This is a genomic window from Streptomyces sp. NBC_00273, assembly GCF_036178145.1.
GTDB lineage: Bacteria > Actinomycetota > Actinomycetes > Streptomycetales > Streptomycetaceae > Streptomyces.
In genome coordinates, this window is the sequence record NZ_CP108067.1 from 8,505,134 (window position 1) to 8,561,753 (window position 56,620).

General features: G+C 72.9%; 51 protein-coding genes and 2 pseudogenes (2 of these 53 cut by a window edge). 32 read left to right on the forward strand and 21 right to left on the reverse strand.

The features are described from left to right. The 6 genes from OG386_RS38005 to OG386_RS38030 form a co-directional block, all read left to right on the forward strand. Window positions 1-206, forward strand: the end of a protein-coding gene (locus OG386_RS38005) for an HAD family hydrolase (RefSeq protein ID WP_328791889.1). Its footprint begins 556 nt before the window's first position; 206 of the gene's 762 nt are visible here — the last part of the coding sequence; the start codon falls outside the window, past its left edge; its stop codon occupies window positions 204-206. Further along, complete coding sequence (locus OG386_RS38010; RefSeq protein WP_328791890.1) at window positions 203-2,602, forward strand: glycoside hydrolase family 65 protein; 2,400 nt, start codon at window positions 203-205, stop codon at window positions 2,600-2,602. Before OG386_RS38005 ends, OG386_RS38010 begins: the two co-directional genes overlap by 4 nt. A gap of 143 nt (window positions 2,603-2,745) precedes the next feature. Further along, window positions 2,746-3,246, forward strand: coding sequence for a flavodoxin domain-containing protein (locus OG386_RS38015; protein ID WP_328791891.1), 501 nt, complete (start codon window positions 2,746-2,748; stop codon window positions 3,244-3,246). 43 nt (window positions 3,247-3,289) lie between these two features. After that, the gene (locus tag OG386_RS38020) at window positions 3,290-3,886 is read left to right on the forward strand and encodes an Rv1733c family protein (RefSeq protein WP_443053261.1); all 597 of its coding nucleotides are present in this window, start codon (window positions 3,290-3,292) and stop codon (window positions 3,884-3,886) included. Between the two features lie 41 nt (window positions 3,887-3,927). Further along, entirely contained in the window at window positions 3,928-4,845 is a 918-nt protein-coding gene (locus OG386_RS38025; RefSeq protein ID WP_328791893.1) for an ABC transporter ATP-binding protein, read from the forward strand. Continuing rightward, the gene (locus tag OG386_RS38030) at window positions 4,842-5,663 is read left to right on the forward strand and encodes an ABC transporter permease subunit (RefSeq protein ID WP_328791894.1); all 822 of its coding nucleotides are present in this window, start codon (window positions 4,842-4,844) and stop codon (window positions 5,661-5,663) included. Before OG386_RS38025 ends, OG386_RS38030 begins: the two co-directional genes overlap by 4 nt. Window positions 5,664-5,741: 78 nt before the next feature. On the opposite strand, the gene OG386_RS38035 is transcribed toward OG386_RS38030, so the two are convergent. Genes OG386_RS38035 through OG386_RS38045 form a run of 3 tightly spaced genes read right to left on the reverse strand, consistent with a single transcriptional unit; the run spans window position 5,742 to window position 8,126 of the window. Beyond that, a complete protein-coding gene (locus OG386_RS38035) occupies window positions 5,742-6,734 on the reverse strand; it encodes an Acg family FMN-binding oxidoreductase (RefSeq protein ID WP_328791895.1) in 993 nt (330 codons plus the stop codon). Next, entirely contained in the window at window positions 6,731-7,366 is a 636-nt protein-coding gene (locus OG386_RS38040) for a CBS domain-containing protein (protein ID WP_328791896.1), read from the reverse strand. Before OG386_RS38040 ends, OG386_RS38035 begins: the two co-directional genes overlap by 4 nt. A 34-nt stretch (window positions 7,367-7,400) precedes the next feature. Beyond that, window positions 7,401-8,126 (reverse strand): CBS domain-containing protein, encoded by a 726-nt coding sequence (locus tag OG386_RS38045; RefSeq protein ID WP_328791897.1) that lies wholly within the window; start codon window positions 8,124-8,126, stop codon window positions 7,401-7,403. A gap of 249 nt (window positions 8,127-8,375) precedes the next feature. On the opposite strand from OG386_RS38045, the gene OG386_RS38050 reads away from it, so the two are divergent. From OG386_RS38050 to OG386_RS38060, 3 genes are all read left to right on the forward strand, one after another. Beyond that, the gene (locus OG386_RS38050; protein ID WP_328791898.1) at window positions 8,376-9,284 is read left to right on the forward strand and encodes a universal stress protein; all 909 of its coding nucleotides are present in this window, start codon (window positions 8,376-8,378) and stop codon (window positions 9,282-9,284) included. Next, window positions 9,281-10,162, forward strand: coding sequence for a universal stress protein (locus OG386_RS38055; RefSeq protein ID WP_328791899.1), 882 nt, complete (start codon window positions 9,281-9,283; stop codon window positions 10,160-10,162). The genes OG386_RS38050 and OG386_RS38055 overlap by 4 nt, the downstream gene beginning before the upstream one ends. Window positions 10,163-10,319: 157 nt before the next feature. Continuing rightward, on the forward strand, window positions 10,320-12,050 hold the full coding sequence (locus OG386_RS38060) for a sensor histidine kinase (RefSeq protein WP_328791900.1): 1,731 nt from the start codon (window positions 10,320-10,322) through the stop codon (window positions 12,048-12,050). A 6-nt stretch (window positions 12,051-12,056) separates the two neighbouring features. Here the strand turns inward: OG386_RS38060 and OG386_RS38065 are convergent, their stop codons facing one another. The 3 genes from OG386_RS38065 to OG386_RS38075 all read right to left on the reverse strand — a co-directional run bounded on the left by OG386_RS38065 (window position 12,057) and on the right by OG386_RS38075 (window position 14,020). After that, complete coding sequence (locus OG386_RS38065) at window positions 12,057-12,764, reverse strand: response regulator transcription factor (RefSeq protein ID WP_328791901.1); 708 nt, start codon at window positions 12,762-12,764, stop codon at window positions 12,057-12,059. Window positions 12,765-12,873: 109 nt separating this feature from the next. Further along, a complete protein-coding gene (locus OG386_RS38070) occupies window positions 12,874-13,521 on the reverse strand; it encodes a CBS domain-containing protein (RefSeq protein ID WP_328791902.1) in 648 nt (215 codons plus the stop codon). Window positions 13,522-13,555: 34 nt separating this feature from the next. Next, window positions 13,556-14,020 carry a Crp/Fnr family transcriptional regulator gene (locus OG386_RS38075; protein ID WP_266600128.1) on the reverse strand — a complete coding sequence of 155 codons (465 nt, stop codon included), beginning with the start codon at window positions 14,018-14,020 and terminating at the stop codon, window positions 13,556-13,558. Window positions 14,021-14,340: 320 nt separating this feature from the next. Here OG386_RS38075 and OG386_RS38080 point away from each other — a divergent pair, with 320 nt between their 5' ends. Continuing rightward, window positions 14,341-14,811 carry a pyridoxamine 5'-phosphate oxidase family protein gene (locus OG386_RS38080; RefSeq protein ID WP_328791903.1) on the forward strand — a complete coding sequence of 157 codons (471 nt, stop codon included), beginning with the start codon at window positions 14,341-14,343 and terminating at the stop codon, window positions 14,809-14,811. Window positions 14,812-14,901: 90 nt separating this feature from the next. Further along, a complete protein-coding gene (locus OG386_RS38085; protein ID WP_328791904.1) occupies window positions 14,902-16,605 on the forward strand; it encodes a SulP family inorganic anion transporter in 1,704 nt (567 codons plus the stop codon). 6 nt (window positions 16,606-16,611) lie between these two features. Here the strand turns inward: OG386_RS38085 and OG386_RS38090 are convergent, their stop codons facing one another. From OG386_RS38090 to OG386_RS38100, 3 genes are all read right to left on the reverse strand, one after another. Continuing rightward, window positions 16,612-17,025 carry a VOC family protein gene (locus OG386_RS38090; RefSeq protein ID WP_328791905.1) on the reverse strand — a complete coding sequence of 138 codons (414 nt, stop codon included), beginning with the start codon at window positions 17,023-17,025 and terminating at the stop codon, window positions 16,612-16,614. After that, on the reverse strand, window positions 17,022-17,585 hold the full coding sequence (locus OG386_RS38095) for a MepB family protein (RefSeq protein WP_328791906.1): 564 nt from the start codon (window positions 17,583-17,585) through the stop codon (window positions 17,022-17,024). Before OG386_RS38095 ends, OG386_RS38090 begins: the two co-directional genes overlap by 4 nt. Before the next feature lie 112 nt (window positions 17,586-17,697). Further along, complete coding sequence (locus OG386_RS38100) at window positions 17,698-18,090, reverse strand: TOBE domain-containing protein (protein WP_327387094.1); 393 nt, start codon at window positions 18,088-18,090, stop codon at window positions 17,698-17,700. 588 nt (window positions 18,091-18,678) lie between these two features. Here OG386_RS38100 and OG386_RS38110 point away from each other — a divergent pair. From OG386_RS38110 to OG386_RS38130, 5 genes are all read left to right on the forward strand, one after another. Next, window positions 18,679-19,584 (forward strand): oxygenase MpaB family protein, encoded by a 906-nt coding sequence (locus OG386_RS38110; RefSeq protein ID WP_328791907.1) that lies wholly within the window; start codon window positions 18,679-18,681, stop codon window positions 19,582-19,584. Between the two features lie 26 nt (window positions 19,585-19,610). Next, window positions 19,611-21,722: a serine/threonine-protein kinase gene (locus OG386_RS38115; protein WP_328791908.1), complete on the forward strand. Its 2,112-nt coding sequence runs from the start codon at window positions 19,611-19,613 to the stop codon at window positions 21,720-21,722. Then, the gene (locus OG386_RS38120; protein ID WP_328791909.1) at window positions 21,719-23,287 is read left to right on the forward strand and encodes a phytoene desaturase family protein; all 1,569 of its coding nucleotides are present in this window, start codon (window positions 21,719-21,721) and stop codon (window positions 23,285-23,287) included. Before OG386_RS38115 ends, OG386_RS38120 begins: the two co-directional genes overlap by 4 nt. A 267-nt stretch (window positions 23,288-23,554) precedes the next feature. Then, on the forward strand, window positions 23,555-24,508 hold the full coding sequence (locus OG386_RS38125) for an IS481 family transposase (protein ID WP_328788194.1): 954 nt from the start codon (window positions 23,555-23,557) through the stop codon (window positions 24,506-24,508). Window positions 24,509-24,730: 222 nt separating this feature from the next. After that, window positions 24,731-25,138 carry a PPOX class F420-dependent oxidoreductase gene (locus OG386_RS38130; RefSeq protein WP_328791910.1) on the forward strand — a complete coding sequence of 136 codons (408 nt, stop codon included), beginning with the start codon at window positions 24,731-24,733 and terminating at the stop codon, window positions 25,136-25,138. A gap of 54 nt (window positions 25,139-25,192) precedes the next feature. Here the strand turns inward: OG386_RS38130 and OG386_RS38135 are convergent, their stop codons facing one another. Continuing rightward, window positions 25,193-25,645, reverse strand: a complete 453-nt coding sequence (locus tag OG386_RS38135) for a nitroreductase family deazaflavin-dependent oxidoreductase (RefSeq protein WP_328791911.1) — start codon at window positions 25,643-25,645, stop codon at window positions 25,193-25,195. A 40-nt stretch (window positions 25,646-25,685) separates the two neighbouring features. Further along, window positions 25,686-26,894, reverse strand: coding sequence for an FAD-dependent monooxygenase (locus OG386_RS38140; RefSeq protein ID WP_328791912.1), 1,209 nt, complete (start codon window positions 26,892-26,894; stop codon window positions 25,686-25,688). Window positions 26,895-26,992: 98 nt separating this feature from the next. Between OG386_RS38140 and OG386_RS38145 the strand changes: the two genes are divergently transcribed. Further along, entirely contained in the window at window positions 26,993-27,655 is a 663-nt protein-coding gene (locus OG386_RS38145) for a TetR/AcrR family transcriptional regulator (RefSeq protein WP_328791913.1), read from the forward strand. A gap of 531 nt (window positions 27,656-28,186) precedes the next feature. Then, window positions 28,187-29,590, forward strand: a complete 1,404-nt coding sequence (locus tag OG386_RS38150; RefSeq protein ID WP_328791914.1) for an alpha/beta hydrolase family protein — start codon at window positions 28,187-28,189, stop codon at window positions 29,588-29,590. Between the two features lie 64 nt (window positions 29,591-29,654). On the opposite strand, the gene OG386_RS38155 is transcribed toward OG386_RS38150, so the two are convergent. Then, window positions 29,655-30,959 (reverse strand): GNAT family N-acetyltransferase, encoded by a 1,305-nt coding sequence (locus OG386_RS38155; RefSeq protein ID WP_328791915.1) that lies wholly within the window; start codon window positions 30,957-30,959, stop codon window positions 29,655-29,657. Window positions 30,960-31,184: 225 nt separating this feature from the next. Between OG386_RS38155 and OG386_RS38160 the strand changes: the two genes are divergently transcribed. Continuing rightward, complete coding sequence (locus OG386_RS38160; RefSeq protein ID WP_328791916.1) at window positions 31,185-31,706, forward strand: hypothetical protein; 522 nt, start codon at window positions 31,185-31,187, stop codon at window positions 31,704-31,706. A gap of 14 nt (window positions 31,707-31,720) precedes the next feature. Then, window positions 31,721-32,095 carry a VOC family protein gene (locus OG386_RS38165; protein ID WP_328791917.1) on the forward strand — a complete coding sequence of 125 codons (375 nt, stop codon included), beginning with the start codon at window positions 31,721-31,723 and terminating at the stop codon, window positions 32,093-32,095. 307 nt (window positions 32,096-32,402) lie between these two features. Here OG386_RS38165 and OG386_RS38170 read toward each other — a convergent pair whose 3' ends face one another. Next, window positions 32,403-33,263: an SDR family oxidoreductase gene (locus OG386_RS38170; RefSeq protein ID WP_328791918.1), complete on the reverse strand. Its 861-nt coding sequence runs from the start codon at window positions 33,261-33,263 to the stop codon at window positions 32,403-32,405. An 89-nt stretch (window positions 33,264-33,352) separates the two neighbouring features. Here OG386_RS38170 and OG386_RS38175 point away from each other — a divergent pair, with 89 nt between their 5' ends. Next, complete coding sequence (locus OG386_RS38175) at window positions 33,353-34,081, forward strand: TetR/AcrR family transcriptional regulator (protein ID WP_328791919.1); 729 nt, start codon at window positions 33,353-33,355, stop codon at window positions 34,079-34,081. Window positions 34,082-34,185: 104 nt separating this feature from the next. On the opposite strand, the gene OG386_RS38180 is transcribed toward OG386_RS38175, so the two are convergent. Continuing rightward, window positions 34,186-36,105: a serine hydrolase gene (locus tag OG386_RS38180; protein ID WP_328791920.1), complete on the reverse strand. Its 1,920-nt coding sequence runs from the start codon at window positions 36,103-36,105 to the stop codon at window positions 34,186-34,188. Between the two features lie 415 nt (window positions 36,106-36,520). Here OG386_RS38180 and OG386_RS38185 point away from each other — a divergent pair, with 415 nt between their 5' ends. Further along, window positions 36,521-37,636, forward strand: a complete 1,116-nt coding sequence (locus OG386_RS38185) for a nitronate monooxygenase (protein ID WP_328791921.1) — start codon at window positions 36,521-36,523, stop codon at window positions 37,634-37,636. A 5-nt stretch (window positions 37,637-37,641) separates the two neighbouring features. Continuing rightward, complete coding sequence (locus tag OG386_RS38190) at window positions 37,642-39,225, forward strand: acyl-CoA synthetase (RefSeq protein WP_328791922.1); 1,584 nt, start codon at window positions 37,642-37,644, stop codon at window positions 39,223-39,225. An 18-nt stretch (window positions 39,226-39,243) separates the two neighbouring features. On the opposite strand, the gene OG386_RS38195 is transcribed toward OG386_RS38190, so the two are convergent. Beyond that, window positions 39,244-40,011: a hypothetical protein gene (locus OG386_RS38195; RefSeq protein WP_328791923.1), complete on the reverse strand. Its 768-nt coding sequence runs from the start codon at window positions 40,009-40,011 to the stop codon at window positions 39,244-39,246. Between the two features lie 143 nt (window positions 40,012-40,154). On the opposite strand from OG386_RS38195, the gene OG386_RS38200 reads away from it, so the two are divergent. Continuing rightward, entirely contained in the window at window positions 40,155-41,258 is a 1,104-nt protein-coding gene (locus OG386_RS38200) for a calcium:proton antiporter (protein ID WP_328791924.1), read from the forward strand. A gap of 60 nt (window positions 41,259-41,318) precedes the next feature. On the opposite strand, the gene OG386_RS38205 is transcribed toward OG386_RS38200, so the two are convergent. Next, window positions 41,319-43,808 carry a penicillin acylase family protein gene (locus OG386_RS38205; RefSeq protein ID WP_328791925.1) on the reverse strand — a complete coding sequence of 830 codons (2,490 nt, stop codon included), beginning with the start codon at window positions 43,806-43,808 and terminating at the stop codon, window positions 41,319-41,321. Window positions 43,809-43,965: 157 nt separating this feature from the next. Between OG386_RS38205 and OG386_RS38210 the strand changes: the two genes are divergently transcribed. After that, window positions 43,966-45,498: a fatty acyl-CoA synthetase gene (locus OG386_RS38210; RefSeq protein ID WP_405786334.1), complete on the forward strand. Its 1,533-nt coding sequence runs from the start codon at window positions 43,966-43,968 to the stop codon at window positions 45,496-45,498. A gap of 162 nt (window positions 45,499-45,660) precedes the next feature. On the opposite strand, the gene OG386_RS38215 is transcribed toward OG386_RS38210, so the two are convergent. Both OG386_RS38215 and paaK read right to left on the reverse strand, forming a co-directional pair. Beyond that, complete coding sequence (locus OG386_RS38215; protein ID WP_328791926.1) at window positions 45,661-46,515, reverse strand: YhjD/YihY/BrkB family envelope integrity protein; 855 nt, start codon at window positions 46,513-46,515, stop codon at window positions 45,661-45,663. A gap of 71 nt (window positions 46,516-46,586) precedes the next feature. Continuing rightward, window positions 46,587-47,915, reverse strand: a complete 1,329-nt coding sequence (gene paaK / locus OG386_RS38220; protein WP_328791927.1) for a phenylacetate--CoA ligase PaaK — start codon at window positions 47,913-47,915, stop codon at window positions 46,587-46,589. 105 nt (window positions 47,916-48,020) lie between these two features. Here paaK and OG386_RS38225 point away from each other — a divergent pair, with 105 nt between their 5' ends. Together OG386_RS38225 and OG386_RS38230 are read left to right on the forward strand one after the other, a co-directional pair. Then, window positions 48,021-48,872: an alpha/beta fold hydrolase gene (locus tag OG386_RS38225; RefSeq protein ID WP_328791928.1), complete on the forward strand. Its 852-nt coding sequence runs from the start codon at window positions 48,021-48,023 to the stop codon at window positions 48,870-48,872. 184 nt (window positions 48,873-49,056) lie between these two features. Continuing rightward, a complete protein-coding gene (locus OG386_RS38230) occupies window positions 49,057-49,578 on the forward strand; it encodes a hypothetical protein (RefSeq protein ID WP_328791929.1) in 522 nt (173 codons plus the stop codon). A 464-nt stretch (window positions 49,579-50,042) separates the two neighbouring features. Here OG386_RS38230 and OG386_RS38235 read toward each other — a convergent pair. Further along, window positions 50,043-50,129 (reverse strand): annotated as a pseudogene (locus OG386_RS38235) (IS5/IS1182 family transposase); the annotation flags it as partial. A gap of 102 nt (window positions 50,130-50,231) precedes the next feature. Between OG386_RS38235 and OG386_RS38240 the strand changes: the two are divergent. Then, a complete protein-coding gene (locus OG386_RS38240) occupies window positions 50,232-50,834 on the forward strand; it encodes a hypothetical protein (protein WP_328791930.1) in 603 nt (200 codons plus the stop codon). A gap of 249 nt (window positions 50,835-51,083) precedes the next feature. Here the strand turns inward: OG386_RS38240 and OG386_RS38245 are convergent. Together OG386_RS38245 and OG386_RS38250 are read right to left on the reverse strand one after the other, a co-directional pair. Continuing rightward, window positions 51,084-51,371 (reverse strand): annotated as a pseudogene (locus OG386_RS38245) (DUF5713 family protein); the annotation flags it as partial. 102 nt (window positions 51,372-51,473) lie between these two features. Beyond that, complete coding sequence (locus OG386_RS38250; protein ID WP_328791931.1) at window positions 51,474-53,102, reverse strand: acyl-CoA synthetase; 1,629 nt, start codon at window positions 53,100-53,102, stop codon at window positions 51,474-51,476. 166 nt (window positions 53,103-53,268) lie between these two features. On the opposite strand from OG386_RS38250, the gene OG386_RS38255 reads away from it, so the two are divergent. From OG386_RS38255 to OG386_RS38270, 4 genes are all read left to right on the forward strand, one after another. Beyond that, on the forward strand, window positions 53,269-54,069 hold the full coding sequence (locus tag OG386_RS38255) for a crotonase/enoyl-CoA hydratase family protein (RefSeq protein WP_328791932.1): 801 nt from the start codon (window positions 53,269-53,271) through the stop codon (window positions 54,067-54,069). Window positions 54,070-54,387: 318 nt separating this feature from the next. After that, complete coding sequence (locus OG386_RS38260) at window positions 54,388-55,356, forward strand: Zn-ribbon domain-containing OB-fold protein (RefSeq protein WP_328791933.1); 969 nt, start codon at window positions 54,388-54,390, stop codon at window positions 55,354-55,356. Continuing rightward, entirely contained in the window at window positions 55,356-56,420 is a 1,065-nt protein-coding gene (locus OG386_RS38265; RefSeq protein WP_328791934.1) for a thiolase domain-containing protein, read from the forward strand. The genes OG386_RS38260 and OG386_RS38265 overlap by 1 nt, the downstream gene beginning before the upstream one ends. Next, on the forward strand, window positions 56,417-56,620 hold the 5' portion of the coding sequence (locus tag OG386_RS38270; RefSeq protein WP_328791935.1) for a thiolase domain-containing protein. The gene runs 963 nt beyond the window's last position; 204 of the gene's 1,167 nt are visible here — the first part of the coding sequence; the start codon lies at window positions 56,417-56,419; its stop codon lies beyond the right edge, outside the window. The genes OG386_RS38265 and OG386_RS38270 overlap by 4 nt, the downstream gene beginning before the upstream one ends.

The following is a 56,620-nucleotide window of genomic DNA, read 5'->3' on the forward strand; positions in this document are numbered from 1 at the left end:
ACGTCACTCCCGCGCACACCGCCGTCGTGGAGGACGCGCTCGCGGGCGTCGATGCGGGGCGCCGGGGCCGCTTCGGCCTGGTGGTGGGGCTCGACCGCGAGGGCGACCTGCGCACGAGGGACGCCCTGCGCACGTACGGCGCCCGGCTCGTCCTCCCCGACCTCGGCGGACTGCCCGCCGCCCTCGAAGGGGGCCGCCGCCCGTGAACACGCCCTGGTGCTGGGAGTACCACCGCTACGACCCCAAGACCGAGCGGCTGGTCGAGTCCCTGTGCGCCCTGGGCAACGGCCGGTTCGCCACCCGCGGTTCAGCCCCCGAAAGCGTCGCCGACGGCATCCACTACCCGGGCACCTACCTCGCCGGCTGCTACGACCGGCTCACCTCCACCATCGGCGGACGGACGGTCTCCAACGAGGACATGGTCCGGCTGCCGGACTGGACCGCCCTGCGGTACCGCTGCCTGCCCGAGGGGGCACCGCCCGGCGACTGGCTCACGCCCGACCACCCGGCCCTGCGCCACAGCCACGTATCGCTGGACCTGCGCGCCGGTACGCTCAGCCGCCGGATGCTCTTCCACGACGTCGAGGGCCGCCGCCTGGGCGTCACCCATACCCGCCTCGTCCACATGGGCGACCCGGACCTGGCGGCGCAGCACACGCTCTTCAAGGCGTACGGCTGGAGCGGCAGGATCGAGATCGAGTCCGTACTCGACGGCGACGTCACGAACGCGGGCGTCGAGCGCTACCGTGCACTGGCCGGGCGGCACCTCGTCGAGCACCGGGCCGGGGTGGAGGCGGAGGGCACCGCCTGGTCGTCCTGCACCACCAGCACCTCACGGGTTCGGATCGGGCTCGCGGTCCGGACGACAGTGCGTCCGCTGGCGCCGATGGGTAGGGCGTGCACCGCAGCCACCGCCACCCAGAGGCTCGTCCTGCCGATCAGGCGGGCCGCCCCGGTCGTCGTCGTGAAGACCGCTGCCCTGTGCACCTCGCTCGACCGTCCCCCGGCCGATCCCGTGGGCCGGAGCATCGACCGCGCCTCACACGCACCGGACTTCGACCGCCTGCTGGCCTCCCATCGGGCCTCCTGGCAACGCCTTTGGAAGGAGGGGGAGTTGGAGGTGCCCGGCGAGACCGGCCGAGTGCTGCGACTGCACGCCTTCCACGTCCTGCAGACCCTCTCGCCGCACACCGCGGAGCTCGACGTCGGCGTTCCGGCCCGCGGCCTCCACGGCGAGGCGTACCGGGGGCACGTCTTCTGGGACGAGCTGTTCGTCCTGCCCTACCTCGCCCTCCACCTCCCCGAGACCGCTCGAGCCCTGCTGATGTACCGGCACCGACGGCTCCCCGCGGGCCGGGAGGCCGCCCGCCGAGCCGGGGCCAAGGGAGCGATGTTCCCTTGGCAGAGCGGCAGTTCCGGAGCCGAGGAGACGCAGCGGCTGCACCTCAATCCGCGCTCCGGCCGCTGGCTGCCCGACCACTCCCGCCTCCAGCGCCACGTGGGATCGGCCATCGCCTGGAACGCGTGGCGGTACGGGCGAGCCACCGGTGACATCGGCTTCATGCACGGCCCCGGAGCCGAACTCCTCCTGCACGTAGCGCACTTCTGGGCCGACGCGGCGACCTGGGACATCGGCCTCGGCCGCTACCGGATCCGTGGCGTCGTCGGCCCGGACGAATACCACGACGCCTACCCGGACGCCGCCGCTCCCGGCATAGACGACAACGCCTACACCAACGTCACCGCCGCGTGGGTGCTCGCCCGCGCCCTCGAACTGTACGGGGAACTCCCGGCGGCCCGGCGCGCCGAGCTCCTCGCGCACCTCGGCATCGGCCCCGACGAGCTCCGCTCCTGGGAGGACGTCTCGTACCGCTTGTACGTGCCGTTCCACCAGGACGTGATCAGCCAGTTCCACGGCTACGGAGACCTCGCCGAGCTCGACTGGGACGGCTACCGCGCCCGATACCACGACATCCGCCGCCTGGACCGCATCCTGGAAGCCGAGGGCGACACCCCCAACCGCTACCAGGCGTCCAAGCAGGCCGACACCCTCATGCTCGGCTACCTCTTCCGCCCCACCGAACTCGAATCCCTGTTCACCCGCCTCGGATACCGCCTCGACGACGACCTCTGGCGCAGGACGGTGGCCCACTACCTGCGGCGCACCTGCCACGGCTCCACGCTCAGCAGTCTCGTACACGGCTGGGTCCTCGCCCGGCAGCAGGGCCCGGAAGCCTGGCGCTACTGCCAGGAAGCCCTGCTCGGCGACATCACCGACGTCCAGGGCGGCACCACCGGCGAAGGGATCCACCTCGGCGCCATGGGCGGCACCCTCGACCTCGTCGAGCGCGGCATCGTCGGACTCGAACCCCACGGCGACGGCCTGCACATCGACCCGGTGCCCCTCTCCGAAGTGCCCGGGTCCTCGTTCTCGATCTCCTACCTGGGGCACCGGGACGTCCGCATCAGGTTCCGGCCCGGCCGGCTCGGCATCAGCGTCCCCCCGTCGCTCCTGGGCCCGGTGCCCGTCGTCCTGCCCGGCGACCGGAAGGAAGGTGTTGCCGCGGGCCAGGAGCGGTGGTTCTGGCTACCCAAGGGTTGAACCGGCAACCGCCGCGGTCGGTCGGCAGCCGCCGCGCGGAGGACCGAACGGCCCCCGGAGGGATCCGTCCGGCCCAAGCGGACCGGCAGCCGGCCGCGTGACAGTGGGACCAGGCCCCACTACGGAAACAAGGAGCACCCGCCATGAGCACCAAGCGAGTCCTGGTCGCCTACGGCACCAAGCACGGCGCCACCGCCGGCATCGCCGAACGGATCGGCGAGACCCTGCGCGAGGACGGTCTCGACGCCGTCGTGCTGCCCGCCGAGGAGGTCCACGACGTTCGCGCCTACGACGCCGTGGTCCTCGGCGGCTCCCTCTACGCCGGCCACTGGAGCAGCAAGGCCAAGCACTGTGCCGAACGCAACGCCGACTCCCTGCGGCACCGGCCGGTGTGGATGTTCAGCAGCGGCCCGCTCGACCGCTCCGCCGAGGAACACGACATTCCCCCGGTCGCCGCGGTCGCCCGGGAGATGCAGTTGGTCGGAGCGCGCGAGCACGTGACCTTCGGCGGCAGCATCACGGCCCGCACCCCGGGCTTCCTCGCCGGGGCACTGACCCGCCAGGGCAAGGGCGGAGACTTCCGCAACCCCGAGCGGATCCGGAAGTGGGCCCACCACATCAGCGCCGAGCTCGTCACCGCCTGAAGGGACGGGCCCGGCTCGGCACGGACCGGCACGGAGGCGCGCCATGCACCGACGGAAGAGGGGGACGAGGGGCAACCCCCTCAGGCGTGCGGCCGACCGCACCCGGACCCGTATGCACGCCGCCTTCGCACTGACCTGCCTGCTGGCGGTCATCGCCGGCCTCGCCCTCGGGCGGGCCGTTTGGACGGACGGCCACCGTGCCGCTGAGGACACCGCGCGCCACCGGCGCACCGTGACGGCGACCACGGTCGGCGGGACCACCCTCCGAGCCGGTGACCGGCCGAGCAGTCCGCCGCTCACCGTGGCCACCGCCACCTGGTACTACCCCGCCCACCGCACGCACACGGAAGCCGTCCCCGTGCCGGCAGCGACCCGCAGCGGTGAAACGGTCCGCGTGTGGGTCGACGACGACGGCCGGGCGGCCACCGCGCCGCCCGACCGGGCCCACATCGCTCTGAACGCGGCGGCAGCCGGCGCCGGTGCGATGGCCGGGACCGTGCTCGTCGGCGGCGCCCTCGTCGCCGTGCGCCTGCGCATCGTGGACGCGCGCAGCGGACGGTCCTGGGAAACCGAATGGGCGGGCATCGAGCCCCTGTGGTCCGGCCGCCTGCGGCCCGGCCAGGGTGCCGGCGATGACTGAGACCTCGGGCGGGTCTCCCGCCGCGGGCCCAGACTGAAACCATGCGCGACGGGCCGGTGATCGAGCTGACGGGGCTGACCAAGAGGTACGGACCCGTGAGGGGAATCGACCGCCTCAGCCTCACGGTGGCACCGGGCGAGGTGTTCGGCTTCCTCGGGCCGAACGGCGCGGGGAAGACGACCACGCTGCGATGTCTCACCGGCCTGCTCCGGCCCAGCGGGGGACGGGTGCGGGTGCTCGGGCTGGACCCGATCGCCGACCACCGCCGCGTGACCCCGTACCTGGGCTACCTGCCGGGTGAACTGCGCCTGTACCCGGAACTCTCCGGGTCGGAAACGCTCGACCTGCTGGCGGCGCTGCAAGGAGCTCCGGTGCCCCGTCGCAGCGAGCTGTGCGATCGGCTGGGGCTGACGCCCGCGGTCCTCACCCGCCCCGTCGGAGGTTACTCGCGGGGCATGAAGCAGAAGCTCGGGCTGGTGCAGGCGATGCAGCACGATCCGCACCTGATGGTGCTCGACGAACCGACCGAGGGGCTCGACCCGTTGGTCCAGGAGACGTTCTTCGCCCTGCTGGGCGAGGCGGCCGCAGCCGGACGCACCGTCCTGCTCTCCAGCCACGTCCTGCCGGAGGTGCAGCGTACGTGCGGGCGCGTGGCGATCATCCGGGACGGACGACTGGTCACGGTCCAGAGCGTGGCCGGCCTGCGCGAGGCCCGTGCCCGACGGATCAGGCTGTCCTTCGCGGACGGGCGGGGGGCACGGCCACTGGGCGGCGCCGAGCGCTGGGCCCCGCACTGGCAGGGGGACCGGGTGGAGCTGCTCGTACCGCCGAGCGAGGTGGTGGGGGCCCTGCGCACCCTGCTCGCACTGGCGGTGGTCGACATCACGGTGGAGGAGGCCGGGCTGGACGAGGCCTTCATGGACCTGTACCGCGACGGTGACGGGCGGGAGGAGCCGTGAGACGGCGGTGGCCGCTGTTGTGGCTCGCCCTGTACCGGCGGCGCCGGATGCTGGTCGCCCTGCTCGTCGGCATGGTCGTCTTCGAGGCGCTTATCGTGGTGGTCGCCCATGCGATTCCTCCGGGGCAGCTCTTCTCGGCGGGCGGGAAGGGACCGCCCTCGGCCTACCGGGCGTTCAGCGGGTCCAGCGGTGACGTGTCGATCGCCAGCTACGCCGGGCTGCTGGGCGCCGGCCTCACGCACCCGTTCTGGATCGCCATGCAGCTCACCGCGATCGGTTCGCTCGCCGCGGCCGCCGTGGCGGCGGACGTGGAGTCCGGGACCGTGGAGCTGGTGATGGTGCGGCCCGTCAGCCGGACCCGGCTGCTGACCGAACGGACCGCCGCCCTGGTGCTCGCGGCGTTGGCCCTGAACGCGGCTGCGACCCTCACGGTGGCGGTGGGGGTGGCGCTGTCACCGGACATCCGCCGTGCGGTGCCGATCGGCGGGGTGTTCGCCGCAGGGGTCATGGGCCTCGGCTTCGCCCTGTGCCTGATCGGGCCGGCGATGGCCGTATCGGCCGGGGGACGACGACGGGCCCAGGTGATCGGCGCGACCATCGCGATCGGAGCCGTGGGATTCGCCGTCAACTTCATCGCGCTGGCGTGGGGGCCGGCGGCCCCGCTCAGGTTCCTCAGCCCGTTCCACTACTACGCCCCCGGCGACGCCCTGGCAGGAGGCGGCGTGCTCTGGCCCCAGCTCGGGATCCTGGTCGGCGTGGGGACGCTGGGCGTCCTGCTGGCCGATGTGCTGCTCCGGCGCCGCGATCTCGCGCCCTGAACGGAGCCGCAACGAAGCGGAGCGCAACGAACCGCGTGCCAAGGGGGGCATCCGCCGCCTTCCCCGCCCCCGGACTCCCTACTCCCGGATCTCCAGTACCTCGGTCACCGGGCGGCGGGGCGTGGCGGGCCCTACGGGTCCGTAGCCGAGGCGGATGACCATCTGTACGTGTCCCATGGCCGCGACCGGATCACGGACCGTCCACCGCAGCTCGGGCCATTCCAGGGGCTGGGACGTCATCGAGGTGGCCAGGCCGTCGGCCGTGGCCTGGAGCAGGACGCGCTCCATCGCCTGGCCGCCGTGCAGCCAGTCGATCCTCGTGTCCCCCGAGGTGCTGAGCAGGGCCAGCTGCGGCCGCTTCTCGAACACGGCCCAGCCGCGATCCGGCACCGGCCCGGCTCGACCGAAGTCGCGTACGGGTGCGGGGCCTGCGGAACTCTTCGGTCCGAACGCGGCGGCGGGAATGCCGTCGCGACGCCTTCCCGGAGCGCCCTGCACGGGGGAGGCCCAGGCCGCGGTCTCCGCCCGGACGAGCGGATCGATCTCCTCGCGGTGTTCTGCGTCCCGGACCAGGCCGAGCACGGTGTCCATGTGCCACGCGTCCGGGACGGTCAGCCGGCAGCCCTCCAAGCGGGCCGCGGCCACCAGGCCGTCCAGCAGTGCGGAGGGTACCGGCTCGTCGCCGAAGGGGTACCGGCTGGTGCGGCGGCGCCGGACGGCGCCGTGCAGGGAGGCCAACGGATGGTCCTCCCCCGCCGTTTCGTCGACGGCCACCGTGGCGAGCAGCCACGGTTCGCAGTCGTCCGGCAAGAGCCGTACGCGGACGGGGAGGCCGTTCCGGGCCGCGGACACGCGCAGGTTGAACAGCGCCGCGGCGCAACCGAGGTGGAGGGCACGGTGGTTCGGGTCGGTCCGCGTCATGGCGCGGTCCGGATCGCCGTACAGGGCCAGGGTTCCGCTACCCGCACGGAACACGAACTTCCAAGGCTGGGCGTTGTGCATGGACGGGGCGGTGACGGCGTCGTCGACGAGCCGGGCCACGGTGGCGGGGTCGAGAGGTGTGGCGGTCATGGGACTGGTCCTGTCTGTGCGGCCTCGTTCGTGCTGGGTGCCGGGGTGGTGAAGTCCGCCTTGACGTCCACGACGCCCGGTACGCTGCCGGCGGCGCGCACGACGACGTCCTCCATCGCCGGGTCCGGCAGCGATCCGTGCAGGTAGGCGACGCCGTTGGCCACATGGACGTACACCTCGACGGAACCGTGCGGGACCAGCTGGTACGCGATCAGCTCGCGGACCTCGGCGCCGATGTCAGGGTCGGGGCGCAGGAAGACCTTGAGCAGGTCGCCGCGACTGACGACGCCGGCGAGGCGACCGTCGCCGTCGACCACGGGAAGGCGCTTGAGGTGTCTGCGGGCCATCAAACGCGCCGCGGTGGGGATGGTGGCCCCTCTCGTGACGGTCACGGCCGGGCGGGTCATCAGCTGCTCGGCGGTGGTGTCGTGGGCCGCGCCGGGGCCTTGGGCCGTGATCAGCAGGTCGGCTTCGGAGACGACGCCGGCCACCTTTCCGTCCTCGGCCAGGACGGGGAGCGCACTGACGTTCCACATCCGCAGCGCTTCCACGACGTCCTTGAACGCGGTTCCCCGCTCGACGGAGATCGCGGCGTGCGTCATGACGTCCTCGACGGTGCGCAGGTGCTTCATGGCTGCGACTCCTTTCGTGCGGTCCGGCCCCGCATCACCACGGCATCGCGCGGCGGGCGTGGTCGGCGTGAGTGGTTGCCGTGTCGTCGGTGCGCGCGGTGACCCGTGATGCCACCGCGACGACCCCGTCGAGGCGTTCGACGAGGCTGAGCAGCGCAGCGAGCTGACTCCGCAGCTCGACACGGCCGTCCAGGGTGACGATGCCGTCCACCACGTGGACCTCGACGTCATCGGCCGGCACGCCCAGTACCTCCACGAGGACCTCGTCGGTGACGCGTCGGCGTATCTCGGAGTCCGGGCGCAGGAACGTGCGGAGCAGGTCCCGGCGGGTGACGATGCCGACGAGCCGGTCCTCCACGTCCACGACGGGGAGGCGTTCGATGCTCCGACGGGTCATCAGCCGCGCGGCGTCGGCCACCGTGTCTTCGGCGTGGACGGTGACCGCGGGCGAGGACATGACGTCGCCCGCGGTGGGCGGTCCCGTCTCCGAGCCGTTCCACCGGGAGGAGTGCAGGCCCTCTGAGCGGAGGTCCCCTGAGCGGAGGTCCTCTGAGTGGGGGTCCTCTGAGTGGGGGCTCGCCGTGTGGGCCAGCAGGTCCGTCTGGGAAACGACGCCCACCACGCGGTCCTCGTCGTCCAGGACGGGGACTCCCGAGATGTCGTACTGGGCGAGGAGCTTCGCGACGTCCTTGAAGGCCGTGACCGGGGCCACGGAGACGACCTCGTCGGTCATCAGGTCCGCCACCTTGATGCGCTTCATGAGGCCCTCCTGCTCTGCCGCGCCGCGCGAGGCTGGTGTCCGATGTCGGGTGTGCCCCCACCCTCCACCGACCCCCGCCCACGGATCGAGGGCCGAACGGTCCCGTCCCGGGCCGCAACGGTCCCGGACGACCCGGAGGACGATGGGGACCTTTGGCCCCCTCGGCTGTCCCGGGCGGCCCTCTTCCCGGCGCACCGACGGTGGCAGCGTGAGTGGTGTCCTTCATCGGATCCTCTGTTGGGAGGAATCGTGGAAAACACATTCCGCACCCCGGACACCAGCTCGGTCATTGTCGGCGTGGACGGCTCGGAGTCGGCGCGCAGCGCCGCCCAGTGGGCTGCCGAGGAGGCGGTGCGCCGTGACCGTCCCCTCCACATCGTCTACGGGGCCGACACCGACGGCAGGACCCTGTACCTGACGGCGGAAACCGTCGAAATGGTCCGCTTCAACGGTCGTGAGCTGCTGGACGACACGGCGAAGGCCGTGGCGGTCGAGTACCCCGGCCTGAACGTGACCACCGAGTTCAGCCGGGCGGACGCCGTCACCGCCCTGCACCGGGCCGCAGGTCTCCACGGCACGGTCGTGGTGGGCAACCGGGGCCTGGGCGGATTCCACTCCCTCCTGCTCGGATCGGTGGGGCTGGGCACCGCGGCCATCGCCATGACCCCCGTCATCGTCGTCCGGGGCAACCACGGGGCCGAGGAGACCGGCACGGTCCTCGCCGCCGTGCGCGACGAGCACGACGTCCAGATCGCCCGGTACGCCGCCCGGGAAGCCGAGCTGCGCAAGGCCTCCCTGCGGCTGCTGCACGTGTGGAACATCCTCCAGTCCGTCGGCGAGGTGGTCAGCATGCTCGACGGCGTCGACGAGATCGCGAGCGGGCACGAAGAGACCCTGCGGGCCGCCACGGACGTGATCCGCGGCGAATTCCCCGACCTGGACGTGCAGGCCGACGCGGAGAAGAGCATCTCCGTCGCCGGAGTCCTGGTCGAGGCGTCCCGCCACGCCGACCTGCTCGTCATGGGCGGCCGCCGGGCGCCCGGGCCCCTCGGGCTCGCCCCCAACCTGGGCAAGGCCACGCACAGCCTGCTGCACCACGCGCACTGCCCCGTCCTCCTCATCCCCCGGACCGGCAGCGATTTCGGGAGCCGGGCGTGAACGGCCACCAGCCGGGAAGGCACGGCATCGTCGTGGGCATCGACCCGGATCGGGAGTGGCACCTTCCGCTGGCCTGGGCCGCCGACGAAGCCCACCGGCGCAGGCTCCCGCTGCGCCTGGTCCTCGCGGTACCGCCCCGGCACGAAACCCATCACGTCGGCGACGCTCCCGGGCAGAACGACACCCCCGACCGGATCGCCCTGCGGCGGGCCGCGGCCGACCTGCTCGAAGCGGCATGCGACTGGGTGCGCGCCCGCCACCCCGAGGTGAGCGTCACGGGCGAGCTGCTGGGAGGTTCTCCCGCCCGGGTCCTGGGCGGCGCGGCTCGGGACGCCCGCATGATCGTCCTGGGCTCCCGGCACCTGAGCCGCACCGCGGAGTTCTTCAGCGCCGGCTCGCTCGTGGTGCCCGTCACCGCCCAGGCCCGTTGCCCGGTCGTCGTCGTGGGCGACGCCGAGCACATCAGCCAGCAGCCGCCCTACGTCGTCGTGGGGATCGACGGCAGCCCGTCCGCCACGGACGCGCTGGCCTTCGCCTTCGACGAGGCCGACCTCCGGGGGGCGACGCTGCGCGTCGTCCACGCGTGGCAGCCGCCGCTGATCATGCTGGACGCCGAGGAGGAGGCACTGCGGGCCCGGCACACCCTGCTCTCCGAGGCCACCGCCGGCCTGTCCGAGAAGTACCCGGACGTGCACGTGACGCACGAGGTCCTCACCGGCCACCCGGTCGAGGAACTGGCCCGGGCCGCCGAGCACGCCCTGGCCGTCGTCGTGGGCCGTCGCGGTCGCGGCGGATACACCGGCATGCGGATCGGCTCCGTCGTCCACGGCCTCCTGCACCGGGCGCACTGCCCGGTGATCACCGTACCCACCGGCTGACGCGGGCCGAGGCCGACTGCTGACTGCTGACCGCTGACCGCTGACCGCCGACCGCCGATCGGCCCGGTACGGTCGCGACGAGTGGGAAGGTCCTCCGGCCCGGAGCTACGGTGGAGGCGACGACCCCGTCGCCCTCGTTGCCGGCCGGAGGTGGGGCATGAGCGCATGCGATCAGCCCGCCCGGAGCGGTGTGCCGCGCCTGCGCCTCGACGAGCTGCTGGACGAGCTCCAGGTGCGGATCGACGAGGTCAGGGGCACCCGCGACCGGCTGAACGGCCTGCTGGAAGCCGTCATGTCGGTGGGCCGGGAACTCGACCTCCCCCAGGTGCTGCGCGGCATCGTCGAGGCAGCCGTGCTGCTCGTGGACGCCGAGTACGGGGCCCTGGGCGTCATCGGGGACGACAAGAAGCTGGCCGAGTTCCTGCCCGTCGGCGTCAGCGACGGCCTCCGCGCACAGATCGGGGACCTGCCCTCCGGCCACGGCATCCTCGGCGAGCTGATCCGCCACCCCGAGCCGCTCCGGCTGTCGGAGCTGTCCGAGCACCCCGCCTCGTACGGCTTCCCGGCCCACCACCCGCCGATGCACTCCTTCCTCGGAGTCCCGATCCGGGTCCGCGAGGAGGTCTTCGGCAACCTCTACCTGACCGAGAAGCGCGGCGGGGCCGAGTTCGACGCCGAGGACGAGGCGGTGCTGTCGACCCTCGCCGTCGCAGCCGGCATCGCCATCGAGAACGCCCGGCTCTTCGAGGAGGTCCGGCTGCGCGAGCGCTGGCTGGAGGCCGGCTCCGACATCACCAGCGCCCTGCTCTCCGGAGCACCCGAGGACGAGGTCCTCCAGGGCGTGCTGGAGCGGGCCAAGGACATCACCAGCGCCGATTCGGGCGTCTTCTACCTGCTCGGCTCCGCCGGCGAGCTGAGGGGCTCACTCGCCCTCGGGGAGGCGGCCGAGGCGCACCGCGGGATCGTCCTGCCCAGCACCCGGGGCACCCTCGCCGAGGCCGCGCTGGGCCGCGACGGCCTCATCACGGTCCCCGACGTGGCAACGGACGAGCGCGTGACCGTGCAACCGGAGAGGTGGACGGGCTTCGGCCCGGCGGTCGCCGTCACCGTCGGCACCAAGGAGCGGCTCAGCGGCGTCCTGATCCTGGCCCGCCGGCACGGTCGCCCCCAGTTCGCCGCTGCCGAAGTCGCCGCGCTGCCGGGGTTCGCGGGTCAGGCCGCCCTCGCCCTGGAGCTCGCCGACCGGCGCCGCGACGCCGAGCAGATGAGCCTGCTGGAGGATCACGACCGCATCGCCCGCGACCTGCACGACCTGGCCATCCAGCGCCTCTTCGCCACCGGCATGACCCTCCAGAGCGCACAGCGCTTCGTCGACCACCCCCAGGCGTCCGAACGCCTCGCGCGCGCCGTGGACGACCTGGACGCCACCATCAAGATCATCCGCTCCACCATCTTCGGGCTCCGCGAGCACGGGGCCCCCGGCGAGGCGTCCACCCTGCGCACCCGCCTCGTCCGGGCCCTGGACGAGGCCGCTGCGGTCCTGGGCTTCGCCCCGGCCCTGCGGATGGAGGGGCTGATCGACACCGACGTACCGTCGGCCGTTGCGGGGGAGGCCCTCGCCGTGGTGGGGGAAGCCCTCACCAACGTCGCCCGCCATGCCCGGGCCACACGGGCAGAGGTCTCGATCGCCGCGGCCGGGGGGAACCTGACGATCACCGTGACCGACAACGGCGTCGGGATGTCCGCGGGCGGCCGGCACAGCGGGCTGCGCAACCTGGCAGAGCGTGCCGAAAGGCTGGGCGGCCGGATGGAGGTCGCAGGGAGGGACGACGGGGAGCGGGGCACCTGCCTGGAGTGGAAGGTGCCACTGGCCCCTCCGAGGAGGTGACCGTCGTCAATGCTCCTGCTGCTTCGCCGTCCCGGCGTTGTGCTCGTGCACCTGGGCGGCGATGACGGCGGCCTGGACCCGCCGCTCGACTCCGAGCTTGCCCAGCAGCCGTGAGATGTGGTTCTTGACCGTCTTTTCGGACAGGTAGAGCTGCTTGGCGATCTGCCGGTTGGTGAGGCCGTCGCCGATGAGTTCGAGGACGGCCCGCTCCCGTTCGGACAGGGCCGCCAAGCGGGCGTCCTCCGGTGGCTTCGCCGCTTCCGGGTCGCGCAGGGAGTGCATCAGACGGGCGGTGGTCGCGGGATCCAGCATGGACTGGCCCGTGGCCACCGTGCGTACGGCCGAGACCAGATCGGAGCCCTTGATCTGCTTCAGCACGTAGCCGGCGGCACCCGCCATGATCGCGTCCAGCAGGGCGTCCTCGTCGTCGAACGAGGTCAGCATCAGACAGGCCAGGCCCGGCATGCGCGAGCGGAGCTCGCGGCAGACGGTGATGCCGTCGCCGTCGGGCAGCCGGACGTCGAGTACGGCGACGTCCGGACGGAGCGCCGGCCCGCGGGCCAGTGCCTGCTCGGCGGTGCCGGCTTCGCCCACGACGGTGATGTCCGGCTCCGCGTCCAGGAGGTCTCGCAGCCCGCGCCGGACCACCTCGTGGTCGTCGAGGAGGAACACCTTGACCGGCGCCCCTGCGGAGGCGTTCGGATCATCGGACATGATCGCCCCTGGTTCGGTCCGTTCCGTGCGGTTCCATCGAAATTGTCTCAGCACGGCGCGCGACGCACCTCGTGGCCGGCAGCACGGCGGGCTAGCGACGCTAGCCGCCCTAGGCGGCGACGGTGCTCTCCTTGCCGTCCAGCTCCATCCGGACGTCCACGACGCCCTCGACCGCGCGGATCGCCCGCGCGAGTAGGGGGACCAGGGCCCGGTCCCGCAGTGGGCCGCGCAACGTGACCACGCCGTCCAGTACGGCGAATTCCAAGGTCATCCCGGGCGCCAGGTCGGCAAGCACGCTCCGGCGGACCTCCTCCTCCAGCTCCTCGTCGGGCCGCAGGAACACCTTGAGGAGGTCGCTGCGACTGACGACACCCTCCAGCATGCCGAGCGCGTTCACCACGGGCAGGCGCTTGACGTGCTTGCGGGCCATGATCCGGGCGGCTTCGGCGACGGGCGCGTCGGGGTGCACGGTGATCGCCGGACTCGTCATGAGCTCCTCGGCCAGCACCGCGCCTGCCTTCGAAGCCTCCTCCAACTGCTCGGGCAGCGCGGGTTCCGTACGCCGGAACTCCTCCTTCGGCAGCAGGTCCGCCTCGGAGACCACGCCGACGACGCGGCCCTCGCCCTCCAGGACGGGGACCGCGCTGACCTTCCACTGGTGCATCAGCTCGACGATCTCCTTGTACAAGGCCTCGCGGCCGATGGCGACGGCGGTGTGCGTCATGACGTCACTGACGGTGTAGCGGGATGCGGGCATGACCGGCTCCTTCGCCGTGCGGACGATCGGACGATCAGAGGAAGCTGCCGCTGCCGTACGGCGCGTACAGGTCGAGGAGGCGCACGCGGGCGGCCTGTAGCCGGTGGGCGAGGACCTGCCCGACCCAGTGGCCGAGGGCGGATCCGAAGGCGGTGTCGGCGTCCATCAGCATCCGCACGCGCGCCGCGTCGAACTCGTACGTGCGGACGGGCGTCATCGCCTCGGCGCCCAGGCGCCAGGAGTACGGCTTGAAGAGCCACGAGCAGCCGACCAGCTGACCGGTGCCGAGGCTCTCTATGACGGCGGCGCGCCGCCCGGGCACGTGGACGTCCAAGGTCACGGTGCCCGACCGGACGATCCAGAACCGATCGGCGCGGCCGCCCTCGCGGAAGATGCGCGTCCCCTCGGCGAAGTTGACCTCTCGGGCCAGTTCCATCAGACGGGAACGGCAGTCGGCGGGCAGCGCCTCGGAGATGCGGGTGGGTGACGGGGTGCTCATGAGCGGCCTCCTGTTCGAGTCCGTCTCCAGTCTTGGTGGTTCCGCCGGTCGGGGGCATGGGCCCTGTGGTCCCGGCTGTGGGCCGACCGGCCCATGCCGGGGCCCGGTGCAGCCGGAGATCCTGGCAGCAGACGGCCGGCTCGAGGCCGTCGTCCGGCGGATCCTCGCGGAACGGTTCGCCAGGTGCGAGACCGACGACGAGGAGTACGGCCGGCGGCCCGCGGTGCTGCGCAGCCGGGCCCCCGGGCCCACGCCCCTTCGAGAAGCCAACAGCGGGCCAGGGCCCTGGCATCCCGCCCGCTCGACCAAGGACGCCCACGATGAAGAGCGACCCGGCCGGCACGACCACCGGCCCGACTGCCGTCAGCACGCCGGGACGGCAGATGGAAGAGCTCCGCGCCGACGAGGCCCTGCACCTGCTGGGCACGGTCGCACTGGGCCGGCTCGTGTTCACCCGGCACGCGCTGCCCGCCGTACGGCCGGTCAACCACCTTCTCGATGCCGGCGACATCATCATCCGCGTGTCGGACGGATCGACGCTGGCGGCCCTGCTCGCGGCCCAGGAAGGAGCGGGCGTGGTCGTCGCCTACGAAGCCGATGCCATTGACCAGGGCGCGCACCTGGGGTGGAGCGTGGTGGCCACCGGCTACGCCACCGCCGTCACCGCTCCCGGCGAAATCGAGCGCTACGCGCACCTCCTGCGGCCTTGGGTCGAGGGCACCGCATCGGGCACCATCCGGATCAGGCCCGACCTGGTCACCGGCTTCCGTCTGCTGGAGAGCAACACGTAGCGGTCGGCCCGCTCGCGCGCTTCACCTCCCCGCAGCCCTCCGCCCGGCACGATGGTGGGCCACAGGCCCGCACGGAGTCCCGGAGGTGCCATGCCCCAGCACGGACGGATCGCGGCCATCCCGCCCGCCTTCCGTGGCTACGGGCGGAAGTGGCTACGGGGCGACGTCCTGGCCGGGATCACGGTCGCCGCCTACCTGGTTCCCCAGGTCATGGCGTACGCGGGTGTGGCAGGTCTGCCCCCGGTCGTCGGCCTGTGGGCCGTGCTGCCCGCCATGGCCCTCTACGCCCTGAGCGGCACCTCACGCCTGCTGTCCGTCGGACCGGAGTCGACCACCGCGCTCATGACCGCCGTGGCCGTCGGGCCGCTGGCAGCCGGCGACCCCGCACGTTACGCGGCGCTCGCGGCAGCCCTGGCACTCGTCGTCGGCCTGCTCTGCCTGGTCGCATGGGCCGTCCGGCTCGGCTTCCTGGCCGACCTCCTCTCGAGGCCCGTGCTCGTCGGCTACCTGGCCGGAGTCGCCTTCATCATGATCGTGGACCAGCTGCCCCGCCTCACCGGGACCAGCGGTGGCGGGTCGGGGTTCTTCCCGCAGCTCTTCTCGTTCCTCCGCCACATCGGCGACCTGCACGGGCCCACGACGCTGATGGCCGCGGGCTGCCTGCTCCTGCTGTTCACCCTGCCCCTGCTACGGCGGCCCCTGCCCGGACCGCTCGTCGTGCTCGCCCTCACCACGGTGGTGGTGGCGGTCTTCGCGCTGGACGAGAACCAGGGGATCGACGTCATCGGCACGGTCCCGACCGGCCTGCCGGCATTCGCCCTGCCCCGGCCGGGTGACCTCGCCGACCTGGTGCTGCCGGCCCTCGGCGTCCTCCTGGTCGGCTACACCGACGTCGTCCTGACCGCACGCGCCTTCGCCCGGCACGACGACCCACGGCCCCTGGACCCCAACAGGGAGCTGCTGGCCCTCGGCACGGCGAACCTCGGCGCCGGATTCCTCCAGGGCTTCCCGGTCAGCAGCAGTGCCAGCCGCACCGCCCTCGCGGACTCCTCGGGAGCCCGTACCCAGGTGTACTCCCTCGTCGGCGCCGTCTGCGTGGCCGCCGTCCTCCTCTTCCTCGGCCCGCTGCTCAGCCACACCCCCGCCGCCGCCCTCGGGGCCATCGTCGTCTACGCCGCCGTACGCCTGGTCGAGGTGGGCGAGTTCCGCAGATTGGCCGCCTTCCGCCGCCGCGAGTTCCTGCTCGCGCTCGGCTGCGGTCTCGGCGTCCTCGCCTTCGGCATCCTGTACGGAGTGCTCCTCGCCGTGGCGCTGTCCGTCGCCGAACTGCTCACCAGGGTCGCCCGCCCCCACGACGCGGTCGAGGGAATGGTGCCCGGCCTGGCCGGCATGCACGACATCGACGACTATCCGACCGCGCGCACCGTTCCCGGTCTCCTCATCTACCGCTACGACTCGCCGTTGTTCTTCGCCAACGCCGAGGACTTCCGCCGCCGGGCGCTGGCCTCGGTCGCCGCCCAGGACGACCCCGTCCACTGGTTCGTCCTGAACACCGAGGCCAACGTCGAGGTCGACATCACCGCCCTCGACGCCGTCGAGGCCCTGCGCTCGGAACTCGCCCGACGGGACATCGTGTTCGCACTCGCCCGCGTCAAGCAGGACCTGCGTCGCCCCCTCGACGCCTACGGTCTGACGTCCGCCGTCGGCCCGGAGCGCATCTTCCCCACGCTCCCCACGGCCGTCGCCGCCTACCGGGACTGGCAACGCGCCACGGGCCGCGATCCGGCTCCCTGACGGGGATCAGCCGGTGGTGGGGGTCGCGACGAGTTCGACCTCGAAGCCGTCGTCGTTCTCCAGGTAGGCGGCGTAGTGCTGGGGGCCGCCGGCGTGCGGATGGCGGTCCGGGAACATCAGGTGCCAGCCGTGGCCGGTCGACTCCTCGGCCAGGCGCTCGACCGCAGCCGCGTCCTCCACGTGGAAGGCCAGGTGGTTCAGTCCCGGCCGGCAGCGCTCGTGCCGGTCCGAGGTGAGGGCCGGGGACCGTTCGACGACCAGGTAGGTCGGCCCGAGCCGCCAGCTGCGGCCGTCGGCCCAGTGCTGGTAGGGCGTGTGGCCCAGGGCCTCCAGGAGCCAGCCGAGCGAGGCGATCGCGCGGTCGAGGTCGGGCACCCACAGTTCGACGTGGTGCAAGGTGCCGCGGGTCGGCCGGCTCACGCGTAGAGCTCCCGGGCCCGGGCGAGGTCGACGGGCCCGTCCTGGGGCAGGGCCAGGAAGTGGTCCAGCTGCCACTCCTGGGCGCTGCCGGCCTGACGGTTGGTGGTGGTCACCCAGGGCGGGTAGACGCGGAAGGCGCGCTTGCCGCCGGAGCCGTCCGTCGATACGACGCCCCGCCGGCGGAGCGCCTCCAAGGGGAGGACGAACTGGCCGAAGTGGTCACCGTCGCGCGTGCTGACGACGAAGAGGTCCACCGGGTCCGCGGCGTCGAACGGTTGGATGGGACCGGCCGGGGAGCGCTTCCAGACGGTGACGAACTGGCCGACCTTCGTGGGGGTGGTCTTCGCCGCGCGGAACCGGACGGCGCGGCCGTCCAGGGTGAAGGAGTGGGCGGCGTAGGCGGCGCCCTCGGCCTCCGGGACCGGCAGCGAGCAGGTGAATCCGCAGGGGTCGTAGACGAGGGCCTTCGCCGCGAGGAGGTCCGGGTGGGCCGTGCCCGCGGCGGTGTCCGACCACGGCCGGGGGCGGGGAGGGGACGGGGGTTCGCGGTGCGTCGTCATGCCTTCACCCTGTCACGGTCCGGCTCCGGGCCGCGGCCCGCGGCGTGCCGATGCGTCCCACCCGGTTCCCCGTGCAGCGGAGCGTGGGGGAGGCGGCCCCCCCCGCGTGCAGTCAGTCGAGGTCGATGTGGACGCTGGTGGACTTCACGCGGGCGACGGCCTGCACGCCGACCGCGAGTCCGAGCTCCTCGACCGCCTCGCGGGTCAGCAAGGAGACCACGCGGTGCGGGCCGGCCTGGATCTCGACCTGGGCGGCCACCTCGCCGAGCGTCACCGCCGTCACGATCCCGGGCAGTGCGTTGCGCGCCGAGGTGGCGGACTCGCCGTCGCCCTCGGTCGCCTCCTGGGCGAGCGCCACGCAGAAGGCGGCCAGATGCACGCCTTCGACCATCCGCTTGTTGCCGTCCCGCAGGGTCGGGAAGCGGCCCGCGTCCGCCCAGCGGCGGGCGGTGTCGGTGCTGACGCGGAGGAGTTGGGCGGCCTCGCCGATCGTGTAGAGCTGCACCCCGCAACTCTATGCCGCCGACGCCCCGGACTTGACCTCGTGCCCGACGTCCCGCAGCCGCGATCACCGGCGGGCGGCCCACGAGGTTGTCGGCCGCGGCCGTGGCCAGCTGGTCCGCGCCCGCCACCGGAACCCCGGGCAGATCGCCAGGCCCGCCGTCGGCGGGCAGCGGAAACGTCCGCCGCCGGGATGCCGCCCGCCCCACAGCGCCGGCCCACGACCGTGGCCGTACGGGAACCGGCCGCCGAGCGGCGGCCGATGAGCCGGGGCGCGTAGCGGACCCCGTACGGCGCGGGCCGCGGGTTGACGCCCGTCCCGACGTCCACGGCCACGGACACCCGCTCCCCGGAGTGCTCGACGGCCAGCACCCGGTACAGGACCAGCCCGGCCGGGCCCACAACCGCCCGCCCCTGCTCGATGGGCCGGGCGGCGGGGCCCGGACAGCCCGGCCTCCACGGCCCCGTCCCGCCCCCCCGACGGGCCCCTGACGGCCGCGGACCCGGTCCGTACGCATCGCTGACGGCCGCCGCCCGCCGCCCCGGATCGGTAGGCTGGAGCCGCCGGGCGCCTGAGACGGGGAGGTACGGGATGGGGACCACCGTGACCGGACCGCGCCCCGGCGCCGACCCGGGGCTGTACGGTCCGTCGTCCGTTACCTGGCAGTGCCACGGCGACCCGATGATGTGGATCGCCGGACTCCGGGCGCTCTACCTCCAGGCGCTCCACCCGCGCGCCGTCCGCGGGGTCATGGAGAACTCCGACTTCCGGTCGGACGCCTGGGGACGGCTGCTGCGCACCGCCGACTTCGTCGGCACCCTCACCTACGGCACCACCGAGGCCGCCGAACGCGCCGGCCTCCGCGTCCGCACCATCCACCGCAAACTGTCCGCCACCGATCCGGACACCGGCGAACGCTTCCCCGTCGACGACCCCGAGCTGCTGCTGTGGATCCACTGCGCGCAGATCGACAGCTTCCTGCACGTCCTGCGCCGCTCCGGCGTCCCCCTCACCCCCGCCCAGGCCGACCGCTACGTCGACGAGAACCGGGTGAGCGCCCGCCTCGTCGGACTCGACCCGGCCGGGGTGCCCGCCGACACCGCCGGGCTCGCCGCGTACTTCGAGCGGATCCGCCCCGAACTCGCCGCCGGCCCCGACGCCCTCGCCGTGGACGACTTCCTGCGCGGCCCGCCCGTCCCTCCCCTCCTCGTACGTGGCCGAAACCTGCTGTGGCCACCCGTCGCCGGCCTGGCGTACGGTTCCCTCCCGGGCTGGGCGCACCAGCTGTACGGGCGGTCCGCACCGGCCCCGCGCAGCGTCACCCGGCGCATGCGCCTCACCGGGCGCGTACTGCGCAGCATTCCCGCAGGTCTACGCTGGCAGCTCCCTCCAGGTCACATCTTGAAAGCGATGCGCCGCATGGGCCCCGGGAGCCGCCCCTCGCCGTACACACTGCGTACATCAGCGGCCATACTGGACCGGCCGGGGAGGGCGTAGCACGAAATCGGGGGCGGCTTTAAGACATGGCGGAGTCCAGACTGATCCAGGGCCGTTACCGGTCGCTCGATCTGATCGGGCGCGGCGGCATGGGCGAAGTGTGGCGCGCCCGGGACGAATCGCTGGGCCGACAGGTCGCCGTGAAATGCCTCAAGCCGATCGGCGCCGAGCAGGACGCCCACTTCACCCAGGTGCTCCGCGAGCGGTTCCGGCGCGAGGCGCGCGTGGCCGCCTCCCTCCAGCACCGCGGGGTCACCGTCGTCCACGACTTCGGCGACGACAGCGCCGCGGGCGGCCCGCTCTACCTCGTCATGGAACTCCTCGAAGGCCGCAACCTCAGCCAGCTGCTGGAGGACAACGAGACGCGCCCGCTCCCCGTGGACGTGGTCGTCGACATCGCCGAGCAGATGGCCGCCGCCCTCGGCTACACCCATGACCAGGGCGTCGTCCACCGGGACCTGAAACCCGCCAACATCATGCGGCTCACCGACGGCACCGTGAAGATCTGCGACTTCGGCATCGCCCGCCTCGCCCACGACATCGGCTTCACCGCCAAGCTCACCGGCGGCAGCATGGCCATGGGAACCCCGCACTACATGTCGCCCGAACAGATCGCGGGCGGCGAGGTCGACCACCGCAGCGACCTCTACTCCTTCGGCTGCGTCCTGTACGAGATCGCCACCGGTGCCCCGCCCTTCGACCTCGGTGACTCCTGGTCGGTGCTGGTCGGCCACCGAGACAACGCGCCCGTGCCACTGCGCGAGCACCGCCCCGAGCTGCCCGGCTACTTCGACGAGGTGGTCCTGGACCTGCTCGCCAAGCGCCCCGAGGACCGGCCGGGCGACGCCCGCCACGTGCACCGCCGGCTCGTCGAGGCACGGCTGGGACCGGGCGGACTGCCCGGCGCCCAGGCCCCGCTCCCGCCCTGGGCCCGCGGCATGACCGCCGGCCGCAAGGCCGGCATCGACGCCCGGCCGGCGAGCGGCGAATGGGCGGTGCTCACCGGAGCCTGGACGGCCGCGCGCCCCGCGGGCGCGCAGCCGGTGCCGCGCCCGCGCGGCGCGTACCCCCCGGTCCATCCCGGCACCACCACCATCATCCGTCCCGCGGCCGAGGAGGACCCGCGGCTCACCGCCGCGTACGGATTCCCGCGCCCCGCCGGCCCGCGGGGCAACGGCCCCGACGCGCTCGCCGCCGGCCACGCGCGCGCGTACGCCCTCAGCCGCGCGGGCCGGCCCGAGGAGGCGCTCGCCGGGTACGCGGCCGTGGCCGAGGGGCGCACGCGGGTACTCGGCGCGGACCACGCCGACACCCTCGCGGCGCGCCAGGAGACCGCGTACGAGTTGGGCCGGCTCGGGCGCCACCAGGAGGCGCACGACGTCTACCGGGCGGTGCTCGTCGCCCGCGAGCGGACCACGGGCACGCTCCACCCCGACACCCTGCGCTGCCGGCACAACCTGGCCTGCGCGCTCGGTGCGCTGGGCCGGTACGCGGACGCCCACGCCGTCGCCGCCGAGGTCGCCGCCGACCGGGCGGCCGTCCTGGGCGCCGAGCACGCGGACACCCTGCTGACCCGCTACGAGGCGGCGTACGCGCTCGGCCGCCTGGAGCGCTGGCAGGAGGCCCTGGTCGCCTTCCACGAGGTCGGCGTCGTACGGGAGCGGGTGCTCGGCCGCGACCACCCCGACACCCTGGCCGCCCGCTACGAGGTCGGCATCGCGCTCGGCCGCACCGGCAACACGCAACAGGCCCTCGACCTGTTCCGGGGTCTGGTCCGCGACCGCACCCGCGCCTACGGGGTCACCGACCCCGAGACGCTGCGCGCCCGGCACGTCCTCGGCGTCAACCTGGGCCGGCTGGAGCGCTGGGCGGAAGCGGTGGCCGAGGCGCGCCAGGTGAGCGCCCTGCGCGCCGAGGTGCTCGGGCCCGAGCACCCGGACACGCTGGTCAGCCGCCGGGAGTTGGCCGGAGGGCTGGGCCGGCTGGGCCGCTGGGACGAGGCGCTGCCCATCTACCGCGACATCTCCGGCATCCGCGAGCGGTCCCTCGGCGACGAACATCCCGACACGGCCCTGGCCCACGCCGACGAGGCCCACTGTCTGGAGCGGCTCGGCCAGGTGTGCTACCAAGAGCCATGACGACCTTCGGGCGGGACGTGTACGACGACGTGATCGTGGGCGGCGGGCACAACGGCCTGGTGGCCGCCGCGTACCTGGCGCGGGCGGGCCGCTCGGTGCTGGTCCTGGAGCGGCTCGGGAACACGGGCGGGGCGGCGATCTCCAGCCGCCCCTTCGTGGGCGTCGACGCCAGACTGTCGCGCTACTCGTACCTCGTCTCCCTGCTCCCGTCGAAGATCGTGCGCGACCTGGACCTGCGGTTCGCGGTGCGCCGCCGCACGATCTCCTCGTACACGCCCACCGAACGGGGCGGGCGGCCCGGCGGACTCCTCGTCGGCGGCGGAGAGCAGCGCACCCGGGAGTCCTTCGCGCGGCTGACCGGCTCGGAGCGGGAGTACGAGAGCTGGCGCGCCTTCTACGGGACCACCGGGCGGGTCGCCGAGAAGGTGTTCCCGACCCTGACCGAGCCCCTGCCCACGCGGGCGGAGCTGCGGGCCCGGATCGACGACGAGGCCGCCTGGCGGATGCTCTTCGAGGAGCCCCTCGGGCAGGCCGTGGAGCGGAACTTCGCCGACGACCTGGTCCGCGGGGTGGTCCTGACGGACGGGCTGATCGGCACCTTCGCGGACGCGCACGACCCCTCCCTCGCGCAGAACCGCTGCTTCCTCTACCACGTCATCGGTGGTGGGACCGGCGACTGGGACGTGCCCGTGGGCGGCATGGGCGCGTTGACGGACGCCCTCGCGGCGGCGGCCCGGGCGGCCGGTGCCGAGATCGCGACCGGCCACGAGGTGCTGCGGATCGACACGGACGGGGTCGCCCCGGCCGAGGTGGTGTTCCGCACGGCGACCGGGGAGGGCCGGGTCGTCGGCCGCACGGTCCTGGTGAACGCCTCGCCGCAGGCCCTGGCCGAACTCCTCGGCGAAGCCCCGCCGGAGGGCGCGGCCCCGGCCCCCGAGGGCGCCCAGCTCAAGGTCAACATGCTGCTGCGCCGACTGCCCCGGCTCCGGGACACCTCGGTGGACCCGAGCGAGGCCTTCGGCGGCACCTTCCACATCGCCGAGGGCTACGCCGAGCTCGCCCGCGCCTACGCGGAGGCCGCCTCCGGCGAACTGCCCTCCGTACCGCCCTCGGAGATCTACTGCCACTCCCTGACCGACCCGACGATCCTCGGCCCGGAACTGGTGGAGCAGGGCTACCAGACCCTCACCCTCTTCGGCCTGCACGCGCCGGCCAGGCTGTTCGGACACGACAACCAGCAGGCCCGCGAGGTCCTGCTGACGGCCACCCTCGCGCAGCTCGACGCGCACCTGGCCGAACCGCTCACCGACTGCCTCGCCTTCGACGCGGACGGCCGCCCGTGCATCGAGGCGAAGACCCCGCTGGACCTGGAGCGCGAACTGCGGCTGCCCGGCGGCCACATCTTCCACCGGGACCTGTCCTGGCCCTACGCCGACCATGGCGGTCGGTGGGGCGTGGAGACCGCCCACCGCAACGTCCTGCTGTGCGGGGCGGGCGCGGTCCGCGGCGGCGGAGTCAGCGGGGTCCCCGGACACAACGCGGCGATGGCGGTACTCGGACACTAGGCCCTGTCGTCAAAGTCCCGTCGGGCGCGCGACGCCCGGCACCGCACCTCGCCGCGTTGTCGGGGCACCCGAGTACGTCCAGTACACGGGCGCCCCTCCGCCTTGCGATGCACGGCACCGGACGCCGCGCGCCTTGCCGACGCCACTTTGACGACAGGACCTAGGTGTATTGATCACGAGCGTTGTTGACACTCGGCAGGTCTTGAACATGGCGAAGACCTCCGGTGTGGTGGGAGCTGTCTAGGAACTCACCGCACGGAGGTCTTCGTGTCCCACCGTAATGCCCGGCTGACCGTCTTCGGTAGGCGCCTGCTGGTCGAACGAGTCGTATCGGGCCGCCCGGTCGCCCACGTGGCCGCCGAGATGGGCATCTCGCGGGCCACCGCCCACAAATGGATGCGCCGGTGGCGGACGGAAGGCGAGGCCGGACTGCACGACCGATCCAGCCGGCCACGCACGACACCGCACCGGACTTCGGCCGCCATCGAGGCGAGGGTCTGTGACCTGCGCCGGACCCGCAAACTGGGGCCCGCCCGCATCGGCCCGGTCCTGGGACTGCCCGCCTCGACCGTCCACCGCATTCTGACCCGGCATGGTCTGCACCGCCTGGCCTGGATCGACCGCCCGACCGGCACCCCGATCCGCCGCTACGAACGCGAGCGACCCGGCGAGCTCATCCACGTCGACGTGAAGAAGCTCGGCCGGATCCCCGACGGCGGCGGCCACCGTGTCCTGGGCCGCGACGCGGGCCGACCCATCCGCGGCATGGGCTTCGACTACGTCCACTCCGCGGTCGACGACCACTCCCGCCTGGCCTACAGCGAGATCCACCCGGACGAGAAAGTCGCGACGTGCGCAGGCTTCCTCACACGCGCCGCCGCGTTCTTCCACACCCAGGGCATCACCCGCATCGAACGCGTTCTCACCGACAACGCGTGGGCCTACCGCAAAGGCCTGGCCTGGAAGGCCGTCCTGGCCGACCTCGGCGCTGCCGGAAGGCTCACCCGTGCCTACCGGCCTCAGACCAACGGCAAGGTCGAACGTTTCAACCGCACCCTCCTCGACGAGTGGGCCTACCTACGGCCCTACACCTCGAACGACGAGCGGACCGCGGCCCTGGCAGACTTCCTCCACACCTACAACCATCACCGCTGCCACACCGCACTCGACGGCAAGCCACCCATCAGCCGCGTGAACAACCCTGCGGGTCAATACACCTAGGCCGTACGGGTGGATCATGCGTGCCCCGTTTGGTCGGCGGGCCGGGTGCGCGGGCCCGGCCACGCCCCGGAATCGGGGGTGTCCGGGGCCGCGGCGCGCGGTGCGGCGCGCAGGCGGCGGAGCTTGCCCGGGACGGCAGCGGTTTTGCAGGCTGTCCGTTGCCGGTCCCTCCGCGGCCAGTCGGCCCGGGGACGGCAGTCAGCCGAGGGAAGGAACCGCCCCGTGTCCGCCGCACTCTCCGACGACCTGAAGAAACTCATCGACGACGGCCCGGTCTTCGCGACCGTGGCCACGATCCAGCCGGACGGCAGCCCGCAGCTGTCGGTCACCTGGCTCACCCGGGACGGCGACGACCTGCTGGTCTCCACGACGGTCGGCCGCCGCAAGGAGAAGAACCTGCGCGCGGACCCGCGGATCACGGTCATGATCAACCCGGCGAACGCGCCCTACACCTACGCCGAGGTCCGCGGCACCGCCCACCTGACCACGGAGGGCGGCCAAGAGCTGATCAACGAGCTGTCGCGCAAGTACACGGGCAAGGACTACGCGGACTTCAACCCGGCGTCGAAGGACGACGCCGAGCGCGTCGTCGTCCGCGTCAGCCCGCGCAAGGTCGTCGGCTCGATCTGACGCACGCAGGCCGGGCCGGCGGGAGGAAGGCTCCCGCCGGCCCGGCCGCCGGGGTCATCCAGCGGGTTCGATGACGACGATCGGGATCTCGCGGTCCGTCTTGGCCTGGTACTCGTCGTACGCGGGCCAGTGCCCGACCATCACCGGCCAGTACGCGGCGCGTTCCTCGGGGGTGGCGGTACGGGCCGTGCCCTGCATGGTCTTCGGGCCGACCTGGATGCGGACCGCGGGGTGCTCGGAGAGGTTCCGGTACCACAGCGGGTGCGCGGGGTCGCCCCCCTTGGAGGCGACGACCAGGTAGGCGCCGCCTTCGGCCTCGCCGTAGATGAGCGGGGTCCGCACGGGCTTGCCGGACACCCGGCCCAAGGTGGTGAGCAGAAGGGTCTGGGTGCCGTTCCAGTACTGGCCCTCGGAGCCGCCCGAGCCCACGTACAGCTTGACGTGGTCCAGCTGCCAGGTCCCCTCCTTGGGGTCGGTCGGGTGGTCCCAGTCGATGTCGGTCGTCATGTGACTCCGCCTGCCTCTGCGTCGAAACGGTCAGCGAACCTCACCAACGAGTGGCAACGCCCGCGGGCACGGTGCCCATTCCGTCGGGGAGCGCGAATCCCTCGAACAGCGCCGCCATCGCACGGGTCGCGGCCCGGGCCGGGGTGGCGCGGACCGCGAGGTCGCGGACGGCCACCGCGAGGGGGTGGGTGAGGGCGGCGACCCGGCCCGCCCGGCGGGCGCGGACGCGGATGGCGTCGGTGCGTGCGCAGCGGGCCGCGCTGTAGGCGGCGAGGGCGGCCGGGACGTCCGCGGCGTCGATGCCCGCCAGGAGGTGGCCGAGGACCGCGGCGTCCTCGACGGCCTGGCAGCCGCCCTGGCCCAGGTTGGGGGTCATGGCGTGGGCGGCGTCGCCGAGCCAGGCCAGGCGCCCGCGGTGGAAGCGGGGGAGCGGGGCCGCCAGGTCGTACAGGTCGTGCTGGAGCACGGCCGCCGGGTCGATCCGCTCCAGCAGGGCCGGGATCGGGTCGTGCCAAGTGCCGTAGCGGCGCAGGAGTTCGGCGCGGACGTCGGCGGGACGACGGCCGGCGGGGACGACGGCGGTGGCGTAGAGGTAGGTCCGGCCGTCGGCGAGCGGGACCACGCCGAAGCGCTCGCCGCGGCCCCAGGTCTCGGCGGTCGCCGTCCCCGCGCTGTTCGCGGCGGCGGGCAGGACCGTGCGCCAGGCGGTCTCCCCGCTGTGGTGGAGGCCGGGGTGGTCCGGGAAGTACTGGCGGCGCAGGGGGCTGTGGATGCCGTCGGCGGCGATGACGAGATCGGCGCCGTGAAGATCGCCGGCGTCGGTGCGGACCACCGGGGCACCGTCGGCGTCGTCCACCGAGGTGACGGCGACGCCGTAGCGGATCGCCGTGGCGGGCAGGGCGGAGGCCAGGGCGTCGGCCAGCGCCGAGCGGTGCAGGGCGAGCGGCGGGCCACCGAAGCGGGCGGCCAGCGCGGCGGTGTCGGCGCGGCTGAGCCAGCGGCCGTCCGGGCGGCGCAGGCCCATCGCCGCGGGGACGGTGCGGCCCGCTGAGCGGGTGATGTCGAAGCCGATGGTGTCGAAGGCGCGCAGGGCGTTGGGGGCGAGCACGATCCCGGCGCCGACCGCGGTCGGCCCGGCCGCCCGCTCGCACACGATGACCCGCCAGCCGTGACGGTGCAGGGCCACGGCCGCGGTGAGCCCGCCGATCCCCGCTCCTGCCACGACCGCGTGACGCTGAACCGTCGCCATGACGAGTCCCCCGCTTCCTCTTCCTCGGTACTCCTCCGGCCGGATCCTCTACATGTGTAGAGTCCGATGCCATCACTCTACACATGTAGAGTGTGTCGATGTCCACCCCTCGCAAGAGCCCGCCCGCGGCGGATCGCAGAACGCTGATCGCCGACACGGCGATCGACCTCGTCGCCGCCGCCGGGCTCCGGGGGCTGACCCATCGCGCGGTCGACGGCGCGGCGGGACTGCCGGCCGGCAGCACCTCGTACTACTTCCGTACGAGGACGGCGCTGATCGGAGCTTGCTACCAGCGGCTGGCCGAGCTGGACCTGGGCGATCTCGGCGATGTCGGTGATCCAGCGGGCCTCGGTGACCTCGGGGGCGCTCCCGCGTCCGAGGGTCCGCCCGCGGCCCCGGCGGTGGACCGGGAGGCGGCCGCGGCCGCGCTGGCCGGACTGCTGCACCGCTGGCTCACGGTGGGCCGCGCGCGCCAGCTGGCCCGCTTCGAACTCAGTCTGGAAGCGGCCCGCAATCCCGAACTGGAGGCGGACTTCCATCGGGCGGGGCAGGGGGCCCGGGTCCGCGCCGCGGGCATCCTCGCCGCGCTCGGCGCGCAGCGGCCCGAGGAGGCCGCCGAACTGCTGGTCGCCTGGACGGACGGGCTCCTCTACGACCGGCTGGCCGGTGCCCTCGCCCGCTCCCGCCCGGCCCCGGACCTCGCCGAACTGGCCTCCGTCACCCGGCGGATGCTCGACGCGGTCCTCGCCCACGCGGCCTGACCCGAAAGGCGCCGGGTGCTGCGGGTGCTGCGGGTCGTCGCGCCGTTGCGCGAAGCCGTGGGCACCTGCGCAGTGGGGGAGGGGCAGGTGCCCACGGGGGCGGCCGCGGGCCGCTCGCCGGTTCGGCCGCCGCTTTTCAGCGTAGGACGTTCCGGGCCGACAGGGGATGGCGAGCGCGGTCCGGGCCCCCGGCCGGAGGCCGGGAACCTTCCGGGGTGGTTGACCGTTCATCCATACGTGGTGCGGGCAAGGGGCTGATGTCTCCGCCCCTCCCGATACGCCCTGGCCGGCCTCTCCCCCCCTGGCCGGCCGGGGCCCGCCCCGATCGGCCTCCCCCCGGCCGGTCGGGGCCCACGTCCCCCGACCGGCGCAAGGCGGGCGGCGTCCGGAAGTCCGCGCCGACGGGCCGGGACGCACGCCCACGACCTGCCGGTTCGGCAGTCGGCCGGCAACCGGGCCGGGTGCCCGGTACCGTCCGCGCCGGACGGGACGGGAGGCCGCCGTGCCGGGTCGGGGCTACGTTCCGATGGCATGAAGCACATATCCGGTGATCGGCACCCCGGCCCCACCCGTCGTGCCCTGCTCACCGCCGGGGCGGGCGCCGCCCTCGCGGCGGGCTGCGCCCGCGGCGGCGCCTCGGGCGCTCCGGCGGCAGCGTCCAGCGGCTCCGCCCCGCCCACCGCGGCCGCGGGCAACCTCACCCCGGGCGCGATGACGCTGTTCAAGGACCCGGCGTACAACTTCAACGGACTCCTCGCGCTCGGTGGCTCGGGCGCCGGCGCCGCCGAGGTCGGCGAGGTCCTCACGGCCGTGAACACGATCAACGGCGCCGGGCTGACCGCGCAGACGTACGTGCAGACCTTCCGATCACTCGGCGACCAGCTCCTGGAGGCACCCCCGGGTGCCCCGGCAGACGGCCAGACCAAGCGGTTCCGGGCGCTGCGCGCCGCCCAGTACTACGCGCAGGCGCCGTTCTTCGTCCTCGGCTCGGACGACCCCGGCAGCGAGGAAGCGCTGTACAAGGCGGGACGCGGGGCCTGGGACACCTTCTGCGGCCTGTGCGAGCCCGCCCCCGTGAAGGCGGACGTGCCCTACGGGGCCACGCCGCTGCCGGTGTGGTTCTTCCGCCCCGACACCTCCGGCACCCCCCGCCCGACGGTGATCCTGACCAACGGCAGCGACGGCCAGAACGTGGACATGTGGACCTACGGGGTTCCCGCCGCACTGGACCGGGGCTGGAACGCGCTCGTCTACGACGGGCCGGGCCAGGGCCAGCTGCTCTTCGTGGACCAGGTCGTCTTCACGCCCACCTGGGAGAAGGTCGTCACGCCCCTCGTCGACTGGCTGACGGCCCGCTCCGACGTGGACCCGGACAAGATCGCCCTCACGGGTCTGAGCATGGCGGGGGACCTCGCCCCGAGGGCGGCGGCGTTCGAGACCCGGATCGCCGCGCTGGTGGCCATGCCGGGCTGCGTGGAGCCGTGGTTGGGCTTCCCGCCGGAGATCCGAAAGATCCTCACTCCGGACAAGCAGGAGACGAACGACATCTGGAACAAGGAGGTGGTCCCCGAACTGCCTCCGGACGCGGCCGACGTGATGAAGAAGCGCTTCGAGCCGTTCTCCATCCCCGCGATGCTCGAAGCCCGTCGGGGAAAGCTGTTCACCGACTTCTACACTCCCGCCACCCGGATCCAGGCGTTGTCGATCACCGATGTCGTCGGCCGCATCAAGGCACCCACCCTGGTGCTGGACTACGAGGGCGAGCAGTTCTATCCCGGCCAGCCGCGCCAAATGTACGACGCCCTCACCTCGCCCAAGGACTACCTGAAACTGACGGCGGCCCAGGGCGCGCAGCTGCACTGTTCCCCCATGGCCCCGCAGCTGCACTGCGAGGTCGTCTTCGACTGGCTCCAGAAGACGCTCCTGAACCGCTGACGGCCGGCCCGCGCTCCGGGCCGGCCGGGGAACCGGCCCTCGGGGCCCGATGCGCACCGCCCCGTCAGAAACCGAAGGAGTTGTGCGGTTCGGGGTCGGTCCAGAACATCCGTGCCAGCCGCCCGATCGCACGGTCGGTGTGCGGAGCGATGTGGCCCGCACCTGCCAGGTGGCTCGCCGACATGCCTCCGAAGTAGAGCGAGCTGAGCGCTGCGAGGGTGATGGTCAGGTCTGCCGTCCCGTCGGTGGGAACGCACGTCGCCACGGGGCCGTCGGTTGTCAGATGCCACGTCCTGTTGTTCGCCCGGCACATCCGGTCGTCGCCGATCGTGAACCTGAGCTCGCCGGGCGCCAGGTACGAGCGCTGCGTGAGGGCGCGGGGGACGTCGAGGAGGCGCGCCCAGAGGTTGTCCGTCTGGCGGGTGATGCGCATCGCCCGAGGGTTCGTGAGCATCCACCGCAGGGGTTCGTCGCGCGGACGGGCGGCCGCCACGACGGTCTTGGTGAGGTCGAAGTCGATCAGTAGTCCCCACAGCGCACGGTAGGCCGCCGGGTTCGTCGCCTCCAGGGCTTCCACCACGAGGGTTCCGGCACGGTCCGTGGTCGGTGACCACGGCAGTCGGAAGTTGGCGATGCCGTCCACATGGCCGTGCCGGTCGCGGTGGGTGAGGTAGCGCAGCGGCCCGTTCGTGCCGTCGGCTTCGTCGGACAACCCGTCCCACTGTCCGGGGAGAGGGCTGAGTTCCCCGACGCGGTGGGCACGCACCTGCGCGTGCACCCCGGGCCAGGCCTTCTTCGCCTGCGCAGCGTCGACCAGCTCCAGCGACCCGGGATCGGGTTCCGCCGGAAGGAGAGCGGCTTCGTGACGGGCCAGCTCCCACCGGGTGCGGTAGGTCGCGGGCGAGAATCCGAACCGCCCGTAGATGCTGCCCTCGCTCGCGCTGAGCATCGCCAACGGCTCGCCCCGCTCCAGGGCCGCATCGAACATGGCCTGCATCATCTGCCGCAGGTGCCCGCGCCGGCGGTGCGTGGCGATGACCCCGGTGGAAGTGACGCCGGCCATTCGTCCCGTTCCTCCGCCGGGAACCGTCACCTCGAAGGAGATGGTGCCGGATGCGCCGACGCACCTGCCGTCGACGAACGTCGCGATCGGGTGGAAGGAGTCGTCCTTGATGTCGGCCGCGGCCAACTTCTCGAGCTGGTCCGCGCTCGCGGGCGCCTGCTGCGGGGGCCAGGGCTCCGGGCCGCCGTGCCACGCCGCGTCCGCGGGCTCCCAACTCGGCAATCCGTTCGTGAACGGCAATGCCCGGTAGTACGCGGTCATCTCGTCGTGCCGCGGCGGGCGGATCTCGGTCACCATGCCGGACATTGCATCCACCACCTTCTCCGTCGAGCAACCGGATATCCGCTCCGGGCCCGCGCATCGGAGGATCCGGCCACGGGCGGAACCCGATCCGGGTCAGCGGCCGCCCCTCAGTTCCCGTCGGACCCTCCGAAGGCCAATTCCGTGGCCGGGGCCGTCCCGGACCCGCATGATGGGGCGTCGCCGCCCGGCGGCCTCGACGACGGTCCTTCGATGCGGAGCAGGGATGCCATGGCGACCATTGCGGTGACGGGCCACGTGAACCTCACCGGGGCGAGCCTTCCCCTGGTCGCACGGGCGCTGGCCCCGGTGCTCGCCCGCTACCCGGCCGCGGAGCTCACCGGAATGTCCTGCCTGGCCGCCGGCGCGGACACGGTCTTCGCGGACGCCGTCCTCGCGTTGGGCGGGCGGTTGGTGGCGGTGCTCCCCTCGGCCGACTACCGCGCACGCATGCTGGACGGACCGCACGCCGCCGCCTTCGACCGCCTCCTGCGAGCAGCCGCCGAGGTCGAGGTCATGCCGTACCGAAGGGCGGGTGCGTCCGCCTACGCCGCCGCCAACCGACTCCTGCTCGGCCGGGCCGAGCTCCTGGTCGCGGTCTGGGACGGCGGTCCGGGCGGCAGGCAGGGCGGGACGGGCGACGCCGTGGCGACGGCCCGCGCACAGGGGACACCGGTGGAGGTCGTCTGGCCGGCCGGCGCCGCTCGCCGTCCCCTGATCCGGGCCGATCGACGAGGTGCCCGGCACGTATGACCTAGGATCCGTTCATGATCGCCGAACTGCAATGCGTGGTCCTGGACTGCCCCGAGCCGCAGTCGCTCGCCGAGTTCTACCGGTCCCTGCTGGGCGGGAACGTCAACCAGCCGGACCGCCGCTGGTCGCTCGGCGAGAGCTGGGCGACGCTCCACACCCCCTCGGGCCTGGTCCTCGCCTTCCAGCAGGCCCTGGACCACGTGCCGCCGCGCTGGCCCGACCCCACCCGGCCGCAGCAGTTCCACCTGGACCTCGGCGTCCCGGACCTGGACCGGGCCCAGGAGGAGGTGCTGGCCGCCGGCGGGACGCTGCTCGACGGCTCGGACGGGCGCGGCTGGCGGATCTACGCGGACCCGGCGGGGCACCCCTTCTGCCTCGTACGGCACTAGGTTCTCGCCGCGGCGGCGGTCGCCCAGGTGTATTGCCCCGCAGGGTTGTCGACATGGCTGAGTGGTGTCCGGCCGTCGAGTGCGGTGTGGCACCGGTGGCACGGTAGACAAGGAGCCGTCTGCCGTGGATGGTCAGCCGCGCATGGGGGCGGGGCACGGGAAACCTCTGGGATGGTGCGAGATCTGATGCGGAGCCTGGCTCTGTTGCCCGAGGCCGCCGATCTGGCGATCGACGTCCTCGGGCAACGGAGAACGAGCCTTTGTGGGTGGCGTGCCAGGCCGGGGCCGCCTGCGCGCCCCACTGGATCTATTCGGCCCAGGCACGCTCCAGCTGGGTGCGGAAGGTGGCGGGCTCTCGCCCGATCAGCTCGGCCAGGGTCGAGTCGACAGCGGTGAACTCGCCGTTCCGCGCCGCGGCAAAGATGCTCAGCATCAGGTCGGCGATCGGGGCCGGGGCGCCGTGCGCCAGGAACTGCTCGCGGAAGGCGCCGTCGGGGACGACGGTGCGGGTGAAGGGCCGTCCGGTGGTCCGAGACGCGACCTCGGCGACGGCGTCGAAGTCGAGCGCCGCCGGGCCGGTGAGCGGCGGGGTGGGCCCCTCGAAGCGGGCCTCCTCGGCGAGGATCACCGCGGTGGCTTCGGCAAGGTCGTCGTGGCCGGTCCAGGCGACGGGGCCGTCGGCGGGGAGGGCGATGTCGCCGGTGTGGCGGGCGGACTCCAGGAACTGCAGGGCGCTGGAGGCGTAGAAGCCGTTGCGCAGCGCGGTCCAGGGCAGGCCGGTGGCGCGCAGCAGGTCCTCGGTCTGGGCGTGGTCTCGGCAGGCCTGGAAGCGGGAGTCGTGGGCGGCGCCCATCTGGCTGGTGTAGAGGATGCGGCCGACCCCGGCCTTCACGGCGGCGTCGACGGCGGCACGGTGGCCGCTGACGCACTCCTCGCCCGTGCGGTCGAGGGAGACGAGGAGCAGCTGTTCGGCCCCTTCGAAGGCGTGCACGAGCGAGTCGGGGTCGTCGAAACTGCCCCGCCGGACCCGGACGCCGCGGTCGGCGAGGTCCCGGGCCTTGCCGGGGTCGCGGACGCTGACGCCGACGCGGTCGGCGGGGACGCGTTCCAGGAGGCGCTCGACGGTACGGCGGCCGAGCTTTCCGGTGGCTCCGGTCACGATGATCATTGGGTTCTCCCGAGGTTGCTTCCGATGGAATCGCTCCAACGGTAACACTGGAAATTCCGATGGAAACGGATTATCGGTATCATCGGTTCATGCCTACACGCGACTCAACCGATAACCCTCGGCGCCGCATCGTCGAGGCGGCCGTCGAGCTACTGGAGAACGGCGGCCCGGACGCGGTGAGCACCCGCGCGGTCGCCGCCGCGGCCGGAATGCAGCCGCCAGCGATCTACCGTCTCTTCGGAGACAAGGAGGGGCTCCTTGAGGCCGTCGCCGAGCACGGCTACGCGCAGTTCCTGGAGAGAAAGCGCGCGCAGCTCAACCCCGCCCCGCAGGACCCGGTGGAGGAACTGCGTCATGGCTGGGACGTGGTGGTCGAGTTCGGGGTCTCCCGCCCCGAGCTGTTCGCGGTGATGAACCGGGCCACCGGCCGGGGATCGGACGCAGCACACCGCGCGGGCTTGGAGATCCTCCACGGGCGGGTGCGCCGGCTGGCGGCCGGGGGATGGCTGCGGGTCGACGAGGAGTTGGCCGCCCAGATCATCCAGGCAACCGGCCAGGGCGCAGTCACCACCTGGCACTCCACGCCCGCGGACCGCCGCAATCCGGCGCTGTTGACCGTCCTGCGCGAGTCCATGGTCGCGGCCGTCACCCGCGCCGAGCCGGCGCTTCCCGCCGCGGAGTCCGGTCCCGCCGCGGCGGCCCGCGCGCTGCGCGCCGCCCTCCCCGACGACGCCGATGTCCTGAGCGACGCCGAGCAGCGCCTCCTGCGTGAATGGCTCACGCGCCTGGCGGCGGACGGTGGCGCTCCGCGTGCCTGATCGCGCGTCAAGCGCCCTCGTGCAGGTTGAACCTCGCGAGGGATCGTGCGATGAAGCGGCCTCGCCGCCCACTATCAACGACGCTCGTGGTCAATACGGCTAGGTCAGTCCGTCGACCGGGTCCAGCCGATGGCCTCGATGCGGTCGGCGTCGGCGGGGCGGTCCTCCGCGAAGAGCAGGCGGCCCGGTTCCGCCACGCGGACCACGTCCACGTAGGCCCCGCGCCCCACGTAGCGGCCGGTCGCGGTGTGGCGGAAGCGCAGCCGTACCTCGCGTCCCGCCCAGGCGGCCGTGAGGGGGGCTTCGAGGCGGTGCCAGACACGGCCCGACCAGCCGCTCACGGAGCCCCGCGGCCACTGCTCGGGCGTGCCGCCGGTGGACCGCAGCGTGCTGAAGGGCAGCGCCTCCCAGTGCTCCCCGTCGGCAGAGGCCTCCAGGTGCAGGGCGCCCTCGCCGGGCACGGTGTCCCACCACACGGCGCAGCGCAGCCGGGCGGCAGCCGTGGCCGGGCCGAGGGGCGGCAGTGTGAGGGTGCCCGAGGCGCCCGTCTGGACGCCGGAGAACCAGGCCGCGCCGCCGTGCCGGGTGCGGACCGGGACGGCGCGGGCGAAGCGGTTGCCGACCGCGACCCGGGGCGCGCTGCCGGCCCGCCAGGTCCGCACGGGGTGGACGGAGTTGCCGAGCAGGATCAGGAACGAGTCGGTGGAGGGGTCGAGGACCAGGGAGGTGCCGGTGAAGCCGGTGTGCCCGGCGGAGTGCGGGGTGGCCATGGCACCCATGTACCAGTGCTGGTAGAGCTCGAAGCCGAGACCGTGGTCGTCGCCGGGGAAGGCCGTGTTGTAGTCGGTGAAGAGCAGCTCGACGGAGGCCGGGCGCAGGATGCGCTTGCCCGCGTAGACACCGCCGTCGAGGAGGGCGCGGGCGAGGACCGCCAGGTCCCAGGCGGTGCCGAAGACCCCGGCGTGGCCCGCGACGCCGCCGAGCGCGTACGCGTTCTCGTCGTGGACCTCGCCCCACACCAGCCCGCGGTCCAGGCCGGACCAGGGCGGGCGCTGCACCTCGGTGGCGGCGATGACCCGGCGCCAGGAGCGCGGCGGGTTGTAACGAGTGCGGTGCATCCCGAGCGGAGCGGTGATCTCGTCGCGGAGCAGGACGTCCAGAGTGCGACCGGTGATCTGTTCCAGGAGCAGTTGCAGCGCGATGAGGTTGAGGTCGGAATACCGGTAGACGGTCCCGGGGGTCTCCTGCGGCCTGACCGACCACAGCAGCCTCAGCCGCCCCTCCCGCGTGGACTCTTGGTAGAAGGGCGCCCAGGAGCGCAACCCCGAGGTGTGCGTGAGCAGCTGACGGACCGTAATGATCTCCTTGCCGCCCCCGGTGAACTCCGGCAGGTACCGGCACACCGGAGCCTCCAGTTCCAGGCGCCCGCGCTCCATCTGCTGGACCGCCAGGATGGAGGTGAACAGCTTGGTCAGCGAGGCCAGGTCGAAGACCGTGTCCTCGGCCATCGCGATCCGTTCGGCCGCCGCGAACTCCCTGACGCGGTCGGTCCGTCCGTCGTAGTCCGCGTACCGGACCGCGTACCCCATGGCGCGGTGCAGGGCGATGGTGCGGCCCCGGCCGGCGAGGACCACCGCTCCCGCGTAGTAGGGGTGTTCGGGGGAGGGGCCCAGGAAGCGCCGGGCCTCGTCCGCCACCCCCTCCAGGTGCTTCTCCAGCAACCCGGCCTGGCGGGCGGATCCGTACCGCAGCCGTAGGCCCTGGAGCGCGCGCCGCTCGGCCGGGCCGCCCGCGGCCCCCGCGGCACCCGCGGAGCCGGGGAGCGCGGCGTGTAGGACGAGCACCCCGCCGAGGGCGAGCAGTCGCCCCCCGAGCCGTCGCCGCGTCAACCCGCCACCGGCTGCTCCGGACCGGCCGCTCGTCTTCTCGGGCCCGCCGCCCGTCTTCTCGGGCCCGCCCGTTGCGGTCTGTGCGGCTCGCGCTTCTCCGCCCGCCACGCCGAAAGCCCCCGTGCGTACTGTCATGTCCGCCCTCCTGTCCGCTGTCACCGGCGGCGCCGTCTCCCAGGACTCCGCCCCGGGCCCCGCGCCTCACACGCCTGCAGGGCTGGGACGGCCCCGGCCTGCGGTGCCGTCTCCCGGCGCTCCGCCCCGGGCCCCGCACCTCACGCGCCGACGGGGCTGGACTGCCCCACCGACCGCCTGCGGCGTCACCGCCCGGGGCACCGCCAGGGGTCCGGGCCCCGGAACCGTCGAGCGCGCCGCAGGCGAACGGGCCCGGGCCTCCCGGATCCGCCGTGCGCGCCGCAGGCGCTTCCGCACGCTAGTGGGTATCTGCCCGCCCACCGGGCACCCTCCGCACTGACCGGCCCGTAAAGAATCTGACACTGCATCAGAAAATCTCTTCCCTCGGCCGCCGGGCTGCGGCATCCTGCCGCCCATGGAGACGGAGCTGAGCAAGAAACTGGGAGTCGAGCACGCCATCTTCGGCTTCACGCCCTTCCCGGCGGTCGCCGCTGCGATCACCCGCGCGGGCGGTTTCGGTGTCCTCGGCGCGGTCCGCTACACGGCCCCCGACGACCTGAAACGCGACCTCGACTGGATGCAGGCGCACACCGACGGCAAGCCCTACGGCCTCGACGTCGTCATGCCCGCCAAGAAGGCCGTCGACGGCATCGGCGAAGCCGACATCGAGGCGATGATCCCGGACCCGCACCGCGCCTTCGTCCGCGAGACCCTCGCCAAGCACCACGTGCCCGAGCTCGCCGAGGGCGAGGCCTCGGGCTGGCGGATCACCGGCTGGATGGAACAGGTCGCCCGGAGCCAGCTCGACGTCGCCTTCGACTACCCCATCAAACTCCTGGCGAACGCCCTCGGTTCCCCGCCCGCCGACGTCATCGCGCGCGCCCACGACCACGGCGTCCTCGTCGCCGCCCTCGCCGGCAGCGCCAAGCACGCCCGCCGCCACGTCGAAGCCGGCATCGACATCGTCGTCGCCCAGGGCTACGAGGCCGGCGGCCACACCGGCGACATCGCCACCATGGTCCTGGTCCCCGAGATCGTCGAGGCCGTCGCCCCCCTCCCGGTCCTCGCCGCCGGCGGCATCGGCAGCGGCGAGCAGATCGCCGCCGGCCTCGCCCTCGGCGCCCAGGGTGCCTGGCTCGGCTCGCTCTGGCTCACCACCACCGAGGCCGACCTCCACTCGCGCGCCCTCACCGAGAAACTGCTCGCCGCCGGCTCCGGCGACACCGTCCGCTCCCGCGCCCTCACCGGCAAGCCCGCCCGCCAGTTGCGCACCGAGTGGACCGACGCCTGGGACGACCCGGCGGGCCCGGGCGCGCTCCCCATGCCGCTCCAGGGCCTGCTCGTCGCCGAAGCCGTCTCCCGGATCCAGAAGTACGAGATCCAGCCGCTGCTCGGCACTCCCGTCGGGCAGATCGTCGGCCGGATGACCGAGGAACGCAGCGTCCAGGCCGTCTTCGACGACCTCACCAGCGGGTTCGAGAGGGCGATCGACCGCATCAACCGCATCGCCGGCCGAGTCCGAGAGGCGTGACCGACATGACCGCGACGACGTCCACGACCCCCACCGCCGACCAGCAGCCCCCCAACGGCTTCTGGGCCCAGGCCGCCGCCGACCCCGGGCGCGCCGTCCTGGTGACCCCCGAGGGCGAGGAATGGAGCGCCGGCCGGCTGCACGCCGACGTCAACCGCCTCGTCCACGGCCTGCGCGCCGCCGGCCTGGAGAAGGGCGACGTCTTCGCCGTCGTCCTCCCCAACGGCGTCGAGTTCCTCACCGCCTACCTGGCCGCCTCCCAGGCGGGCTTCTACCTCGTCCCCGTCAACCACCACCTCGTCGGCCCCGAGATCGCCTGGATCGTCTCCGACTCCGGAGCCAAGGTCCTCATCGCCCACGAGCGCTTCGCCGACGCCGCCACCGCCGCCGCAGACGAGGCCGCCCTGCCCACGAGCCACCGCTACGCCGTCGGAGCGGTCGCGGGCTTCCGGCCGTACGCGCAGCTGCTCGACGGGCAGCCCGCGACCACCCCCGAGGGCCGCACGCTGGGCTGGGTCATGAACTACACCTCCGGCACCACCGGCCGCCCGCGCGGCATCCGCCGCCCGCTGCCCGGCAAGCTCCCGGAGGAGACGTACCTGGGCGGCTTCCTCGGCATCTTCGGCATCCGGCCCTTCGACGGCAACGTCCACCTGGTCTGCTCGCCGCTCTACCACACGGCCGTCCTCCAATTCGCGGGCGCCGCCCTGCACATCGGGCACCCGCTGGTCCTGATGGACAAGTGGACGCCGCAGGAGATGCTCCGCCTGATCGACGGCCACGCCTGCACGCACACCCACATGGTGCCGACCCAGTTCCACCGCCTCCTCGCCCTCCCCCAGGAGACGAAGGACGCGTACGACGTCTCCTCGATGCGGCACGCCATCCACGGCGCCGCGCCCTGCCCCGACCACGTCAAACGGGCGATGATCGACTGGTGGGGCCACTGCGTGGAGGAGTACTACGCGGCCAGCGAGGGCGGCGGAGCCTTCGCGACCGCCGAGGACTGGCTGAAGAAGCCGGGAACCGTCGGCAAGGCCTGGCCGATCAGCGAACTCGCCGTCTTCGACGACGACGGCAACCGGCTGCCCGCCGGGGAACTGGGCACCGTCTACCTCAAGATGAACACCGGCGGCTTCAGCTACCACAAGGACGAGGGCAAGACGCGGAAGAACCGGATCGGCGACTTCTTCACGGTCGGCGACCTGGGGCTGATCGACGAGGAGGGCTACCTCTTCCTCCGCGACCGCAAGATCGACATGATCATCTCGGGCGGGGTCAACATCTACCCGGCCGAGATCGAATCGGCCCTGCTCACCCACCCGGCCGTGGCGGACGCCGCCGCCTTCGGCATCCCGCACGCCGACTGGGGCGAGCAGGTCAAGGCGGTCGTCGAACCGGCCGAGGGCTTCGTCGCGGGCGACGCCCTGGCCGCGGAGATCCTGCACCACTGCGAGCGGCAGCTCGCCGGCTACAAGCGCCCCAAGACGGTCGACTTCATCGAGACGATGCCGCGCGACCCGAACGGCAAGCTCTACAAGCGGCGGCTGCGCGATCCTTACTGGGAGGGCCACGAACGCGCGATGTGAGCCCGCCGGCCGACCACGTCACCAGTACGTGAAGTCGTACACCCGGGCGCAATAGGGGTCCTCGACCTCCGAGGCGTTCTGATCGAGCTCGCCGCGTACGAGCGAGGGCAGCGCCGCCATCAGCGCGGTGCACCCCCCTCGTACGCGTCCCCCGCGGTCCAGCAGGGACAGGTCCACGCCGATCCGCGCCGCCGGTCCTGTCGGTCCTGCCGGTCCTGCCGGTCCATCGGTCCGGTCCACGTACAGCCGCACCGTGTCCGGGCCGGTCAGCAGGAATCCGCCGAGCAGCAGCTCGGGTCCCGCCCCGGACTCCGGGGGCGCGGAGAACGGGCTCGCTACGGAGAACGGGCTCAGCACGCAGACGGCGGCGTGCAGCGCGTCGCTGCGGTCGTACACGGGATCCTCGCCGAAGCGCACGGCCTCGGCGCCGGCGTCGACGACGGGGATGTCCAGCCCGTCCCGGAAAGCGGGCTCCGGCTGCGGCCCGGCGGCGAGCCGCCGCAGGGTCCCCTCGATCGCCGACCACGGGACGTTGGTGTCGTACGCGTCGAGCAGGGGCAGGTCGTAGGCGACCGACGTACTCAGATCGTGGCCGTCCCACAGGACCACACGGGTGAGCCACGGTCGACCGGGCGGTTGCAGCACACCGCGCACCGGCCGTCCCGCGCCCGGCCGCTCGGCCCCCGGCGCGGGGGAGACGTGGCGCAGCAACGCCCAGAGCACGGTGCGGTGCAGGTCGGTCAGTCCGCCCTCGGTCCAGTCCGACCGCGCGTCCGCTGAGGTCATGCCCCCATCCTCGGGCCCCCGAGCGTCCGGCCCGGGCGATCGGAACCCGCCACGCCGGGCGAATCCGTGAGAAGAGCCACGTCAAGGCACCTGAGGCGCGCCTTGCGGCGCACTTGAGGGACGCATCTGGCAACTTGGCAGATATGGGTACGACTAAGCGCAGATCCTTCCTGACCGACTGGACCGTCGTGGTCCCCGTGGTGGCGCTGGTCGCGCTCGTCCTCAGCTGGGGGCGGGACCTGCCCGGTTTCGCGGTGGCGCTCGTCGCCCTCTGCCTGGCCGGTGCGGTCCTCGCCGCCGTGCACCACGCCGAGGTCGTCGCCCACCGGGTCGGCGAACCCTTCGGCTCCCTCGTCCTCGCCGTGGCCGTCACCGTCATCGAGGTGGCGCTCATCGTCACCCTGATGGCCGACGGCGGCGACAAGTCCGCCTCGCTCGCCCGGGACACGGTCTTCGCCGCCGTCATGATCACGTGCAACGGGATCGTCGGCCTGTCGCTGCTCGTCGGCGCCCTGCGCAACCGGATCGCCGTCTTCAACCCCGAAGGGTCCGGCGCCGCCCTCGCCACCGTCGCGACGCTGGCCACCCTGAGCCTGGTCCTGCCGACCTTCACCACCAGCAAGCCAGGCCCCGAGTTCTCGGCCGCGCAGCTCATCTTCGCCGCCGTCGCCTCGCTCGCCCTGTACGGACTCTTCGTCGCCGTCCAGACGGTCCGTCACCGCAGCTACTTCCTGCCCGTGGACACCGGAACGGGCTCCGGCGACGCCGACGGTCACGCCGAGCCGCCCACCGTCCGCGCCGCCCTCCTCAGCCTCGGCCTGCTGCTGATCGCGCTCGTCGCGGTCGTCGGCGACGCCAAGGCCGTCTCCCCGACCATCGAACGGGCCGTCGCGGCCGCCGGCCTGCCCCAGGCGGTCGTCGGCGTGATCATCGCTCTGCTCGTCCTGCTGCCCGAGACCCTCGCCGCCGTTCGCGCCGCCCGCCGCGACCGCGTGCAGACCAGTCTCAACCTGGCCTACGGATCCGCCATCGCCAGCATCGGCCTGACCATCCCCGCCATCGCCCTGGCCTCGATCTGGCTCTCCGGCCCGCTCCTGCTCGGCCTCGGCCCGATCCACATGGTGCTGCTCGCGCTGACCGTCGTGGTCAGCGCCCTCACCATCGTCCCCGGGCGCGCCACGCTGCTCCAGGGCGGCGTGCACATCGTGCTGCTGGCCGCGTACCTCTTCCTGGCCGTCAGCCCGTGAGGGACCGGAAGCGCGACCGGGGCCAGGGCCGGGGCCGGGAAGAGGAACGCGGGCCGCGCATCACCGCCGTTCGCGGGCCAGGACCACCTTCAGCTTCGGCGACGTGAGGATGTCCCGCTCGCAGAAACGTGCCGTGACCCAGCGCTCCTCGGAGTACATCCGGGTCTGGTCGGCGTAGTACGGCGAGAGCGGGTTCGAGGACTGGCTGTACGTCAGCAGGGTGCGCGCCACCGGACAGCGGCCGCCGTTCCAGCCGACCGCCTGGATGTGGCTGGACCCGTGCGTGACCTCCGGGTAGCCGCCGGCCGCCGCGTTCCACGGCGCCTCGATCTTGTTCCAGACGCCGAGCGCCTCCGTACCGCCGCCCACCGGCAGCTTGCGTCCGCCCCGCACCACGAACTGGTGCTCACCCAGCGGGGCGTCCAGCGCGATCCCGGCCGCCTTCAACTCCGCCACCGCGTCCGCGAGCGCCCGCCCGATGCCGGGCGCCGCCCGGTTGAGCGTACGGGGGGTGCGTACGGGGTCGGCCGCCGAGAACGGCACCAGCCACAGGTCCTTGGCCGGCGTCGAGGCCGTCAGCCTGCGCCAGAACCGGTCGAAGAGCAGCGCGCCGCGGCTGGCACCGTCGGTCGTGCGGTCCCAGCCCGCCAGCACCGTGCAGGCCGCCGAGACGTCCACCGCAGCGCCGTCGCTCGCCGTCGCCGTCCCGCCCGGCAGACCGGCACACGCCTTCGCCGCGTCGGCCGCCGCCAGATCACCGGCCGGCACCCGGTTCGCGAACTGCTGTTCCTGAAGGTCGGCCACGGTCAGCCGGCCCCTCGCGGCCATCGCGGAGACGTCCTCGACCGCGCCGCGCGTGCGCAGCGAGCGCGGGGTGGCGACGTTGCCCCAGATCCGCTCGTAGCCCGTCAGCGGCCGGTCGGCGTTGGCCAGCCAGGCGCTGTCGTTGGAGTTCTCGGCGTACGGGGCGCCCTGTAGCGTCGGTGCCTTCCCCGGGCCGAAGACGCCCGGTTGCACCGCGTCCGGATCGGAGCCGATCGCGCAGTCACCGCGCGAACCGTCCAGCACCGCCAGCCCCGAGGCCGGGTACGTGGCCCGGCCCAGCGGGGTGGAGCAGCGGGCCGCCAGTTCGTCGGTGATCCGGGGGAGCACCTGGGTCTGGGTGAAGAGGGTGCCGCCCGCGGAGTCGGCGGCCACGGTGTTGACCCAGGGCAGGCCCTGGGTGCGCCCCAGCGCGTCCTGGATCCCGGCCACCGAGCGGGCCCTGCCCATCGCCAGGGCGGTGTCGGAGCCGCGCAGGTTCACCGCGTTCGGGTCGTTCAGCGCGTACGCCGTCCGGGCGGTCCAGGGCAGAGGCAGGCTCGGGCCGAGGTCCGAGACCACCGGTCCGTAGCGGGTCCACCACTGGGTGCGGGTGACCGGGGCGCCGCCCGCCACCGGGACGGTGACGGTCCGTCGGGTCATGCTCTCCGGCGTGCCGTCGACGAGGTAGGCGGTCGGGTCGGCCGGGTCCAGGGCGAGCTGGTGCAGGTTCACGGGGGTGCCGGTGGCGACCGTGTGGCTCCAGGCCACCTTCTCGTTGAAACCGACGTTGATCACGGCGGTGCCGAGCAGGGAGGCGCCCGAGACGTTCAGCTCACCCGGGATGGTCTGCTGGAACTGCCAGAAGCGGCGCCCGCCGTGCCACGGGTAGTGCGGGTTCCCGAGGAGCAGACCGCGGCCGTTCGCCGTGGTGGAGCCGGCGAAGGCCACCGCGTTGGAGCCCATGTCGTAGCGGCTGGTGTCGAAGAACTCCCGCGCGGCCTCGGCAGCGGCCGCCGGATCGGCGTCCTGCGGATCGGCGTCCTGCGGATCGGCGGCTTGGGGATCGGCGGCTTGCGGGCGCGCCGAGGGGCCGGCCGGGGTCCCCGCGGTGCCCGGGGGCTGCGCGGCCGTGATGCCGTCGATGCCGCGGCCCTGGCCGCCGAGGACCGAGACCGCGAAGGCGCGGGCGGCCACATCGGCCGTGGTGACCGGACGGACCCAGCCTGCGCCCTTGCACGCCGGGTCGGTGACCTCGTTCTGGGTCAGCCAGGCGTTGTACCCGGCGGCCCAGCCGCGCATCAGCTCCTTGAGGTCCTTGGTGGGACCGGCGGGGGCCGGTGTCGCCAGCAGCTTCTCCACCGTCCCGGACTCCCGCACCCCCTTGAAGTACAGGTCGCTGGAGAGGTTCTTCGTGGCCGAGGAGAGCGAGAAGTCGGGCGCGGCGTCGGCGCCGAACCAGCGGGAACGCTCACCGGAGACGGTCACGAACCCGTCGGCGAGGACGCAGACCTGGTCGGCGGCCTGGGCCCAGCCGGTGCCGAAGCCGAGCCGCGCGTAGTCGGGGGCGAGGATGTGCGGGATGCCGTTCTCGGTGTACCGGATGACGGCGGACAGACCGCCGCCGGCGGCCGTCCGGTCGTCGGGCGCCGGGGCCGCAGAGGCCTGCGGCACGGCGGCCGTCGCGGCGAGCAGAGCGGCGCCGGTGAGGGCGACGCGGCGGAGTATCGGACGAGTGCTGAGGTGCAACAGTCCTCCCAAGTAGCCTGTGGATGGGCGTGGTTACCCGTTGGACAGGCGGTACGTCCGTGCCCCCACACTCATTCAGCCGGTCCGATGATCTGTCAACATCCCGTTTGGTATCCGGTTATTGACCTTGGGTGTGCGGGAGGACGAGGATCGCGGCATGACGGCAGCGCGGGCACTGCGGGCAGTGCGGGACAACACGGTCGACGGGTTGGTGCACGACAGCGCGCGGCGGGTCCCCGACCGCCCGGCCGTGCGCTACGGCGAGCGGAGCTGGACGTACGCGGAACTCGACGCGGCCGTCACCACTGGCGCCGCCGTGCTGCGGGAGCGGTACGGACTGGCCACCGGGGACCGGGTCGCCACCTTCGCCCACAACAGCGACGCCTACCTCCTGGCCTACCTCGCCTGCGCCCGGGCCGGACTCACCCACGTCCCGGTCAACCAGAACCTCACCGGCGAGGACCTCGCGCACATCCTGGACGACTCCGGCAGCGCTTTGGTCCTCGCCGATCCCGACCTGGCCGGGCGGATCCCCGACGGGTACCGGGTACGGGCGCTGCGCGACGCCCCCGACTCCTTCCTGGCGGAGCTGGCCGATCCGCTGCCCTTCGAGGCCGACCGGGATCCGGACGCGCTGGTACAGCTCCTCTACACCTCGGGGACCACCGCCCTGCCCAAGGGCGCGATGATGACCCACCGGGCCCTCGCCCACGAGTACGAGAGCGCGATCGAGGCACTGGACCTGGCCGAGGACGACCGGCCCGTGCACTCACTGCCGCTCTACCACTCGGCGCAGATGCACGTCTTCCTGCTGCCGTACCTGGCGGTGGGAGCACGGAACACGATCGTGGACGCGCCGGTCGCGGAGCAGGTCTTCGACCTGGTCGAGGCAGGGGAGGCGGACAGCCTCTTCGCCCCGCCGACGGTGTGGATCGGCCTGTCCCAGCACCCGGAGTTCGCGGTGCGTGAGCTGGGCGCGCTGCGGAAGGCGTACTACGGGGCCTCGATCATGCCGGTCCCGGTCTTGGAACGCCTGCGCGAGCGGCTGCCCGGGCTCGGCTTCTACAACTGCTTCGGCCAGAGCGAGATCGGCCCGCTGGCCACCGTGCTCGGACCGCTGGAGCACGAGGGGCGGATGGACTCCTGCGGGCGGCCGGTGCGCCACGTGGAGGCGAAGGTCGTCGACGAGGACGGCAAGGACGTGCCGGACGGAACGGCGGGCGAGGTGGTCTACCGCTCGCCACAGCTCTGCCTGGGGTACTGGAACGACCCGGTGGCCACGGAGAAGGCCTTCCGGGCAGGCTGGTTCCGCTCGGGCGACCTCGCGGTGCGCGACGCACAGGGGTACTTCACGGTCGTGGACCGGGTGAAGGACGTCATCAACTCCGGCGGGGTGCTGGTCGCCTCGCGGCAGGTGGAGGACGTGCTCTATACCCATCCGGGCGTGGCCGAGGCGGCGGTGGTGGGGCTGCCCGACGAGCGCTGGATCGAGGCGGTCACCGCGGTGGTGGTCCCGCGCGGGGAGGCGGGGGAGGTGACGGAGGCCGAGCTGATGGCCTACGCGAGGGAGAGGCTCGCCCACTTCAAGGCTCCGAAGCGGGTGCTCTTCGTGGACGCCCTCCCGCGCAACGCCAGCGGCAAGATCCTCAAGCGGGAACTGCGCGACCGCTTCGCAAACCCCGGCCGCTGACACCCTGCCACCGACGCCGGGCCGCTGACGCCGGGCCGCTGACGGCAGGCCAGGGGAGTCCGGTCAGTCGGGGAGCCCGGCCGGGGGAGTCCGGCCGGGGGAGTCCGGCCGGGGGAGTCCGGCCGGGGGAGTCCGGCTTCTGGCGGCCGGCCGGGGGCTCGGTCAGTCGGGGCGTGGAGGGGGTGCGGCGGGGTCCTCGGGAAGGTAGAGCCCGCCGCGCCGCAGCCGCCGCCGGGTGAGGTGCTCGTGCACCAGCCGGCCGACGAGTGCGCCGCCGTAGACCACGAAGCCGACGCCGACCAGCCAGGACTGGACGACGAGCAGGGTGCCGAAGGGGCCGTAGATCACCGCGTTGGAGGCGATGAGCGGCGAGAACACCAGCTGCGAGAAGATCCGCAACCCCAGCAGCCCCAGGCTGGTCGCGACCGCGCCCGGCACCAGGGCGCGCCAGCGGACCCGGCCGCCGAGCAGCAGGCGCTGGGAGACGACGAAGAACAGGCAGGTGCCGACGAGGTCCCCCAGGGCGCCGAGCACCGTGCCGATGGCGTTGTTCGACGGAGAAGGGATCCCCACGAGCAGGGCGAGGTAGCAGACCAGCAGGGCGAGCCAGACGACGTGCAGCCACATGGTGTGCCACCGTGCGGTCGGTAGGTCCCAGACCTTCTCGTAGCCGGTCTGCACGGCCGACCCGAAGGTCAGGCCGAACACCGCGAGGGCGGCCAGACCGAACGCGGTGGTCCGCTCCAGTGCCAGGTCCGCGGCGCCGAACAGCATCTCGACCCGGATCCGCGAGGCCTCCGTCACCCCGAGGGCCTGGCCGAGCCAGCGGCCGAAGCCCGAGCCGCTCCCGGGTGCGGCGGCCGCCACGACCACCAGCAGCGGCACCAGGGTGAGGAAGCCGAGGGCTGCGAAGCCCATCGCCCGGTGCATCAGCTCCATCTCCCGGCCGCGGCTCCAGGCGAGCCCGATCTGGGAGCCCTGGAGCCGGTCGTAGAGCTGCCGGAGGGTGGAGATCACACCTCATGCACTACCCCCGAGCGCCGACCCGCTCCCGGGAGCCACCCCCAAATGAGTCCGAAGGGGTGGTTTCAGCCGCCCGGCCGCGTGTCCCTGACCTCCCCGGCTCCGCGGAGGTCGACCAGTCTCTTGATCTTCCCCACCGAACGCTCCAGCGTCTCCGGGTCGACCACCTCGACCCGGACGGAGACCCCGACGCCCTCCTTGACGGCCCGGACCACGGCGGCGGCAGCGTCCTGCCGTCGCTCGGCCTCCGTCTCCCGACGCGCCTCCACCCGCACCGTCAGGGCGTCCATCCGGCCCTCCCGGGTCAGCCGCAGCTGGAAGTGGGGAGCCAGGCCCGGCGTCCGCAGCAGGACCTCCTCGATCTGGGTCGGGTACACGTTCACCCCGCGCAGGATGATCATGTCGTCGCTGCGCCCCGTGATCTTCTCCATCCGGCGGAAGGCCGGCCGGGCCGTTCCGGGCAGTAGCCGCGTCAGGTCCCGGGTGCGGTAGCGGATGACGGGCATGGCCTCCTTGGTGAGGGAGGTGAACACCAGCTCGCCGGGCTCGCCCTCCGGCAGCACCGCGCCGGTCAGCGGATCGACCACCTCGGGATAGAAATGGTCTTCCCAGATGTGCAGGCCGTCCTTGGTCTCCGCGAACTCCTGCGCCACGCCCGGCCCGATGACCTCGGACAAGCCGTATATGTCCACCGCGTCGATGTCGAGCCGTTCCTCGATCTCCCGGCGCATCTCCTCGGTCCACGGCTCCGCGCCGAAGATCCCCGTCCGCAGCGAGGTGGCGCGCGGGTCGATCCCCTGGCGCTCCATCTCGTCCAGCAGGGTCAGCATGTAGGAAGGGGTCACCATGATGACCTCCGGCCGGAAGTCCTCGATGAGCCGGACCTGCCGGTCCGTCATCCCGCCCGATGCGGGCACGACCGTACAGCCGAGGCGCTCGGCGCCGTAGTGCGCGCCCAGGCCGCCGGTGAACAGCCCGTACCCGTAGGCGATGTGGATGATCTGGCCGGGCCGTCCGCCCGCCGCGCGTATGGACCGGGCGACGACGTCCGCCCAGGTGGCGAGGTCCCCGTCGGTGTATCCGACGACGGTCGGCCGTCCGGTGGTGCCGCTGGAGGCGTGGATGCGGCGCACCTGCGAGCGCGGCACGGCGAACATCCCGAAGGGGTACTGGTCGCGCAGATCGGCCTTGGTGGTCAAGGGGAACAGGGAGAGGTCGGCGAGGGACCTGCAGTCGTCGGGATGCACGCCGGCTTTGTCGAAGGCCTGCCGGTAGAAGGGCACCTTCTCGTACGCGCGGTGCAGGGTCGCGCGCAGCCGGGTGAGCTGGAGGGCGGCCAGCTCGTCGCGGCCCAGCCGCTCGCCCGTGTCCTGGAGATCCGTGTACACCGCCATGCCGTCACCTCATCGTGAGAACCGACCGATCATTCGGTAGATTGCCAGGAATCCGCAGGTTAAATCAATGACTCGAACGAGTGATCGTCTGTTCTGATGGCCCGCATGCCCACCTTCACCACGTACGACAGGACCGAACTCGTCTACCACCTCAAGGGGGAGGGCGAGCCCCTGATCTGCATCCCCGGCGGGGCCATGCGGGCCTCCGCGTACTTGGGCGACCTCGGCGGACTGGCCGCCGGGCGCCGTCTCATCCTGCTCGATCTGCGCGGCACGGGCGACTCCGCGATACCGGCGGACGAGTCGACGTACCGTGTCGACCACCAGGTGGCCGACGTCGAGGCGCTCCGGGCCCATCTGGGCCTGGAGCGCATGGACCTCCTCGCCCACTCCGCCGGTGGCAACCTCGCCCAGCTCTACGCGGCCGCGCACCCCGAGCGGCTGCGCCGGACCGTCCTGGTCACCCCGACCGCGTGGGCGGTGGACCTCCCGGTCACCGCGGAGGACCGGCTGGAGGGGGCCCGGTTGCGGGCGGGCGCCGAGCCGTACGACACGGCGATCGCGACGTACGAGCGGATCCTCGCGGACACCGCGCACGGCGAGGAGGACTGGGAGCTGGCCGCGCCGGTCTTCTACGGGAACTGGGACGCGACGGCCCGGGCGCACTGGGCGGCGAACGCGCGGCAGCAGAACGAGAAGGCCGCCGAGGCCTACGCCGGCCCCGGCGCCTTCGACCCGCCCGCCACCCGTGAAGCGCTCCGCCGGCTCACGGGTGAGGTCCTGGTCCTGGCCGCGGAACTGGACGGCAACCCCCGCCCCGCCCTGGCGGCCCGGCTCGCCACGCTGTTCCCGCGGGGCTCGGTCGACGTCCAGCCCGGGGCCGGCCACTTCCCGTGGCTCGACGACGCGGCCTGGTTCGCGGCCCGCGTGGAGCGGTTCCTGGCGGCGGGGGCCTGACCACGCGGTGCGGCGGGCCCGGGGCTCCCTTCCCGGCTACCGCGCCCAGGATCCCGCTCCTCGACCGTCCGGGCGGCGGGCGGCTGGCGGCTGGCGGCTGGCGGCCGGTGGGCGGCGGTCCTTCAAGATCGACGGGGTGGCAGACTGGCCGGCCGTACCGCGAACCGAGAGGATCGACATCATCGTGCGACGGATACTGGTGCTCATAGCCGTGGCGTCACTGGCCTTGACGGCATTGGCGGCGGCCGTGGTGGCCGTCGGCGCGTTCTTGCTGCGGGACCTCGGCCCACTGCCCCCGCGATTCTCCGGTCCGCCGCTGCCTGCCGACACGGTGGTGTCGGAGATGACCTCCATACTCGCGGCGGAGGGCATCACGGTGGAGAGGGACCCCTCCGGGGGGCTGGGCAAGTGCCACGAACGGCTGTCCGGACGGCATGCGCCGGAGACGGTGGACGCCGCCCTGAAGGCGGCCTTCGCGCGGGCCCGTTCCGAGTACGGCTGGCAGCCGGGCCCCGACCTGGGCGGGGAGAAGCTGACCCTGACGAAGAACAACTGGACGGTCCTGACCGGCTTCTCGGGCGAGGTGCCACCGGGTTGGCAGGCGCCGGTCTTCCTGTCGCTGACCTGTGTGGGAGGCGACGACGCCTCCACCGCCCCCACGGCGCCTTCCGCCCCGGCCCTCACGCCCGCGCCCTCGTCGTCCTGAGCGAGCGCCGGGGCGTGGACCCGTACGGGGCTCGTCGGCCGGGGCCTTCCAAAGCCCGGCGCAGGCGTCGGGTCCGGGGCCGGCGCCGCGGGACCACGGGAGGGTGCGGGGGCAAGGAGGGAACCGCGCGAACGTCGGGCGGATCAGCCGTCAGGTTCACCTCCGTCTGCGGCGCAGGAGGCCAGTACGCGTCCTGCGGGTGCCAAGCGGCCGGCCCCTCGCCCTCCGGAATCGTCCCGTCCTGCGAAGTCCAACTGGTGCCGACACGGCACGCCCCCACGGTCGCCGAGTTGATCAATATGGTCCGGTCCGGGGCCGATAGCGTCCGTGCCCAGTTGTCGGAAACGAGCACACGGGAGGGTGAGCCGTGGGTACGTACTGCGAACGGCACCCTCGGCCTGAGCCGCAGTGTCGTCCCGCTCCGCACCAAGCGCGACGGCAACGGGGTCGATCTGGACGCCACACTGGCGGACCGCGGCCGCAGCCTCGCGTCGCAGCGCGGTCACCGGTTTCCCGAAGGCGCGCGGGCTCAGCCCGGTGAACGGGGCTATCTAGGAGGTTTCTGACGCCGTGCTCGCACCAGCCACACCAAGGTCATCTCACCCGGGGCCGGTAGCTCCTGGACGGCCTCATGTCGACCGTAGAGTGCGGTCATGGATGAGATCCCCTGGTTCGAGTACGACGAGGACGACCTGGACGTCGCCCAACGCGCGTTCGTGGACGTTCTGGCCGAACGAGCGGGATCCTGGCTGGTGGATCCGCTCGACACGGTCGTGCTGCCCTCGGCGTGCACCTTCGACGGCCAGCTGATCGTCTATCTGGACATCGGTGACTCGCAACGCAACCAGGGAGTTCTGACGGTGGGCGCCCACTTCGACGGGTCCACCGTCCGTGGGGGCGAACTCCACAACCAGGACTTCACTATCCAGCAGTCCGCGAATGAGTTCGTCTTCGGAGCCGCGGGCACCCCCACGGAGCTGGGGAACAGAGTGGCGGAGTGGTTCGAAGCGGTCCTCGCGCGACCTCTGGTTCGCTGGGAATGGCATCACGAGGGAAGGACGTACGCAGTCCGCTACGAGTACGCAGATACCGGGAGAGGCCTCTGCGAGGGCTTCGAGACCCCCCTGGCCCCCGACGCACTGCGGAAGAGGATGGCCGCGGACGGCGTGATCCGAGGCCGAGGGCGGATCAACCGTGCCGGCCTGGGCCAACCAGACGTGATCGCACGCGTCCGCGGCGTCCACCGGGATCAGTAGGTGCGGGACACCCTTAGCGTGAGGTGATCCCGGGCGCCGATCTCAAGGTCACAGCCGTTCAAGCTGGTCGCATCTCCTGGAGCGCCCGGCCCCGCGACGGGGAAGTCCTGCGCACGAGTCCTCAATAGCGCCGGCGGCCCCGGCTGCACAGGCTCGACCACCCGCGGAGAGCGGGGACCTACGCGACCACCTCGCCCCCCACGAACGGCGCGGCAGCATCATCGCGGGTGGACTTGCCGCCCTCGTACACCAGTCCCGGCCGGCGGTCAGCTTCCCCGCATCCGCATCCGCATCCGCGTCCGTGAACCCGTACGCCGACGCGACGAAACGGAACTCGTCACAGATCCACTCACGCGCAACCGTCTCGATCCCGCTCCCGGCCGCCACGAACTCCCTGTCCAGCAGGTTGAACTCCTCCGTCGCAGCCTGGGTGAGCGCGTACAAGGTCTCCAGGTCCGACGGCTGCTCGCCTTCGATCCGCTCGCACAGCCGCAGCAGGAACGCCCGTCCCGCCACCTGCTGGTTCGCGAGCGGCACGGTACCTCTGTCGGTCCCTCTCCCCCTCCACGAAGAGCCACTGCGCCGATCGTGCACCAGTGGCTAGACGGGCCCCGGCGGCGAGCCGGCGGGTGCGGACGGTCACTCCGTGTCCGCCTCCGTTGCCACCGCCTTTGCCCAGCGGTAGTCCGCCTTGCCGCTCGGGGACCGCTGGATGGCGGGCGCGATGACCAGCTGCCGCGGGATCTTGTAGCCCGCCAGCCTGGTGCGGCAATGGCTCTGGATCTGGTCCAGGGACGGCGCCTCGGCGCCCTCCCGTACCTGGACCACCGCGGCCACGTGGTTGCCCCAGGTCGGATCCGGGACCCCGGCCACCAGGGCGTCGTACACGTCGGGGTGGGACTTCAGGGCCTGCTCGACCTCCTCCGGATACACCTTCTCGCCGCCCGTGTTGATGCACTGCGAGCCGCGACCCAGCACCGTGACGATGCCCTGCTCGTCGACGGTCGCCATGTCGCCGAGCAGCACCCAGCGCTCCGCACCCTTCTGGAAGAAGGTTTCGGCGGTCTTCCCCGGGTCGTTGTAGTAGCCGAGCGGGACGTGTCCGCGCTGGGCCAGGCGGCCCGGCTCGCCCACCGCCACCGGCTCGTGCGTCACCGGGTCCACCACCTGCGTACGGTCGTTGACCTCCAGGCGGAAGCCCTTCTCCGGGCCGGAGTCGTCCGTCGCCCGACCGTTGGACCCGGACTCGGACGACCCGAAGTTGTTCAGGAGCAGCACGTTCGGCACCAGCCGCTGGAACTCGGCGCGCACCGTCTCCGACATGATCGCCCCGGACGAGGAGACGCTGAACAGCGACGACAGGTCCGTGCCCTTGAGCGGGCCGTTCAGGGCGTCGATCAGCGGCCGCAGCATGGCGTCGCCGACCAGCGACACGCTGGAGACCTTCTCCTTCTCGATCGTACGGAGCACTTCCTCGGGCGCGTACTTCCGGTGGATGACCACCCGCTGGCCGTAGTTGAAGGCGATGAACGAGGTCAGCGTCGACGTCCCGTGCATCAGTGGGGGCGCGGGGAAGAAGGTGAGTCCGGCGCCGCGCGCCGCGACCCGTTCGGCCAGTTCCTCGGGCCGCTTCACCGGTTCGCCCGAGGGCTCGCCGCCGAAGAGCCCGGCGAAGAAGAGGTCCTCGGCCCGCCACATCACGCCCTTGGGCATGCCCGTCGTGCCGCCGGTGTAGATGATGAACAGGTCGTCGGGACTGCGCGGCGGGAACCCGCGCCCGGGAGATCCGGCCGCCTCGGCGTCCGCGTACGGGACCGGCGCGATCGACGGCTCGGGGGCGCCCTCGGGGGCCCGGCCGACCCGGATCAGGTGCCGGAGCTTCGTCGTCTGCGGCAGTGCGGCCGCGACCCGCTCGGTGAACTCGCCCTCGAAGACGAGGGCGGCGAGATCGGCGTCGTCGTAGAGGTAGACCAGCTCCTCCTCCACGTACCGGTAGTTCACGTTCACCGGGACGAGTCGGGCCTTCAGGCAGGCGAGCACCGTCTGCAGGTACTCGATCCCGTTGTAGAGGTGAAGTCCCAGGTGCTCGCCGGCCGTCAGGCCGCTGTCGAGCAGGTGGTGCGCGATCCGGTTCGCCGCCGCGTCGAGCTCCGCGTACGTCAGGCGGCGCTCGGCGCCGGTCCCGGGGTGGTCCACGTACACGAGGGCCTCGCGGTCCGGGACCACGTCCACGACCGACTCGAACAGGTCGGCAAGGTTGTACTCCACCGTTCCTCCTGACCCCGTGACTGGTCTGCTCCGGCGGTCATTAGAGCGCCGGAGACGGCAACTGGGAAGGGCACCGCTCAAGAAATCTGACTGAGTGTCAGAAAACTATTGAACTGCACCCTCCCCTACTGCAACCTGTTCTAGGTCTTGAGACGGGAGGACGGCAATGGGTGGGACGGAACACCTGACCGTGGATCGCCGCGGCGCCACGCTGGTGCTCACCATGAACAGGCCCGAGGCGAAGAACGCGCTCTCGCTGCCGCTGCTGGTGGGGCTGTACGACGGCTGGCTGGAGGCGGACGCCGACGACGGGATCCGCTCGGTGGTCCTCACCGGCGCGGGCGGGGACTTCTGCGCCGGAATGGACCTCAAGGCCCTGGCCGGGAAGGGAATGGCGGGCGACCAGTACCGGGACCGCCTCAAGGCCGACCCCGACCTGCACTGGAAGGCGATGCTGCGCCACCACCGGCCGCGCAAGCCGGTGATCGCGGCGGTGGAGGGCTACTGCGTGGCCGGCGGGACCGAGATCCTGCAGGGCACCGACATCCGGGTGGCGGCCGAGGGCGCGACCTTCGGGCTGTTCGAGGTCAAACGCGGGCTGTTCCCGATCGGCGGCTCCACGGTGCGGCTGCCGCGCCAGATCCCGCGCACGCACGCCCTGGAGATGCTGCTGACCGGCCGCCCGTACTCCGCCGCCGAGGCCGAGCGGATCGGGCTGGTCGGGCGGGTGGTGCCGGACGGTACGGCGCTGGCGGCGGCCCTGGAGATCGCGGAGCGGATCAATGCGTGCGGGCCGCTGGCGGTGGAGGCGGTCAAGGCGTCGGTCTACGAGACCGCCGAGCTGACGGAGCGGGAGGGGCTGGCCTCGGAGCTCCTGCGCGGGTGGCCGATCTTCGACACCGCCGATGCGAGGGAGGGGGCGCGGGCGTTTGCGGAGAAGCGGGCCGCGGTGTATCGGCGCGAGTAGTTGGGGCCGGGCCTGGCTGGGCTGCGGCCCGCCCTTGCCCGTGGCTGCCGCCTGCCGCCTGCCGCCTGCGCCTGTGCCCGGGTGCGGCGCCGTTGCCGGGGGCGCTGCCCCCGGACCCCCGCGCCTCAAACGCCGGCGGGGCTGGAGGGTCGCCTCAAACGCCGGCGGGGCTGGAAGGGTGCCGGCGGGGCCGGAGGGGTGCAGGCGGGGAGGGAAGGGTGTCCCGAACGGGAAGGGCGCCGGCGGGGCTGGAAGGGCGGGGCTTGGACGAGGGCCTCGAAGTGAAGACCACCGAATCGATCGCATCGGAGAACCGTCATGACAGCTGCCTCCCCACCGGAGATCCTCCGCGCGCCCCTCATCGTCGAGTTCCCCTTCACCCGGTCCCTCGGGCCCGTCCAGAGCGCCTTCCTCACCGGGCTGCGGGAAGGCACCGTCCTCGGCGTGAAGACCTCGGACGGCAAGGTGATGGTCCCGCCCGTCGAGTACGACCCCGTCACCGCCGAGGAGATCCGCGAGCTCGTCGAGGTCGCCGCCACCGGCACCGTCACCACCTGGGCGTGGAACGACCGGCCCCGCCCACAACAGCCCCTGGACACCCCCTTCGCCTGGGTGCTGGTCAAGCTCGACGGCGCCGACACCGCCCTCCTGCACGCCCTCGACGCGCCCGGCCCCGACGCCGTCCGCACCGGCATGCGCGTACGGGTCCGCTGGGCCGCCGAGCGCAGCGGCGCCATCACCGACATCGCCTGCTTCGAACCGTACGACGGCCCCGCCGGCGGGGAGGCCGTCCCGCACGACGGGGGCTTCGACGACGCCGTCACCGGCATCGTCGCCGAGGCCCGCCTCGACTACGTCTACAGCCCCGGCCGCGCCCAGACCGCCTACATCGCGGCCCTCTCCGAGCGCCGGACCGTCGGCGAGCGCTGCCCCTCCTGCCACAAGGTGTACGTCCCGCCGCGCGGTGCCTGCCCCACCTGCGGGGTGGCCACCACCGACCGCGTCGAGGTCGGCCCGGCCGGCACCGTCACCACCTACTGCATCGTCAACATCAAGGCTGCGCATACGGCGAATCTCGACATCGAGGTCCCCTACGTCTACGCCCACATCGCCCTCGACGGCGCCGACCTCGCCCTCCACGGCCGGATCGGCGGCATCCCCTACGACCAGGTCCGCATGGGCCTGCGCGTCGAGCCCGTATGGACCGAAGGCGGCCGCTACCCCGACCACTACCGCCCCACCGGCGAACCGGACGCGGACTACGACGCGTACAAGGAGCTCATCTGATGTCCCGATACGCCCGCGAGGTCGCGGTGGTCGCCTTCGCGCAGAGCGACCACCTGCGCCGCACCGACGAGCTCAGCGAAGTCGAAATGGTCATGCCGGTCCTGCACCAGGTGCTGGCCGCCACCGGCCTCAAGGCCGGCGAGATCGGCTTCACCTGCTCCGGCTCCAGCGACTACCTGGCCGGCCGGGCCTTCTCCTTCACCATGACCCTCGACGGGGTCGGCGCCTGGCCGCCGATCTCCGAATCGCACGTCGAGATGGACGGGGCCTGGGCCCTCTACGAAGCCTGGGTCAAGATCCAGACCGGCGAGGCCGACACCGCGCTCGTCTACTCGTACGGGAAGTCCTCACCGGGGTCGGTGCGCGACGTGCTGACCCGCCAGCTGGACCCGTACTACGTCGCCCCGCTCTGGCCCGACGCGGTGGCCCTGGCCGCCCTCCAGGCCCAGGCCCTGATCGACGCGGGCGAGACCGACGAGCGCGCCCTGGCCGCCGTCGGAGCGCGCAGCCGGGACGCGGCCACCGCCAACCCGCACGCCCAGCTCCGCGGCCCCGCCCCACAGGGCGACTACCAGGTCAGGCCGCTGCGCACCGGAGACTGCCCGCCCGTGGGCGACGGCGTGGCCGCCGTGGTCCTGGCCGCCGGCGACCTCGCGCGCCGACTGTGCGAACGCCCCGCCTGGATCACCGGCATCGACCACCGCATCGAGGCCCACGGCCTGGGCCTGCGCGACCTCACCGACTCCCCGTCCACCCGGCTCGCCGCCGAACACGCGGGCGTCTTCGAAGCCCCGGTGGACACGGCCGAACTGCACGCACCGTTCTCCTCCCAGGAGGTCGTGCTCCGCAAGGCCCTCGGACTCGCCGACGACGTGACCGTCAATCCCTCCGGGGGAGCGCTCGCCGCCAATCCGATGATGGCCGCCGGCCTGATCCGCATCGGCGAGGCGGCCGCCCGGATCCACCGCGGCGCATCGCGGCGGGCCGTCGCCCACGCCACCTCCGGCCCCTGCCTCCAGCAGAACCTGGTCGCCGTTCTGGAACTGGAAGGGGACGCACGGTGAGCAAAGAGCCCGTGGCCATCGTCGGGATCGGCCAGACGAAGCACGTGGCGGCCCGCCACGACGTGTCCATCGCCGGACTGGTCCGCGAGGCGGCGGCGCGCGCCCTCGCCGACGCCGAACTGACCTGGGCGGACATCGACGCGGTCGTGATCGGCAAGGCCCCCGACTTCTTCGAGGGGGTGATGATGCCCGAGCTGTAC

Coding starts and splice junctions, on each gene's coding strand:
- OG386_RS38015 (WP_328791891.1), top strand. CDS start 2,746: ATGAGCACCAAGCGAGTCCTGGTCGCCTACGGCACCAAGCACGGCGCC.
- OG386_RS38020 (WP_443053261.1), top strand. CDS start 3,290: ATGCACCGACGGAAGAGGGGGACGAGGGGCAACCCCCTCAGGCGTGCG.
- OG386_RS38025 (WP_328791893.1), top strand. CDS start 3,928: ATGCGCGACGGGCCGGTGATCGAGCTGACGGGGCTGACCAAGAGGTAC.
- OG386_RS38035 (WP_328791895.1), bottom strand. CDS start 6,734: ATGACCGCCACACCTCTCGACCCCGCCACCGTGGCCCGGCTCGTCGAC.
- OG386_RS38040 (WP_328791896.1), bottom strand. CDS start 7,366: ATGAAGCACCTGCGCACCGTCGAGGACGTCATGACGCACGCCGCGATC.
- OG386_RS38045 (WP_328791897.1), bottom strand. CDS start 8,126: ATGAAGCGCATCAAGGTGGCGGACCTGATGACCGACGAGGTCGTCTCC.
- OG386_RS38060 (WP_328791900.1), top strand. CDS start 10,320: ATGAGCGCATGCGATCAGCCCGCCCGGAGCGGTGTGCCGCGCCTGCGC.
- OG386_RS38065 (WP_328791901.1), bottom strand. CDS start 12,764: ATGTCCGATGATCCGAACGCCTCCGCAGGGGCGCCGGTCAAGGTGTTC.
- OG386_RS38070 (WP_328791902.1), bottom strand. CDS start 13,521: ATGCCCGCATCCCGCTACACCGTCAGTGACGTCATGACGCACACCGCC.
- OG386_RS38075 (WP_266600128.1), bottom strand. CDS start 14,020: ATGAGCACCCCGTCACCCACCCGCATCTCCGAGGCGCTGCCCGCCGAC.
- OG386_RS38080 (WP_328791903.1), top strand. CDS start 14,341: ATGAAGAGCGACCCGGCCGGCACGACCACCGGCCCGACTGCCGTCAGC.
- OG386_RS38085 (WP_328791904.1), top strand. CDS start 14,902: ATGCCCCAGCACGGACGGATCGCGGCCATCCCGCCCGCCTTCCGTGGC.
- OG386_RS38095 (WP_328791906.1), bottom strand. CDS start 17,585: ATGACGACGCACCGCGAACCCCCGTCCCCTCCCCGCCCCCGGCCGTGG.
- OG386_RS38110 (WP_328791907.1), top strand. CDS start 18,679: ATGGGGACCACCGTGACCGGACCGCGCCCCGGCGCCGACCCGGGGCTG.
- OG386_RS38115 (WP_328791908.1), top strand. CDS start 19,611: ATGGCGGAGTCCAGACTGATCCAGGGCCGTTACCGGTCGCTCGATCTG.
- OG386_RS38120 (WP_328791909.1), top strand. CDS start 21,719: ATGACGACCTTCGGGCGGGACGTGTACGACGACGTGATCGTGGGCGGC.
- OG386_RS38135 (WP_328791911.1), bottom strand. CDS start 25,645: ATGACGACCGACATCGACTGGGACCACCCGACCGACCCCAAGGAGGGG.
- OG386_RS38140 (WP_328791912.1), bottom strand. CDS start 26,894: ATGGCGACGGTTCAGCGTCACGCGGTCGTGGCAGGAGCGGGGATCGGC.
- OG386_RS38145 (WP_328791913.1), top strand. CDS start 26,993: ATGTCCACCCCTCGCAAGAGCCCGCCCGCGGCGGATCGCAGAACGCTG.
- OG386_RS38150 (WP_328791914.1), top strand. CDS start 28,187: ATGAAGCACATATCCGGTGATCGGCACCCCGGCCCCACCCGTCGTGCC.
- OG386_RS38155 (WP_328791915.1), bottom strand. CDS start 30,959: ATGTCCGGCATGGTGACCGAGATCCGCCCGCCGCGGCACGACGAGATG.
- OG386_RS38160 (WP_328791916.1), top strand. CDS start 31,185: ATGGCGACCATTGCGGTGACGGGCCACGTGAACCTCACCGGGGCGAGC.
- OG386_RS38165 (WP_328791917.1), top strand. CDS start 31,721: ATGATCGCCGAACTGCAATGCGTGGTCCTGGACTGCCCCGAGCCGCAG.
- OG386_RS38170 (WP_328791918.1), bottom strand. CDS start 33,263: ATGATCATCGTGACCGGAGCCACCGGAAAGCTCGGCCGCCGTACCGTC.
- OG386_RS38175 (WP_328791919.1), top strand. CDS start 33,353: ATGCCTACACGCGACTCAACCGATAACCCTCGGCGCCGCATCGTCGAG.
- OG386_RS38180 (WP_328791920.1), bottom strand. CDS start 36,105: ATGACAGTACGCACGGGGGCTTTCGGCGTGGCGGGCGGAGAAGCGCGA.
- OG386_RS38185 (WP_328791921.1), top strand. CDS start 36,521: ATGGAGACGGAGCTGAGCAAGAAACTGGGAGTCGAGCACGCCATCTTC.
- OG386_RS38190 (WP_328791922.1), top strand. CDS start 37,642: ATGACCGCGACGACGTCCACGACCCCCACCGCCGACCAGCAGCCCCCC.
- OG386_RS38195 (WP_328791923.1), bottom strand. CDS start 40,011: ATGACCTCAGCGGACGCGCGGTCGGACTGGACCGAGGGCGGACTGACC.
- OG386_RS38200 (WP_328791924.1), top strand. CDS start 40,155: ATGGGTACGACTAAGCGCAGATCCTTCCTGACCGACTGGACCGTCGTG.
- OG386_RS38210 (WP_405786334.1), top strand. CDS start 43,966: ATGACGGCAGCGCGGGCACTGCGGGCAGTGCGGGACAACACGGTCGAC.
- paaK (WP_328791927.1), bottom strand. CDS start 47,915: ATGGCGGTGTACACGGATCTCCAGGACACGGGCGAGCGGCTGGGCCGC.
- OG386_RS38225 (WP_328791928.1), top strand. CDS start 48,021: ATGCCCACCTTCACCACGTACGACAGGACCGAACTCGTCTACCACCTC.
- OG386_RS38240 (WP_328791930.1), top strand. CDS start 50,232: ATGGATGAGATCCCCTGGTTCGAGTACGACGAGGACGACCTGGACGTC.
- OG386_RS38255 (WP_328791932.1), top strand. CDS start 53,269: ATGGGTGGGACGGAACACCTGACCGTGGATCGCCGCGGCGCCACGCTG.
- OG386_RS38260 (WP_328791933.1), top strand. CDS start 54,388: ATGACAGCTGCCTCCCCACCGGAGATCCTCCGCGCGCCCCTCATCGTC.
- OG386_RS38265 (WP_328791934.1), top strand. CDS start 55,356: ATGTCCCGATACGCCCGCGAGGTCGCGGTGGTCGCCTTCGCGCAGAGC.